This window comes from Phenylobacterium sp., from assembly GCF_036563385.1.
Taxonomy (GTDB): Bacteria; Pseudomonadota; Alphaproteobacteria; order Caulobacterales; family Caulobacteraceae; genus Phenylobacterium.
The window spans coordinates 1-55719 of the sequence record NZ_DATCML010000012.1 but is presented as its reverse complement, the minus strand read 5'-3'; the positions used below and the strand labels follow the sequence as shown (position 1 = coordinate 55719).

General features: G+C 70.0%; 50 protein-coding genes. 20 read left to right on the top strand and 30 right to left on the bottom strand.

Going from position 1 to position 55719, the window contains the following annotated elements:
* Positions 1–552: 552 nt before the first annotated feature.
* The 4 genes from VIL67_RS11420 (at position 553) to VIL67_RS11405 (ending at position 2913) form a co-directional block, all read left to right on the top strand.
* The gene (locus VIL67_RS11420) at positions 553–960 is read left to right on the top strand and encodes a GFA family protein (RefSeq protein ID WP_332049023.1); all 408 of its coding nucleotides are present in this window, start codon (positions 553–555) and stop codon (positions 958–960) included.
* A 406-nt stretch (positions 961–1366) separates the two neighbouring features.
* Entirely contained in the window at positions 1367–2188 is an 822-nt protein-coding gene (locus VIL67_RS11415) for a hemerythrin domain-containing protein (protein ID WP_332049022.1), read from the top strand.
* An 81-nt stretch (positions 2189–2269) separates the two neighbouring features.
* Positions 2270–2644, top strand: coding sequence for a CDP-alcohol phosphatidyltransferase family protein (locus tag VIL67_RS11410; protein ID WP_332049021.1), 375 nt, complete (start codon positions 2270–2272; stop codon positions 2642–2644).
* Between the two features lie 44 nt (positions 2645–2688).
* Positions 2689–2913: a hypothetical protein gene (locus tag VIL67_RS11405; RefSeq protein WP_332049020.1), complete on the top strand. Its 225-nt coding sequence runs from the start codon at positions 2689–2691 to the stop codon at positions 2911–2913.
* Here the strand turns inward: VIL67_RS11405 and VIL67_RS11400 are convergent.
* Entirely contained in the window at positions 2879–3169 is a 291-nt protein-coding gene (locus VIL67_RS11400; protein ID WP_332049019.1) for a DUF1330 domain-containing protein, read from the bottom strand. The two genes, VIL67_RS11405 and VIL67_RS11400, sit on opposite strands and share 35 nt — an antisense overlap.
* 77 nt (positions 3170–3246) lie before the next feature.
* Complete coding sequence (locus VIL67_RS11395; protein ID WP_332049018.1) at positions 3247–3627, bottom strand: HXXEE domain-containing protein; 381 nt, start codon at positions 3625–3627, stop codon at positions 3247–3249.
* Between the two features lie 438 nt (positions 3628–4065).
* Between VIL67_RS11395 and recA the strand changes: the two genes are divergently transcribed.
* Positions 4066–5133, top strand: a complete 1068-nt coding sequence (gene recA / locus VIL67_RS11390) for a recombinase RecA (protein WP_332049017.1) — start codon at positions 4066–4068, stop codon at positions 5131–5133.
* A 218-nt stretch (positions 5134–5351) separates the two neighbouring features.
* Positions 5352–8003: an alanine--tRNA ligase gene (alaS, locus tag VIL67_RS11385; RefSeq protein ID WP_332049016.1), complete on the top strand. Its 2652-nt coding sequence runs from the start codon at positions 5352–5354 to the stop codon at positions 8001–8003.
* Positions 8004–8045: 42 nt separating this feature from the next.
* On the opposite strand, the gene VIL67_RS11380 is transcribed toward alaS, so the two are convergent.
* The 3 genes from VIL67_RS11380 to bla form a co-directional block, all read right to left on the bottom strand.
* A complete protein-coding gene (locus VIL67_RS11380) occupies positions 8046–8432 on the bottom strand; it encodes a VOC family protein (RefSeq protein WP_332049015.1) in 387 nt (128 codons plus the stop codon).
* A 126-nt stretch (positions 8433–8558) separates the two neighbouring features.
* Positions 8559–9779 (bottom strand): NADP-dependent isocitrate dehydrogenase, encoded by a 1221-nt coding sequence (locus VIL67_RS11375; RefSeq protein WP_332049014.1) that lies wholly within the window; start codon positions 9777–9779, stop codon positions 8559–8561.
* Between the two features lie 92 nt (positions 9780–9871).
* Positions 9872–10825 (bottom strand): class A beta-lactamase, encoded by a 954-nt coding sequence (gene bla, locus VIL67_RS11370; RefSeq protein ID WP_332049013.1) that lies wholly within the window; start codon positions 10823–10825, stop codon positions 9872–9874.
* A 102-nt stretch (positions 10826–10927) separates the two neighbouring features.
* On the opposite strand from bla, the gene VIL67_RS11365 reads away from it, so the two are divergent.
* The 5 genes from VIL67_RS11365 (at position 10928) to VIL67_RS11345 (ending at position 14822) form a co-directional block, all read left to right on the top strand.
* Complete coding sequence (locus VIL67_RS11365; RefSeq protein ID WP_332049012.1) at positions 10928–11710, top strand: RNA methyltransferase; 783 nt, start codon at positions 10928–10930, stop codon at positions 11708–11710.
* A complete protein-coding gene (locus tag VIL67_RS11360; RefSeq protein WP_332049011.1) occupies positions 11707–12780 on the top strand; it encodes an NAD(P)H-dependent flavin oxidoreductase in 1074 nt (357 codons plus the stop codon). The genes VIL67_RS11365 and VIL67_RS11360 overlap by 4 nt, the downstream gene beginning before the upstream one ends.
* A gap of 62 nt (positions 12781–12842) precedes the next feature.
* Positions 12843–13313 carry a nuclear transport factor 2 family protein gene (locus VIL67_RS11355; RefSeq protein ID WP_332049010.1) on the top strand — a complete coding sequence of 157 codons (471 nt, stop codon included), beginning with the start codon at positions 12843–12845 and terminating at the stop codon, positions 13311–13313.
* A gap of 29 nt (positions 13314–13342) precedes the next feature.
* Positions 13343–14173 (top strand): TIGR00266 family protein, encoded by an 831-nt coding sequence (locus tag VIL67_RS11350; protein WP_332049009.1) that lies wholly within the window; start codon positions 13343–13345, stop codon positions 14171–14173.
* A gap of 58 nt (positions 14174–14231) precedes the next feature.
* Positions 14232–14822, top strand: a complete 591-nt coding sequence (locus VIL67_RS11345; protein ID WP_332049008.1) for a pyridoxamine 5'-phosphate oxidase family protein — start codon at positions 14232–14234, stop codon at positions 14820–14822.
* 15 nt (positions 14823–14837) lie between these two features.
* Here the strand turns inward: VIL67_RS11345 and VIL67_RS11340 are convergent, their stop codons facing one another.
* Positions 14838–16337: a hypothetical protein gene (locus tag VIL67_RS11340; protein WP_332049007.1), complete on the bottom strand. Its 1500-nt coding sequence runs from the start codon at positions 16335–16337 to the stop codon at positions 14838–14840.
* A 189-nt stretch (positions 16338–16526) separates the two neighbouring features.
* Here VIL67_RS11340 and VIL67_RS11335 point away from each other — a divergent pair, with 189 nt between their 5' ends.
* Together VIL67_RS11335 and VIL67_RS11330 are read left to right on the top strand one after the other, a co-directional pair.
* Positions 16527–18125, top strand: coding sequence for an amidohydrolase (locus VIL67_RS11335; protein ID WP_332049006.1), 1599 nt, complete (start codon positions 16527–16529; stop codon positions 18123–18125).
* A gap of 82 nt (positions 18126–18207) precedes the next feature.
* The gene (locus VIL67_RS11330; protein ID WP_332049005.1) at positions 18208–20283 is read left to right on the top strand and encodes a S46 family peptidase; all 2076 of its coding nucleotides are present in this window, start codon (positions 18208–18210) and stop codon (positions 20281–20283) included.
* Positions 20284–20371: 88 nt separating this feature from the next.
* On the opposite strand, the gene VIL67_RS11325 is transcribed toward VIL67_RS11330, so the two are convergent.
* Positions 20372–24334: an Ig-like domain-containing protein gene (locus VIL67_RS11325; RefSeq protein ID WP_332049004.1), complete on the bottom strand. Its 3963-nt coding sequence runs from the start codon at positions 24332–24334 to the stop codon at positions 20372–20374.
* Between the two features lie 305 nt (positions 24335–24639).
* Here VIL67_RS11325 and rpsD point away from each other — a divergent pair, with 305 nt between their 5' ends.
* The 3 genes from rpsD to VIL67_RS11310 all read left to right on the top strand — a co-directional run bounded on the left by rpsD (position 24640) and on the right by VIL67_RS11310 (position 26155).
* Positions 24640–25257: a 30S ribosomal protein S4 gene (gene rpsD / locus VIL67_RS11320; RefSeq protein WP_332049003.1), complete on the top strand. Its 618-nt coding sequence runs from the start codon at positions 24640–24642 to the stop codon at positions 25255–25257.
* 86 nt (positions 25258–25343) lie between these two features.
* Positions 25344–25706, top strand: coding sequence for a hypothetical protein (locus tag VIL67_RS11315; RefSeq protein ID WP_332049002.1), 363 nt, complete (start codon positions 25344–25346; stop codon positions 25704–25706).
* Positions 25703–26155, top strand: a complete 453-nt coding sequence (locus tag VIL67_RS11310) for a hypothetical protein (RefSeq protein WP_332049001.1) — start codon at positions 25703–25705, stop codon at positions 26153–26155. The genes VIL67_RS11315 and VIL67_RS11310 overlap by 4 nt, the downstream gene beginning before the upstream one ends.
* A 30-nt stretch (positions 26156–26185) precedes the next feature.
* Here VIL67_RS11310 and VIL67_RS11305 read toward each other — a convergent pair whose 3' ends face one another.
* From VIL67_RS11305 to VIL67_RS11280, 6 genes are all read right to left on the bottom strand, one after another.
* The gene (locus tag VIL67_RS11305) at positions 26186–26605 is read right to left on the bottom strand and encodes an acyl-CoA thioesterase (protein ID WP_332049000.1); all 420 of its coding nucleotides are present in this window, start codon (positions 26603–26605) and stop codon (positions 26186–26188) included.
* Positions 26606–26620: 15 nt separating this feature from the next.
* Positions 26621–26965: a Grx4 family monothiol glutaredoxin gene (grxD, locus tag VIL67_RS11300; RefSeq protein ID WP_332048999.1), complete on the bottom strand. Its 345-nt coding sequence runs from the start codon at positions 26963–26965 to the stop codon at positions 26621–26623.
* Between the two features lie 61 nt (positions 26966–27026).
* Positions 27027–27260 carry a BolA family protein gene (locus VIL67_RS11295; RefSeq protein ID WP_332048998.1) on the bottom strand — a complete coding sequence of 78 codons (234 nt, stop codon included), beginning with the start codon at positions 27258–27260 and terminating at the stop codon, positions 27027–27029.
* A gap of 82 nt (positions 27261–27342) precedes the next feature.
* Complete coding sequence (locus VIL67_RS11290; protein ID WP_332048997.1) at positions 27343–27906, bottom strand: hypothetical protein; 564 nt, start codon at positions 27904–27906, stop codon at positions 27343–27345.
* A gap of 131 nt (positions 27907–28037) precedes the next feature.
* Positions 28038–28445 (bottom strand): VOC family protein, encoded by a 408-nt coding sequence (locus VIL67_RS11285; RefSeq protein WP_332048996.1) that lies wholly within the window; start codon positions 28443–28445, stop codon positions 28038–28040.
* Position 28446: 1 nt separating this feature from the next.
* Complete coding sequence (locus VIL67_RS11280; RefSeq protein WP_332048995.1) at positions 28447–29679, bottom strand: serine hydrolase domain-containing protein; 1233 nt, start codon at positions 29677–29679, stop codon at positions 28447–28449.
* An 83-nt stretch (positions 29680–29762) separates the two neighbouring features.
* On the opposite strand from VIL67_RS11280, the gene VIL67_RS11275 reads away from it, so the two are divergent.
* Together VIL67_RS11275 and VIL67_RS11270 are read left to right on the top strand one after the other, a co-directional pair.
* Positions 29763–30245 carry a CinA family protein gene (locus VIL67_RS11275; RefSeq protein ID WP_332048994.1) on the top strand — a complete coding sequence of 161 codons (483 nt, stop codon included), beginning with the start codon at positions 29763–29765 and terminating at the stop codon, positions 30243–30245.
* A gap of 130 nt (positions 30246–30375) precedes the next feature.
* Positions 30376–32262: an ABC transporter ATP-binding protein gene (locus VIL67_RS11270; protein ID WP_332048993.1), complete on the top strand. Its 1887-nt coding sequence runs from the start codon at positions 30376–30378 to the stop codon at positions 32260–32262.
* 15 nt (positions 32263–32277) lie between these two features.
* On the opposite strand, the gene VIL67_RS11265 is transcribed toward VIL67_RS11270, so the two are convergent.
* From VIL67_RS11265 to purL, 4 genes are all read right to left on the bottom strand, one after another.
* Positions 32278–33000: a hypothetical protein gene (locus tag VIL67_RS11265; protein WP_332048992.1), complete on the bottom strand. Its 723-nt coding sequence runs from the start codon at positions 32998–33000 to the stop codon at positions 32278–32280.
* Positions 33001–33106: 106 nt separating this feature from the next.
* Positions 33107–34150: an NADP-dependent oxidoreductase gene (locus tag VIL67_RS11260; RefSeq protein WP_332048991.1), complete on the bottom strand. Its 1044-nt coding sequence runs from the start codon at positions 34148–34150 to the stop codon at positions 33107–33109.
* A gap of 10 nt (positions 34151–34160) precedes the next feature.
* Positions 34161–35294: an alanine racemase gene (locus VIL67_RS11255; RefSeq protein WP_332048990.1), complete on the bottom strand. Its 1134-nt coding sequence runs from the start codon at positions 35292–35294 to the stop codon at positions 34161–34163.
* Positions 35294–37483 carry a phosphoribosylformylglycinamidine synthase subunit PurL gene (gene purL, locus VIL67_RS11250; RefSeq protein ID WP_332048989.1) on the bottom strand — a complete coding sequence of 730 codons (2190 nt, stop codon included), beginning with the start codon at positions 37481–37483 and terminating at the stop codon, positions 35294–35296. Before purL ends, VIL67_RS11255 begins: the two co-directional genes overlap by 1 nt.
* Before the next feature lie 215 nt (positions 37484–37698).
* Between purL and VIL67_RS11245 the strand changes: the two genes are divergently transcribed.
* The gene (locus tag VIL67_RS11245) at positions 37699–39636 is read left to right on the top strand and encodes a methyl-accepting chemotaxis protein (protein WP_332048988.1); all 1938 of its coding nucleotides are present in this window, start codon (positions 37699–37701) and stop codon (positions 39634–39636) included.
* Between the two features lie 27 nt (positions 39637–39663).
* Here the strand turns inward: VIL67_RS11245 and VIL67_RS11240 are convergent, their stop codons facing one another.
* From VIL67_RS11240 to purC, 9 genes are all read right to left on the bottom strand, one after another.
* Positions 39664–40818, bottom strand: coding sequence for a glycoside hydrolase family 1 protein (locus VIL67_RS11240; protein WP_332048987.1), 1155 nt, complete (start codon positions 40816–40818; stop codon positions 39664–39666).
* 181 nt (positions 40819–40999) lie between these two features.
* Entirely contained in the window at positions 41000–42430 is a 1431-nt protein-coding gene (locus VIL67_RS11235) for a spinster family MFS transporter (RefSeq protein WP_332048986.1), read from the bottom strand.
* 107 nt (positions 42431–42537) lie between these two features.
* Positions 42538–44253, bottom strand: a complete 1716-nt coding sequence (locus VIL67_RS11230) for a DEAD/DEAH box helicase (RefSeq protein WP_332048985.1) — start codon at positions 44251–44253, stop codon at positions 42538–42540.
* A gap of 95 nt (positions 44254–44348) precedes the next feature.
* Positions 44349–46262, bottom strand: coding sequence for a CocE/NonD family hydrolase (locus tag VIL67_RS11225; protein WP_332048984.1), 1914 nt, complete (start codon positions 46260–46262; stop codon positions 44349–44351).
* A gap of 32 nt (positions 46263–46294) precedes the next feature.
* On the bottom strand, positions 46295–46957 hold the full coding sequence (gene purQ, locus VIL67_RS11220) for a phosphoribosylformylglycinamidine synthase subunit PurQ (RefSeq protein ID WP_332048983.1): 663 nt from the start codon (positions 46955–46957) through the stop codon (positions 46295–46297).
* Positions 46958–47055: 98 nt separating this feature from the next.
* Positions 47056–47544 carry a DUF3291 domain-containing protein gene (locus VIL67_RS11215; RefSeq protein ID WP_332048982.1) on the bottom strand — a complete coding sequence of 163 codons (489 nt, stop codon included), beginning with the start codon at positions 47542–47544 and terminating at the stop codon, positions 47056–47058.
* Positions 47541–47912: a hypothetical protein gene (locus VIL67_RS11210; protein ID WP_332048981.1), complete on the bottom strand. Its 372-nt coding sequence runs from the start codon at positions 47910–47912 to the stop codon at positions 47541–47543. The genes VIL67_RS11215 and VIL67_RS11210 overlap by 4 nt, the downstream gene beginning before the upstream one ends.
* Positions 47909–48148, bottom strand: coding sequence for a phosphoribosylformylglycinamidine synthase subunit PurS (purS, locus tag VIL67_RS11205; protein WP_332048980.1), 240 nt, complete (start codon positions 48146–48148; stop codon positions 47909–47911). The genes VIL67_RS11210 and purS overlap by 4 nt, the downstream gene beginning before the upstream one ends.
* Complete coding sequence (purC, locus tag VIL67_RS11200) at positions 48148–48903, bottom strand: phosphoribosylaminoimidazolesuccinocarboxamide synthase (protein WP_332048979.1); 756 nt, start codon at positions 48901–48903, stop codon at positions 48148–48150. The genes purS and purC overlap by 1 nt, the downstream gene beginning before the upstream one ends.
* 229 nt (positions 48904–49132) lie before the next feature.
* Here purC and VIL67_RS11195 point away from each other — a divergent pair, with 229 nt between their 5' ends.
* Positions 49133–49456, top strand: a complete 324-nt coding sequence (locus tag VIL67_RS11195) for a DUF1476 domain-containing protein (RefSeq protein WP_332048978.1) — start codon at positions 49133–49135, stop codon at positions 49454–49456.
* A gap of 23 nt (positions 49457–49479) precedes the next feature.
* On the opposite strand, the gene VIL67_RS11190 is transcribed toward VIL67_RS11195, so the two are convergent.
* The 4 genes from VIL67_RS11190 to VIL67_RS11175 form a co-directional block, all read right to left on the bottom strand.
* Positions 49480–50898 carry a coniferyl aldehyde dehydrogenase gene (locus tag VIL67_RS11190; RefSeq protein ID WP_332048977.1) on the bottom strand — a complete coding sequence of 473 codons (1419 nt, stop codon included), beginning with the start codon at positions 50896–50898 and terminating at the stop codon, positions 49480–49482.
* A 67-nt stretch (positions 50899–50965) separates the two neighbouring features.
* Positions 50966–52915 carry a PAS domain-containing sensor histidine kinase gene (locus VIL67_RS11185; RefSeq protein WP_332048976.1) on the bottom strand — a complete coding sequence of 650 codons (1950 nt, stop codon included), beginning with the start codon at positions 52913–52915 and terminating at the stop codon, positions 50966–50968.
* Positions 52916–52997: 82 nt separating this feature from the next.
* Positions 52998–54302, bottom strand: coding sequence for an adenylosuccinate lyase (gene purB / locus VIL67_RS11180; protein ID WP_332048975.1), 1305 nt, complete (start codon positions 54300–54302; stop codon positions 52998–53000).
* Positions 54303–54651: 349 nt separating this feature from the next.
* The gene (locus tag VIL67_RS11175) at positions 54652–55272 is read right to left on the bottom strand and encodes a hypothetical protein (protein WP_332048974.1); all 621 of its coding nucleotides are present in this window, start codon (positions 55270–55272) and stop codon (positions 54652–54654) included.
* Positions 55273–55719 lie beyond the last annotated feature (447 nt).

Sequence of the window (55719 nt, the reverse complement as noted above, 5' to 3'; positions counted from 1 at the left end):
CCGCTCGCCGAGCATCGAGTTCGATGCGTCTTCCGATGTGGTGGCCATACGTCACGCCGAGGAGGTGAGGCGCGGCGCCGCTGCGGAACTTTGGTGCCGCGGCCGCCGCGTCGCGACGTTTCAGGTCGCCACTCCAGTTCGAGTGAATGGGTAGGTAGATCAGGTGCAACGAGCCGCCGTCTTACGCCAGCGCGCCGCCGCCCTCCGGGATGTCGCCAAGCACCTGAGCTTGCTGCCCGACAAGGCTCGGCTGAACGACGAGGCGCAAGAGCTGGAAGAGGCGGCTCGCCGAGCTGAGAACCACGAAGTCCGAAGCTGGCGCCCACGGTCCTGACCACCCGAGCGTAGATCTGACCTCAGTCTTTCACGTCTTCGCCTGGACCGAGCTGCCCATCCCGGCCTTAAGCGCACAAGCGGACGGGCGGTTCAACGGATCTCCACCCCATCGTGAGGCGTCGCCTTGGAGGCTCATCGGCTTCACCGCAGAGCTCACCTTCGGTACCAATGCTTCAGCGCGGCGCAGCGACGGGCGGGTCAGGGGGCAGGAGCGACGTGACAAGCAAGCACCTGGGGTCCTGCCTCTGCGGCGAAGTCCGCTTCGAGGTCGTCGGCGAGTTCGAGCACTTCTTTCTGTGTCACTGCACTCGGTGTCAGAAGGACACGGGGTCCGCCCATGCAGCCAACCTGTTTTCGGTCAGCGCCAAAATCGAGTGGCTGTCCGGCCAATCCCACGTCCGGACGTTCAACGTCCCCTCGACCCGACATGAGAAGAGCTTTTGCTCGATCTGCGGCTCGGCGGTGCCGTCACTTCAGATGAACGGCGGGCTGCTGGTGGTGCCGGCGGGCAGCCTCGACAGCGCGATCGATCTCCGACCCAGTGCTCACATCATGGTGGAGAGCCGGGCGAGCTGGGACCGAGGACTTGAAGACATTCCGCAGGTGGACGGTTTGCCTGGATGAGGCTCGGTCTCTGCGCGTCCTGCCGCCATAGGTCCGCTGCCCACCCTTAGCCGACGTTCGCCGCGGCAGGTGAAGGCGTGCTGCGCTTGTCGGAAATGTCTGGTTGGCCCGTTCATGCCATTGCCCGCTTCTTACCGGATCAGGCGCTCTGAGCGTCAGCTAAGGGTCGGTAGCGGACCCTCGGAAGGTTCGCTTCGGTGGAGAGGTCGGCCAGAGCTTACACCGCGCGGGTCCCATCGGCCGCGCCCCTGCGGATGAGCCGGGCGGAGGACGTGGGTTCAACGCGTGCGGGGTTAACAAAGGCGCGCGAGCGGAACATGCCGGTTTGGGCGGGCTTCCCATCCGGTCCCACGGCCAGCGTCTGCTTCGTTGCCTCGCGCCTAGCGGGACCATGTAAGGAGCGGCCATGACATCGTTGGCGGACCAAGGTCTTGCGCAGTTGGGTGGGCGTAGCAGCGTCCTCAGCCGGCAGAAGCGTGACCATGTCAGGTTGGACGAGCTGCTGGAGCAACTGAGCCGGGCGCCGGCTGCCGATCAGAAGAGGGTCTTGCTGCGGATCTACCGCCTCGTCTTCCCACACGCCTTCGCAGAGGAGTCCGTCCTCTGGCCGACGATCCGCCGCGTCTTGCCGGATGGCGAGCCACTTACGCTGCAGGTCGAGCGGGAGCATCAGGAGATCAACGAACTCGTTATGAGGCTGGAGTCGCTGGCTCCTGGTTCAACTGACTGGGACGTCGCCCTCACGCAGGTGGTGGCTCTGCTTCGTCAGGACGTGCGTGACGAGGAGGACGTGCTGTTGCCCCGCCTGCAGCGCAAGCTCACGCCGGGGCAGCTGCGCCGGCTGGGCTTCACCTGGGAGGCGGTCAGGCGGGTGGCTCCGACCCGCGCCCATCCGTTCGTCGCTCGGCGGCCACCGGGCAATGTTCTGTCGGCGCTCCCGCTGTCGATCATCGATCGTGTCCGAGACGTGCTCGACGCCTTGGCCTATCGGGGCGGTCGGGCCGATGTCGGAGCGCTGTCCACCCTCAGCGACGCCTTGGGACGAGCGGCTCATGTCCTGGAGCGGACGCCCGGATTGGGAGCCGGCGAACACCCTTCCACGCGACGGCGTAGCGGAACGCGATGGCTGGGGGTAGCGATGATCGCGCTCGTCGCGGGCTCGGCCGCGATGGTGGCGGTGCGTCGTCGGCGTTTGGCTGCTGAAGCGGCGACGGCCGCGGGCAGATGATCTTCAACGGCAGGCGGTGATCGGGACACAGTGCACGGCCCGCCTCGCCACCATGGCCCGCCGCCGTGCTACCCTCGCGGCATGCCCGTCCAGGCCGTTCCCCGGCTGCTCATCTGGTTCCGCCTGGCTGCGGGCCTGGCCATGCTCGCCCTCGCCGCGGCCTTCGACCACGAGGCGCGCGCGGCCGCCGTGGTCCTGCTCGGCCTGGGCGTGCTCTCCGACATCTTCGACGGGGTGATCGCCCGGCGGCTCGGCGTCGCCACCGCCGAGCTTCGCACCTTCGACAGCCGCACCGACCTGGTCTCTGGATCTGCGTCGCGGCGACCGCGCTGGTCCTTCACCCGGGCCTGCCGGCCGCCACCTGGCCCTTCATCGCCGCCCTCGCTGGGCTCAAGGCGGCCGCCCACCTGGTCAGCTTCGCCCGCTTCCGGCGGGAGGCCTCGCCGCATCACCTGACGTCCAAGCTGTTCGGCCTCGGCCTCTGGGCGCTGCTCAGCCACATGCTGCTGGCCGGCCATGGCGGATCGCTGCTCTGGCCGGTGTTCCTGCTGGGCGTGGCATCCGAGCTGGAGGCCATCGCCATCATGCTGGTCCTCCCCGCCTGGCGCGCCGAGGTGCGGGGGTTGGCCCAGCCGCTGGCGCTGCGGGGCGAGGCGCGCGGCTGTCCGACGATCCGCCCGGGGGACTTGGTCACTCGGCGCCGTCCACCAGGACAAGCCGGCTGACGGTGGTTCGGTGGCGCAGGGCGAACAGCTTCTGGGCCTTGGGATCGGCGAGGAAGCCCTGCGCCGCCGCCCGTGTGGGGAACTCCAGGATCACCAGCCGCTCCGGCGCCCAGTCGCCCTCGATGACGCTCGGGGCCGCGCCGCGGACCAGGTAGCGCCCGCCGTGCCTGGCGATGAACAACGGAATGCGCTTCACGTAGGGCAGGAACCCCGCCGCGTCTTGGACGGTCAGGTCGAGCACCAGATAGGCGGTCATCCCAACCTCCTGCCGCGCGTTGCGCATCGCAGGCCAGCCTAGCACCGCTTCGTCCACAAGGGGCGCTGCGCCGGACGCTACGGCCGTGGCCGCGGCCGCGTCAGGAGCCAGAGCCCAAGGGGTAGGTTGACCGCCAGCGCCGTCACCACCCCGGGCGCATAGCCGCCGAAGGCGATGGCTGCGGGCACGTGAGGCACGAAGACGTTGACGAGCAGCACCAGCGCGGTCGCGCGCACGGCCAGCCAGCCTGCGCGCTCGGCCTGCGTATGCGCCGCCCACAACAGCAGGACGGCGGCGCCAAGGCTGACCAGCAGCAGGGCCGCGTGGAAACTGGCTGGCTCCGGCGCCTCCAGGCCCGGCTGGAACCATCCGATCAGGGCCGCGGCCCGCGGCCGGGAGCCGGCGTAGGTCAGCGCCTCCTCGAGGTTGTGCAGCGAGAGGGCGGCGAGCAGGAGCAAGGCCGCTCTTCGCCGCGTCGCCCTGGCCTTTGGCTGAGCGCGACCCACGCCGGCTTCAGCAGGGCTCGCCGACGCCGAGCGCCTTCGTATCGTCGGCGAGCGGCGCAAGCGCCAGGATCAGGTCAGCGTACGGCATGGGCGGCTCCGTCGGCTGAGCTTGGCCCAGCTTGCATCGACCGGGAAGACAGGCCGGAGCCGACGGCTCTGGCCAGCCCCTGCGCACGCCCTGAGAACTCCACGTCCGTTTCTGACGCACCCGGGGTCCACAACACCCAGGCCGCGGGATGGTCCTGCGGCGCGGCGCAAGAGCGCTCCGCAGCCCAGGACGGGCCGGAACATCTTGCGAACAGAGAACGAAAGCGGTACAGCTTTTGTCCTCAGCCGCGAGTCGAACGCCAGCCGGGTTGGCGGAATCGTGGGATAGAAGGGGTTGGATCAATGGCTCAATCGGCGTTGAAGCTCGTGGCGAAAGAAGACGGAGACAAGCAGCGGGCCCTCGAGGCGGCGCTTGCGCAGATCGATCGGGCCTTCGGCAAGGGCTCGGTGATGAAGCTGGGCGACAAGGGCAAGGTCGTGGAGATCGAGTCCGTGTCCACCGGCTCGCTGGGCCTGGACCTGGCGCTCGGCATCGGCGGGCTGCCACGCGGCCGGATCATCGAGATCTACGGGCCGGAATCTTCCGGCAAGACGACGCTCGCCCTGCACGTGGTGTCCGAGGTGCAGAAGGCCGGCGGCACCGCCGCCTTCGTGGACGCCGAGCATGCGCTCGACCCGTCCTACGCCCACAAGCTGGGCGTGAACCTGGACGACCTGCTGGTCTCCCAGCCCGACACCGGCGAGCAGGCGCTCGAGATCACCGACACCCTGGTGCGCTCCGGCGCCATCGACGTGATCGTGATCGACTCGGTGGCGGCGCTGACGCCCCGGGCCGAAATCGAAGGCGAGATGGGCGACAGCCTGCCCGGCCTGCAGGCCCGCCTGATGAGCCAGGCGCTGCGCAAGCTCACCGCCTCGATCTCCAAGGCCAAGACCCTGGTCATCTTCATCAACCAGATCCGCATGAAGATCGGCGTCATGTACGGCTCGCCCGAGACCACCACGGGCGGCAACGCGCTGAAGTTCTACGCCTCGGTCCGCCTCGACATCCGCCGCACCGGCTCGGTGAAGATCCGCGACGAGATCGTCGGCAACAACGTCCGTGTGAAGGTGGTGAAGAACAAGGTCGCCCCCCCGTTCCGTGAGGTGGAGTTCGACATCATGTACGGGGAGGGGATCTCCAAGCTGGGCGAGATCATCGACCTTGGCGTCAAGGCCGGGGTGGTCGAGAAGTCGGGCTCCTGGTTCTCCTACAACTCCCAGCGCATCGGCCAGGGCCGCGACAATGTCCGCGAGTTCCTGAAGCAGAACCCCGACATCGCCGCCGACATCGAGCGCGCCGTGCGCGGCGCCAAGGCGACCATCGAGGAGGAGCTGCTCGTCGGCGGTCCCGAGGACGGCGACGAATAGGTCTCTCGCCCGGCGGCTCTGCGAGCCGGTCGGCGTACCCGCCAACCCACGCCCACCGGCCAACCCCACGCGGGGCTGACGCCGGGCGAGACCAGGACGCCTGGGGGCCCGCCCCTCCAGGCGTCCTTTTTCTTTGCGGCGGGGCCCGAGTTTCGTAAACCCACGCCGCACCCCAGATAGGGGAGGCTTTTGCGACCACACCCGTTATCGGAACGACTATGGCGACCCTGAACGAGATCCGGACCCACTTCCTCGACTTCTTCGGAAAGCGGGGTCACCAGGTCGTCGCCTCGGCTCCCCTGGTGCCGCAGAACGATCCGACCCTGCTGTTCGTCAACGCCGGCATGGTGCCGTTCAAGAACTACTTCACCGGCGCCGAGACCTCGCCCTGGCCCACCGCGGCCTCGTCGCAGAAGTGCGTCCGCGCCGGCGGCAAGCACAACGACCTGGACAACGTCGGCTACACCGCGCGCCACCACACCTTCTTCGAGATGCTGGGGAATTTCTCCTTCGGCGACTACTTCAAGGAAGGCGCGATCGAGGCCGCCTGGACCCTGGTCCACAAGGAGTTCGGCCTGCCGGCGGACAAGCTGCTGGTCACCGTCTTCCACACCGACGACGAGGCCGCGAACCTCTGGAAGAAGATCGCCGGCTTCTCCGACGACCGGATCATCCGCATCGCCACCTCGGACAACTTCTGGTCCATGGGCGACACCGGCCCCTGCGGCCCGTGCTCGGAGATCTTCATCGACCAGGGCCCCGAGCTGGCCGGCGGCCCTCCCGGCAGCCCGGACGAGGACGGCGACCGGTTCCTGGAGTTCTGGAACCTCGTCTTCATGCAGTTCGAGCGCTTCGCCGACGGCACGGAGCGGCCGCTGCCGAAACCGCAGATCGACACCGGCATGGGGCTGGAGCGGGTCTCCGCCATCCTGCAGGGCGTGAAGTCCAACTATGAGACCGACCTGTTCCGCACCCTGATCGCCGCGTCCGAGGAGGCCACCGGGGTGAAGGCGCAGGGCGAGGCCCAGCCCTCGCACCGGGTGATCGCCGACCACCTGCGCTCCATGAGCTTCCTGATCGCCGACGGTGTGACGCCCTCGAACGAGGGCCGGGGCTACGTCCTGCGCCGGATCATGCGCCGCGCCATGCGCCACGCCCACCTGCTGGGCGCCGACGAGCCGCTGATGCACCGCCTGGCTCCGACCCTGGTGTCCGAGATGGGCGACGCCTATCCCGAGCTGCGCCGCGCCGAGCCCGCCATCGTCGACACCCTGCGGCAAGAGGAGGAGCGGTTCCGTCGCACCCTCGGCCGCGGCATGGTGCTGCTCGACGAGGCCACCGCCGGCCTCAAGGACGGCGACGTCCTGCCGGGCGAGACTGCCTTCAAGCTCTACGACACCTACGGCTTCCCCCTCGACCTGACCCAGGACGCGGTCCGCGCGCGCGGCCTCACCGTCGACCTGGTCGGCTTCGATCAGGCCATGGCGCGCCAGCGCGAGATGGCGCGCGAGAACTGGGCCGGCTCGGGCCAGGTGGCGGCGGCCGCCGAGTGGTTCGCCATCCGCGACCGCCTGGGGCGCACCGACTTCATCGGCTACGACACCACCGAGGGCACGGCCGAGCTGCTGGTGCTGGTGGCCGACGGGCAGGAGGCCGATCAGGCGGGGGCCGGCCAGACGGTCCAGGCGCTCTTCGACCGCACGCCCTTCTACGCCGAAAGCGGCGGCCAGGCGGGCGACCAGGGCGAGGCCGAGTGGGAGGGCGGCCGCGGCCGCGTGCTCGACGTCCAGAAGCAGGCGGGCGACCTGCACGTCCACATCCTCGAGATCACTGAAGGCGCCCTGGCACCCGGCGCTCGGGTGCGCCTGGCGGTGGACGCCGAGCGTCGCGCCTCCACGCGCGCCAACCACTCGGCCACCCACCTGCTGCACGCGGCGCTCCGCAACGTGCTCGGCCGGCACGTGACCCAGAAGGGCCAGATGGTCGACGGCGAACGCATCCGCTTCGACTTCAGCCACGGCCAGCCGCTGACGGCCGAGGAGATCGACCGCATCGAGGCCGAGGTGAACGCCGTGGTGCGCCAGAACCTGCCGGCCGAAACCAAGAACATGGCCGCCCAGGAGGCTATCGAGGCCGGCGCCATGGCCCTGTTCGGCGAGAAGTACGGCGACACCGTTCGCGTGCTCACCCTGGGCAAGGCCCTGGAAGGCGACGGCGACTATTCGGTGGAGCTCTGCGGCGGCACCCACGTGTCGCGGACGGGCGACATCGCCCTCTTCAAGGTGGTGTCCGAACAGGGCGTCGCCGCCGGCGTCCGCCGGATCGAGGCCCTCACCGGCGAAGCCGCCCGCCGCTACCTCCTGGACCAGGCCTCGGTATCCAAGTCTCTGGCCGAGCAGTTCAAAGTGCCGGTGGCCGAGGTCGGCGCGCGCGTCGAGGCCCTGCAGGCGCAGGCTCGCAAGCTCGAGAAGGAGCTGGCCGACGCCAAGCGCCAGCTGGCCATGGGCGGCGGCGGGGGCGGGGCTGCGGCCGGGCCGGAGGAGATCGGTGGGATCAAGGTCATGGCCCGCGTCATGGAAGGCGTCGGCGGCAAGGACCTTCGGCCCATCGCCGAGGAGTTCAAGAAGCAGCTGCCCGACGGGGTGATCGCCCTGGTGGGCTCGGCCGAGGGCAAGGCGGCGGTGACCGTCGCCGTCACCGGCCAGGCCCAGGGCCGCTTCAACGCCGTGGAGCTCGCCAAGGCGGCGGTGCAGGCCATGGGCGGGCAGGGCGCCGGCGGCCGTCCTGACTTCGCCCAGGGCGGCGCCCCCGACGGCTCCAAGGCCGCCGAGGGGTTGAGCGCCTTGAAGAAGGTCCTCGAAGGCGCCTGAGCCGGCGCGGCGTGGGCTCTCCAGGAGAGCAGAGGCGCCGCGTCAGTCCATCAGGAAGACGCAGAACTTGTTGCCCACGGGGTCGCGAAAGTAGGCGGCATAAAACCCGCCCTCAAGGCCATCGGCCGAGCGGTAGCCGGGCGCGCCCTCGTCGCTGCCGCCGGCCGCCAGCGCCGCGGCGTGGACCGCCTGAACCTGTTCCTTGGACTGCCCCCGGAACGCCACCATGATCCCGTTGCCGGCCCTCGGCGGCTCTCCGTCATAGGGTCGGCAGACGCCCAGGACAGCTTCCCCGCCCTCTGGCCCGTAGAAGGCCCAGCCCTCCATGGGATTGCTGCGCCGCCAGCCCAGCGCGCCCAGAGTAGCGTCGAAGAAGGGCTGCGCCGCCGTCACGTCGTGCGCCCCGATCGTCACATAGCCGATGCTCATCGTCCGCCTCCGTCCTTGCCCGCTCAAGACTAACGTTAGGCGAGAAACAAAACAAGAACGCAGGCGCCAAAGAAAAGGGCGGCTGGGTCGTCCCAGCCGCCCTTGCATCGTCTGCTTGGGAAGGGTCTAGGCCGCCTGGCCGAGCGCCTTCTCCAGGTTGACCGCCACCTTGTCGATGAAGCCCTCGGTGGTCAGCCAGCCTTGGGTGTCCCCCACTAGCAGGGCGAGGTCCTTGGTCATCGAGCCGCTCTCGACGGTGGCGACGCAGACCTCTTCCAGGGTCCTGGCGAAGCGGGCGAGTTCCTCGTTGCCGTCCAGCTTCGCTCGGTGCGACAGGCCGCGGGTCCAGGCGAAGATCGAGGCGATGGAGTTGGTGGACGTGCTCTCGCCACGCTGATGCTGGCGGTAGTGGCGGGTGACGGTGCCGTGGGCGGCCTCGGCCTCCAGCGTCTTGCCGTCCGGCGTGACCAGCACTGAGGTCATCAGGCCGAGCGAGCCGAAGCCCTGGGCGACCTGGTCCGACTGCACGTCGCCGTCGTAGTTCTTGCAGGCCCAGATAAAGGCGCCCGACCACTTCAGCGCCGAGGCGACCATGTCGTCGATCAGGCGGTGCTCATAGGTCAGGCCGGCGGCCTTGTACTGCTCGGCGTACTCGGCTTCGTAGATCTCAGCGAAGATGTCCTTGAAGCGGCCGTCATAGGCCTTGAGGATGGTGTTCTTCGTCGACAGGTAGACCGGGTAGTTGCGGTTCAGGCCGTAGGCGAAGCAGGCGTGGGCGAACTCGCGGATCGACTCGTCGAGGTTGTACATGCCCATGGCGACGCCGCCGCTCGGGAAGTCGAACACCTCGTGCTCGATCTTCTCGCCGTTCTCGCCTTCCCAGCTGATCTTCAACTTGCCCGGACCCGGGACTTTGAAGTCGGTGGCCTTGTACTGGTCGCCGAAAGCGTGGCGGCCGACGATGATCGGCTGGGTCCAGCCGGGGATCAGGCGCGGCACGTTCTTGCAGATGATCGGCTCGCGGAAGACGACCCCGCCCAGGATGTTGCGGATCGTGCCGTTCGGCGACTTCCACATCTTCTTGAGATTGAATTCCTTCACCCGCGCCTCGTCCGGGGTGATGGTCGCGCACTTGATGCCCACGCCGTGCCGCTTGATGGCCTCGGCGGCCTCGACCGTCACCTTGTCGTCGGTGGCGTCGCGGTGCTCCATCCCGAGGTCGTAGTAGTCGATCTGGAGATCCAGGAACGGGAAGATCAGCTTGTCCTTGATCAGCTTCCAGATGATGCGGGTCATCTCGTCCCCGTCCAGATCGACGACGGGGTTGGCGACTTTGATTTTGGCCATGTGGCGGGGCGCTCCGAGGGGGGGAACTTCCAGATGTGCCGGGCCGTATAGCCGCCCCCGCCGCCGACGCAAAGGCAAAGGGCTGCGGCGCGTCAGCCGACGGACGCGATCACCAGCCGACCGAGTTCGGCGAAGAGCCCGGCCTGCCCCTCGGCCGATAGCGTCGCGCCCGACAGGAAGGCGGCCACCGCGTAGCTGCGCCGGTCCGGCAAGGTGATGATCCCGACGTCATTGAAGGCGGTGGTCAGCCCAAGGTCAGCGCCGGAAGTCCCCGGCCGGTGGGCGAAGCGCGCGCCGGGCGGCAGGCCGGCCTTCAGCCTGTCGTTCCCGCGGCTGGTCGCCAGCATCATCTCGATCATGCGCCGCGTGGCGACCGGGCTGAGCAGTTCGTACCGGTCGAGCCGAAGCAGGAAGTCCAGCATGGCGCGCGGTGTGGCGGTGTCGCGTGGGTCACGCATGTAGGCGGCCATCGCCGCCCGTCGCGTCGCCTCCGGGACGGTGCTTCGCGCCTGGTCGAAGCCGCGGCCTTTCCAGGCAGGCCGGAACGAGGCCATGCCATACACCTCCGGCTGCAGCTCGCGCTCATAGCGGTCGACACGGATCTCCGACAGCCGCTTGGTGCTCAGCCAGGCCGTCACCGCGCCCGGGCCGCCGATCCGCCGCATCAGAACGTCCGCGGCCGTGTTATCGCTGTCCGCGACCGTGGCGGTGAGCAGCTCGCCCAGGGTGTAGTCGCGGCGCGCGGGCCAAGCCTCGGCGAGCGGAGACCAGCCCGGCGACAGGTCCTGCGCGTCTATGATCTCCGCCTCGTCGAGCGCCAGGCGTCCGGCGTCCACCTCGGCCAGGGCCGCAGCCCCGAGCGGCGCCTTGAAGACGCTCTGCATGGGGAACCGGCGGTCGCCGTTGAAGGTGAAGTGCTCGCCGCTCTCCAGGTTCATCAGCCCGACGCCCAGCACGCCGGGCGCCGCCCGCGCGGCCAGGCCTGCGACGCCCTCATTGAGGCGCACCATGTCCAGCTTGGGCGTGGTCGACGCCGTGAGCGGCATGGGCTGTTCGCAGGCGGCGACGCCCAGCGCGAGCGTGGCGGCGATGAACCGGCGTCGGGGTAGGGTTGCCAGGGGGGCCTCCTTGGAACGACAACGCGCGCGATGAGCGAAACGTCCACGTCCCAACCTGTCGTCATCCTGAACGCACCGCAGCTGGCGGAGAATATCGGCGCGACAGCCCGCGTCATGGCCAACTTCGGCCTTTCCGAGCTGCGCCTGGTGAATCCCAGAGACGGCTGGCCGCAGGAGCGCGCCTGGGCCTCGGCGTCCGGCGCCGACTGGCCCCTGAACGGGGCCCGGGTCTACGAGGACGTGGCGGGCGCGATCGCGGATCTGCAGCTGGTCTACGCCACCACCGCAAGGCCCCGGGAGCTGCAGCTGCCGGTGATCACGCCCCGGCAGGCGGCGCGCCAGCTGGCCGAGGCAGCAGGCGAAGGGCAGCGGGTCGGGCTGCTGTTTGGTGGCGAGCGGGCGGGCCTCGAGACACAGGACATCGCGCTCTGCCATGCCGTGGTCACCATCCCCATCGACCCGCGCTTCCACAGCCTGAACCTGGCCCAGGCCGTGGCGATCAACGCCTATGAGTGGCGCACCACGCTGGACGACGCGCCGCCGCCCAAGTTCCGCGAGGCCGCGCCGCCCGCCGACGGCGCGGCCCTGATGGGCCTCTACGAGCACCTGGAGCGCGAACTCACCACGGCCGGCTTCTTCCATCCGCCCGAGAAGACGCCCTCGATGGTCCAGAACCTGCGCACCGCTCTTGGCCGCGCCCGCTTCACCGACCAGGAGGTGCGCACGCTGCGCGGGGTGATCACCGCGCTGTCCCGCGGGCGCGGGAAGGTGCTGGAGAAGCTTGCCCGCCGGAGGGAGGACCCGGAGACATGAGCCTGCAGGCCCTCTTCGACGACCTGCCGATACCGATCATCCAAGCGCCGATGGCTGGCGCCACCTTCGACGCGCTGGCGATCGCCGTCAGCCGAGCCGGCGCCCTCGGCTCTCTGGCCGCCGCGGGCGCGGCGCCGGACGAAATCGGCCCCGCAGTGGACAGCATCCGCACGGCCACCGATCGGCCATTCGCCGTCAACCTGCTGGTGGCGCCCCGCGCCGCGCCCGACGCGGCCGAGCTCGACGCCGCCCTGGCTCGGCTCGCCCCATGGTACGCTGAACTCGGCCTCGAGCCGCCGGCCCACCCGAACCGCTTCTCTCATGACTTCGACGCCCAGCTGGCGGCGCTCGTCGCCGCGGCCCCGCCGATCGCTTCGTTCGCCTTCGACACCATCCCACCCGACGCGGTGGACGCCCTGCACCGGGCCGGCAGCTATGTCATCGGCACGGCCAACACGGTCGCGGAAGCCCGCGCCTGGGCTGAGCTGGGCGCCGATGGTATCTGCGCCCAGGGGATGGAGGCGGGGGGGCACCGCGGCAATTTCCTGGCCGAGATCGACGACAGCCTGATCGGGACAATGGCCCTGGTCGCCACCATCCGCGCCGCGGTCAACCTGCCGGTGATCGCCGCCGGCGGCATCATGGACGGCCGCGGCGTGGCCGCCGCCCTGGCGCTCGGCGCGTCAGCCGTCCAGATGGGCACCGCCTTTCTCCTGGCCGACGAGGCGATCACCAACGCGCCATGGCGGCAGGCGATCGTCCAGGCCGGCGACGATCCCACCCGGCTGACGCGCGCCTTCTCCGGTCGCTACGCCCGGGGACTGGAGAACCGGTTCATGCGCGAGATGCGGGCGATCGAGGACGAGCTCCCCGCCTACCCGGTCCAGAACCGCCTCACCCAGCCCCTGCGCGCGGCGGCCGAAAAATCGGGTGAGACCGGCCTGATGTCGCTGTGGGCGGGGCAGGCGGTGACCCTTGCCGAAGCGGCGCCGGCGGGGGATCTCGTCCGCCGGTGGTGGGCCGAGGCGCAGGCTGCGGCGCGCGCGCTTTCGGCCCGCACCGGCGCCTGAGGCTTGCCCGCGGCGACGAGCAAGGGAAGTATCGCCGCCCCGCAAGGGTTCAGGAGTAGACCATGGGCGCCGTGACCCGCCTCTTCGCCGCATTCGCCGCTCTTCTGCTGGTGCTGGGGTTCGGGCCCCGGGCGGCGGCCCCGCCGCGCAAAGGGGCCGAGCGTGGGGTGCGGCAAGCCCTGGTGCGGCTGAACAACCGCCTGGCGGCCCGCGACCTCACGATCCTCGAGGAGTTCATGCCTGACGCCGAGACCCTGCTGGTGGGTTCGGAGATCGGCGAGGTCGCCCGCGGCCGGATGGGCCTTGAGGCGCACTTCCGCGCCCTCTTCGAACGGGCCGCCATCCTCGCCTACGACTGGCGCGAGGTGGAGGTGGCGGTGCATGGCCCGGTGGCCTGGCTGCACGCCGAGGGGCACGCGGTCCTGCGCGGCTCCGGCCCTGAACAGCGCCGCCCCTACCGCCTCACCGCGGTCTTCGAGCTGCATCAGGGGCAGTGGAAGTGGCGTCTCTTCCACGGCTCCGAGCCCGCCTGACCCCAACGCCATTCGAAGGAGCCTTCCCCATGAGCCAGGGTCCCTGGAGCCATCACCGGACGTCGGCGCTGGCCGACGACATCGAATTCGAGATCAAGGGCCAGGAGCTGCAGTTCGTCGAGATCGAACTGGACCCCGGCGAGAGCGCCATCGCCGAGGCCGGGGCCCTTGTCTGGAAGGACGCCAGCGTCGGCATGACCACGGTGTTCGGCGACGGCTCCGGCGGCCAGGGGCAGGGCTTCATGGGCAAGCTGCTGGGGGCCGGCAAGCGGCTCATCACCGGCGAGAGCCTGTTCACGACCGTCTTCACTCACAACGGCTCGGGCAAGGCCAAGGTGGCCTTCGCTTCGCCGACGCCGGGCGCCATCCTCCCGCTGCACCTGGCCGACGTCGGCGGCACGCTGATCTGCCAGAAGGACGCCTTCCTCGCCGCGGCCCGCGGGGTCTCGATCGGCCTCCAGTTCCAGCGTCGGGTGATGACCGGCCTGTTCGGCGGCGAAGGGTTCATCATGCAGCGCCTGGACGGCGACGGCTGGGTCTTCGTCCAAATGGGCGGCACGGTGGTAGAGCGCGAGCTGGCCGCGGGCGAGGAGATCCACGTGGACACCGGCTGCCTGGCCGCATACACGCCGAGCGTCGACTTCGACCTCGTGATGGCCGGCGGCGTGAAGAGCGTCTTTTTCGGCGGCGAGGGCTTGTTCTTCGCCAGGCTCACCGGCCCCGGCAAGGTCTGGATCCAGTCCTTGCCCTTCTCCAGGCTGGCGGGCCGGATGCTCGCCGCTGCCGGGACAGGCGGGCAGAACCGCGGCGAAGGCTCGCTGCTGGGCGAGATCGGCGACATGATCGGGGGGAACCGGTAACGGCGACGCGCACCAGGCGACGCTCGACGCCGCGCCAGCGCCGGGGCAGCATCGATTGATGAGCGCGCCCTTCTACCATCCCGACCAGCGCCGGCTGCAGGACAGCTTCGGCAGCCGTGCGCTCGCGGACCGGCTCGCCGAGCGCACCCGGCACGACCGCTTCACCGACCAGGACGCCGCATTCATTGCGGCGCAGAGCTTCTTCGTCCTGGCCACCGCCGACCCGGACGGCCGCCCTGACGCTTCCTTCAAGGGCGGTCCGCCCGGCTTTGCGCGCGTGGTGGCTCCTGACCGGCTGGTGTTCCCGGACTACGATGGGAACGGCATGTTCCGCAGCCTGGGGAACATCCAGGCGAACCCTCACGTCGCGCTGCTGTTCGTGGCCATGGGCCCCGAACCCTGGCGCATCCGAGTCAATGGGACGGCCCGGGTGTTCGACGATCATCCGGAGCTCGCCGCCACGCCCGGCGCCCAGCTGATCGTCGAGGTCACGCCGTCGGACATCTTCCCGAACTGCGGCCGCTACATTCCGACCGCCGACGCGCTGACGGTGTCGCCGCACACGCCCGCGCCGGACGCGCCGCCGCTGGAGCCCGCCTGGAAGGCGCACCCCCTCTTCACCGACGTGCTGCCTCCGCGCCGCCGCTGAGCGCCCGCGAAGACGTCAGCGGCCGCCGGTCGAGACGGGGACCGCTTCGGCCTGCGTGGCCCTGGCGGGCAGCGGCTGCCCGTTCGGCCCGATGGCGTCTGCGCGCAGCTTGAAGTCCGCGAAAATGTCCTCGACCCCGTTCGACACGGTGACGATGTAGACGCCGGGCTTCAGGGTCACCGACTTGCTGTTCACCTTCTGCAAGCCGCCCCACTCCTGCCAGCCCAGGAACATCAGCGACGTCTTGTCGAGGTCCTGCACATTGATCTGGAAGCTGGTGAAGATCCGCCAGGCCGCCGGCTTGATGGTGAACTGCACCCGCGTCGGCTCGGGCACCTCCAGCTTGAAGGCCTTGAAGCGGTTGGCCGGCCGCCAGCCGCAGTCGTTCTTGTTCAGCTTGGCGGTGATTTCCACACCCAGCTGCAGGTCGCCGTCCTTGGGTGTCGGAAGGCCGCTCGGCAGCACGCATTTGCCGGCCAGGCGCGCCTGCGCGACGTTGTAGGCGTTGGCCTTCCAGCGGGCGTCGAAGGCCTCCAGCGCCCCATAGATACCTCCGGCGACCTCGAGGGCGGCGGGCGCGACCGCGATCATGGTCTCGGTCTGACGCCGCTGCTGGTCGGCGAGCGCCTGCTGCTGGCGTGCGAAGGCCTTTTGCTGCTCCGCCAGTCGCTGGTCGGCCAGCACCTTGTCGGAGGCGATGGCCCGGGCGATCCGCTCGTTGTCGCTGAGCCGCGGCGGCGCGGCCGGCGTGCTGCCGGCAGGAGCCGACGCTCCGGGCTGCAGACGTCCGCCGGCGGCCGTCGAGGGCGCGCGCGCCACCTGTTGCGAGCCGCTGGCCGGCGGGGCGGCCGCGGCCGTCTGGCGGGCCGCCTGTTGCGCCTTGGCTTGCTCGGCCTTGGCCTGGTCCGCCTGCGCCTGCTCCGCCTTGCGGCGGGCCTCGGCCGCGGCCGCTTCCTGGCGGCGGAGGTCGCCCCGGATGGCGCTCTCGACCGCGGCGCTGCGCAGCACATTGGCGGGCTGAACCACCACCCGCAGGCTGTTGAGGTAGGCCTCCACCTGCGCCGCTGTCGCCTTTGGACCAACGAGGTCGGCGATCATGCCGAACTTCTGCGTCTGACCCGAGAAGCAGCCCATGCCCAGCGCCTTGCCCGCGAGGCCATCGGCGAACGAGCCCACTGCGCCCGGTCCTCGATACACCGTGCCGGCGAATCGGATCGAGCTCGGCTGCGGCGGCGCGCCCGTCGCCGGGTAGGTCTTGCCGCCCAGGCGGTATGAACTGGCCGCCGTCGCCGAGCCCTCGTTTAGGCTGTAGGCGATGTGCGCTTCGCCCATGCAGGCGATGAAGGAATAGGTCACCCCCACCGACCCACTGACGTAGCCGTCGCCGGAGCCCGGCGCGGCGAAGGGCACGCTCACCGTCCGCTGCGTGGAACTCTGGGCGAGCGTGGCCCCCGGCGCCGTCGCCACCGTCACCAGCACCGCGGCCGCCGCAGCGCCCTGTCTCCATACCGTCATGTGAAACTCCCCCACTTGGGCGGCAGGAGCTCATGCTGCGCCGTCCGCGCCATCTCCCAAATGAGGTATGCGACAGTTGACCGCGCGCCGGACGCCGCACCCGGCGTATCCCCGCGATGCGCGAGTTGCGCTGGACAACGGCCCCGCCTCTCGTCCAGCGTCGCCGCCTCGAGTTCCGGGGGAGTCTCCATGTCCAGGTCCATGCCGCTCGCGTTCGCCGCGATCCTGTTCGCCACGGCCGCGCAGGCGGCGCCGCTGCCGGCGCTGAAGAAGCAGGCGATCGCCGGCGTCGAGGCCCGCGCCAAGCTCGCCCAGGAGATGAACGACAGCATCTTCTCCTTCGGCGAGCTGGGCTTTCAGGAGGTGGAGACCTCCCGTTACGTGACCGAGATCCTGGAGAAGAACGGCTTCAAGGTGACCCGCGGGGTTTCAGGCCTTCCCACCGGCTGGGTGGCTACCTGGACCAACAAGACGGGCGGCCCGGTGATTGCGCTCGGCTCCGACATCGACGGCATCCCCAAGGCCTCGCAGACGCCCGGCATCCCTTGGCGCCAGCCGCTGGTGGAGGGCGCGCCCGGCCATGGCGAGGGCCACAACTCTGGCCAGGCGCTGAACGTGGTCGCTGCGCTGGCCGTGAAGGACATCATGCAGAAGGAGGGCATCGCCGGGACGCTGATGCTCTGGCCGGGCGTCGCCGAGGAGCTTGTCGCCGGGAAGGCCTACATGGTGCGGGACGGCGTCTTCAAGGACGTGGACGCGGTGATCTTCACCCATGTGGGCGACAACCTGGGCACCAGCTGGGGTAAGCCCATGGGCACCGGCCTTGTGTCGGTGGAGTACACCTTCAAGGGCGGCACGGCGCACTCGGCGGGCAAGCCGTGGATGGGCCGCTCGGCGCTGGACGCCGTCTCGCTGATGAACGCCGGCTGGGAGTTCCGCCGGGAGCACATCCGCCCGGCGCAGCGCTCGCACTATGTGATCCGCGACGGCGGCGACCAGCCCAACGTCGTGCCGGAGCGGGCCAGCGTCTGGTACTATTTCCGCGAGCAAGACTTCCAGCGGATCAGCGACCTCTACGCGATCGGCAACAAGATCGCCGACGGCGCGGCCCTGATGACGGACACCACCGTGGAGCGCCGCGTGCTGGGCACGGCCGCGCCCCGTCACTTCAACAAGCCCGTCGCCGAGGCGGCCTACGCCAACATCCTGCAGGTGGGCCTGCCGAAGTGGACCGCGGAGGAGCAGGCCTTCGCCAAGGCCGTGCAGAAGAACGTCAAGGCGGAGAAGACGGAGGGGCTGGACACCAAGCTCGACAAGCTGGAGCCGCCCAAGGAGAACCCCGAGAGCGGCGGCTCGGACGATATCGGCGACGTCTCCTGGGTCGCGCCGACCATCACCGTCCGCTACCCGTCGAACATCCCCGGCCTGCCGGGCCACAACTGGGCGAACGCCATCTCCATGGCCACGCCGATCGCCCACAAGGGCGTGGTGGCGGGCTCCAAGGTGGTGGCCATGACCACGCTCGACCTGCTGACCCAGCCAAAGCTTCGCGCGGCGGCGAAGGCCTACTTCACCGACGTGCAGACCAAGTCCGAGAAGTACGTCCCGATGATCGGCCCGAACGACAAGCCGGCCGCCACGATGAACGCCGAGGTGATGGCGCAATTCCGTCCCGCGATGCGCCAGTTCTACTACGACCCGGCCAAACACCCGACCTACCTCGACCAGCTCGGCGTGAGATGGCCGACGCTCGACAGACCGGCAGGCGCGCCCAAGGCCGCTGACTAATCCCGACCAGGATTGCCGGACCGGTTTCATCGGATACAAACGGCCGGTCCGGGCTCCTGAGGCCCGAGAAGGGGATGATCCGATGCGCCTTGCCTCCACCACCGCCGTAGCCGCGGTCCTCGGCCTCGCCGCAGGCCCCGTGTCCGCTGACGAAGGCATGTGGACCTACGACAACTTCCCGTCGGCGAAGGTGCGCGAGACCTATGGCGTGACCGTCGACCAGGCCTGGCTCGATCGCGTGCGGGGCGCCTCGGTGCGGCTGACCACCGGCTGCTCGGCCTCCACGGTCTCGCCGCAGGGGCTGGTGCTCACCAACGCACACTGCGTGATCGAGTGCGTCCAGGATCTCTCCACCGCTCAGGCGGACTATGTGAAGGACGGCTTCCTTACCGCCACACGCGAGGAGGAGCGCGCCTGCCCCGGCATGCAGGCCGAGATCCTCACCCAGATCAGCGACGTCACGGACCAGGTCCGCCGTGCGACCGCCGGCAAGGCTGGCCAGGACTTCGTCCGCGCCCGCGACGCGGCCATGGCCGAGATCGAGAAGGCCGGCTGCGGCGGGGACGCCACGCTCCGCTGCCAGGTCGTCAGCCTCTACCGCGGCGGCCAGTTCAAGCTCTACAAGTACCGCAAGTATTCAGACGTCCGGCTGGTGTTCTCGCCGGAGTACGCCACCGCCTTCTTCGGCGGCGACCCGGACAACTTCAACTTCCCGCGCTTCAACCTCGATATGGGCTTCCTGCGGCTCTACGAGAACGGGCACCCAGCGGCCACGCCGCAGCACCTGACCTGGGCCGCACGCGCGCCCAAGGAAGGGGAGGTGACCTTCGTCTCCGGCAATCCGGGCTCCACCGACCGCATGCTCACGGTGGCCCAGCTGGAAACCCAACGCGACCTGATCATCCCGGTCGGCCAGCTGCAGCGGGCCGAGCTGCGCGGCCGGCTGCTGCAGTTCGCCGGCGAGAACGCCGAGCACAAGCGGATCGCCACCGACCCCGTCACCGGCCTGGAGAACTCCTACAAGGTCTTTTTCGGCCGGCAATTCGCGCTGAACGATCCGGCCTTCCTGCAGGCCAAGCGCCAGGGCGAGGCCGAGCTGCGCAGCAAGGTCGCCGCCAACGCGGCCCTCGCCGCCGAGATCGGCGACCCCTGGGGCGAGATCGCCCGCGCCCAGACGGCGGCGGCGACGCACTTCGTCCGCTACCGCCAACTGGAGACCGCCGCCGGCGGCGGCTCGGTGCTGTTCAACTACGCCCGAGAGCTGGTCCGCGCCGCCCGCGAGCGGACGAAGCCCTCGGCCGAGCGCCTGCCGGCCTATGCCGACACCCGCCTGCCGCTGCTGGAAAAGACCCTGCTGGACGTGAAGCCGGTCGATGCTCCGCTGGAGCAGCTCTACCTGGAGCACTGGCTGCTCAAGACGCGCGAGTACCTGACCGTCGACGATCCGGCGGTGAAGCTGCTGCTCGGCAAGGAGAGCCCCGAGGGGCTGGCGGAGCGGGTGGTCGCGGGCTCCAAGCTCGCAGACGCGGCCGAGCGTCGGCGCCTGTGGGAAGGCGGCCTGGCCGCCGTCGAGGCCTCCACCGATCCTATGATCCAGCTGGCGCTGCGGCTCGATCCCGCCGCCCGCGAGATCCGCCAGGCGTGGGACGCCGAGGTCGCCGGCCCCACCGACCGCGCCGCCGAGCGGATTGCTCGCGCCCGTTTCGCGGTCTACGGCGACCAGGTCTATCCGGACGCGACCTTCACCCTGCGCCTGTCGTACGGAAAGGTGACGGGCTGGACCCACCGGGGCCAGACCCTGCCCTGGTTCACGACGATCGGCGGCCTCTACGAACGAGCCACGGGCGCCGAGCCTTTCGCCCTGGCGCCGCGCTGGGCCAAGGCCGAGGGCAAGCTCGACAAGTCGATCGTCTATAACTTCGTCACCACCAACGACATCATCGGCGGCAACTCGGGGTCGCCGGTGGTGAATGCGCGCGGCGAGGTCCTCGGCGCAGCGTTCGACGGCAACATCCACTCGCTGGGCGGCGCCTACGGCTACGACGGCCGCATCAACCGCACGGTGGTGGTCTCCACCGCCGCCGCCACCGAGGCCCTGTCCAAGGTCTACGGACTGAACGGCCTGGTGCGCGAGCTGACCGCCGGAAAGAAGCGGTAAGGCCGCGTTCCCTCTCCCGCTCGGCGGGAGAGGGCCAGGGTGAGGGCGGCGCAGGCAGCCCCGCCTGCGCTCCCGTTGGACCCCCGCGCTAGATCAGGAAGTCCCCCGCCGCCACGTCCCAGGCGCCGGTCAACGAGACCAGCTGGGCGTAGGCGAAGTCTGGCGCGCCGTCCCCATTGAGGTCGCCGCGGTTGGTGGCGACCCAGCCGTCGGAGAACAGCAGGTCGGCGTCGCCGTCACGATCGAAGTCCGAGACCGTGAGGCCGTCGCCGCCGTGGGTCAGGCCCACCACCCGGAAGTTGGCCACGCCGTCGCCGTTCGTGTCGCCGAGGTTGATGGCCAGGGTGGAGCCGCCGCCGCGGTCGGCGAACAGCACGTCCAGGTCTCCGTCGCCGTCGATGTCGACAAAGCCGGTTTCCATGTACCCCGAAGAGGCCAGCGTGCCGGAGTTGTAGAAGTCCGGCGTGCCGTCGCCGTTGATGTCCCCACGGCCCTGCAGGACGTAGGAGCCGCCCGTGTGGGCGGCTACGGCGATGTCCATGACCCCGTCACCGTTCATGTCGGCCACGTCGACCCCGGCCAGGGTGGTGTCCACCGTCGACAGGGTGGAGGCGCGGAATTCGGGCGTGCCGTCGCCGTTGGCGTCGCCGAGGTTCAGCAGCACTGCCAGGGTGGTCTGGCCGGCGGCCGCCCCGTAGGTGGTCAGCAGGATGTCCTTCCGACCGTCGCCATTCAGGTCCGCCACGTCCACCCCGTAGCTGTAGGAGGTCGACGGGCTAGTCAGCAGGCGCATGGCGAAGTCGGTGGTCCCGTCGCCGTTCACGTCCCCGAGGTTCAGGTGCAGCCGGTCGGCCGTGCGGCCGCCCTCGACGATGTCCAGGCGTCCGTCGCCGTTCACGTCGGCCAGGACCACGTCCTGCCACTGGTTCACGCCGTCGCTCGCCAGCGCCAGATAGGAGACGCCGAAGTCCGGCTGGCCGTCCGCGTTGGTGTCGCCGCGGTTGGTCAGCACCGCGCTGCGGCCGCTCCAGTTGCTGACCACCGCGTCCAGGTCGCCGTCGCCGTCCAGGTCGCCCACGTCGCCGCCCCTGGCGGCGAAGCCGCTCAGGATGGTGCGAGCGGCGGTGACGCGGGCGGTGTCCAGCACGCCGTCACCGTTCGAGTCGGTCACCCCGCTCAGCACGCGGTAGGTGGACCCGATGAACGCAAGCGCGTCGGGCTGTTGGGGCACGGGCGCGCCGATCACGTCGGCCGAGCCCTTCAGGGTGACGCTCACCGTCTGGGTGGCCGTTCCGCCGCGTCCGTCAGAGACGGTGATGCTGTAGGTCTGGGTCCGCGTCTCGCCGGCGGCGAGACCGTCGAGCGCGCTGTCGGAGGCCTTGAAGGTCCAGCCCACGCGATCCCCGGCCTGGTCCACCGCGCCTAGCGTCAGCTGGCCGATGTACCCCGCGCCTGCGGGCGTCACGGTGGCGGTGTGCAGGTCGGCGAGATCCGGGTCCTTGAAGGCCACGGTCCCGCCCAGGGTGTGCACGTAGGTGTTCTCGTCCGCCGAGCGGTCGGGCCGCTCGGTGATGCTGTTCGCCGACATGGCTGCCATCGGCTGGACGATCACCGGGGCGTCGTTGGCGCCTGTGACCCGCACCACCAGGGTCGAGGTGGACGTCGCGCCCTGGTCGTCGCGCATCACATAGGTCAGCGTCACGTCCTCGGTCTGCCCGGCCGAGAGCCCGTCGAAGGCGGCGCCGGGGGTGAACAGCACCTTTCCGTCGGCGACCGCGGCCGCGCCCTTGGGCGTGGTGACGGAGACCAGAGTCTTCACGGCCCCCGCGTCGGCATCGACGTCGTTGACCAGCACGTCGACGCTGACGGCCTGGTTCTCGCCGGTTGCGGCAGCGTCGGGCGCGGCGAGCGGCGCATCGTTGGCGGCGGTGATGGTGACCACCGCGGCGCCGAGTGCGGTGAGCCCGCCCTCGTCGGCGATGGTGTAGGTGAGCGTCACGTCCTCGCTCTGACCGGCGGCCAGGCGCTCGAAGGCCGTGCCTGGATCGAACACCAGCTTGCCGTCGACGATGCTGACCGAGCCCTTGGGCGCCTGGGCCGAGACGAGAGTCCGGGCCGTTCCGTCCACGTCCGTGTCATTGGCCAGCACGTCGAGGACGACGACCTGGTTCTCCCCGGTCGCGCCGGTGTCCGCGACGGCCGTTGGCGCGTCGTTCACCGCCCGCACGTCGACGCTGACGGTGGGCGGCGCGCTCTCGCGGCTGCCGTCGGTCAGGGTGTAGGTGAAGCTCGCGGGGCCGTTGAAGTTGGTCGCCGGCGTGAAGGTGACGGTCCCGTCGGCGTTCAGCACTGCCGTTCCGCCGACCCCGCTGGTCACGCTGGCAATGCGCAGCGCCGAGGCTGGGCTGTCCACGTCCGCGTCGTTGCCGGTCAGATCGGCCGCGGTGATCAGGATTGCGGCGTCCTCGAACGCCTGCAGGCTGTCGGCGGCGGCCAACGGCGCGTCATTCGTGCCTGTCACCGTCACCAGGACGTTGGCGGTCGAGGTCGCGCCGTGCTCGTCCCTCATCAAATAGGTGAGGCTGAGCTGCTCGGTCTGCCCCTCGGCCAGGCCGTCGAAGGCCGCGCCGGGATCGAACGCGATCTTGCCGTCCACGATTGAGGCGGCGCCCTTCGGCGCGCTTACCGAGACGAGGGTCCGGGTCGCGCCGGCGTCCACGTCGGTGTCATTGGCCAGGGCGTCGATGACCAGCGCCTGGTTCTCGCCGGTCGTAGCGGTGTCCGCCACGGCCACGGGCGCGTCGTTGGTCCCGGTGACGGTGACCACCACGCTGGACGTCGCGGTCGCGCCGTTCTCGTCCTTCATTACGTAGGTGAGCGTCACGGTCTCGGTCTGGCCGGGGGCCAGGCCATCAAAGGCGGCGCCCGGCTCGAACGCGATCTTGCCGTCCACGATGGAGGCGGAGCCCTTCGCCGCGCTGACCGAGACGAGGGTCCGGGTCGCGCCGGCGTCCACGTCGGTGTCGTTGGCCAGAGCGTCGATGACCAGCGTCTGGTTCTCACCGCCGGCGGCGGTGTCCGCCACCGCGACGGGTGCGTCGTTGGTCCCGGTGACGGTGACCACCACGCGCGACGTCGCGGTCGCGCCCTTGTCGTCCATCATGACGTAGGTGAGCGTCACGGTCTCGGTCTGGCCGGCGGCCAGGCCATCAAAGGCGGCGCCCGGCTCGAACGCGATCTTGCCGTCCACGATGGAGGCGGAGCCCTTGGGCGCGCTCACCGATACCAGAGTCTTGGTCGCCCCGGCGTCCACGTCGGTGTCGTTGGCCAGAGCGTCGATGACCAGCGTCTGGTTCTCACCGCCGGCGGCGGTGTCCGCCACCGCGACGGGCGCGTCGTTGGTCCCGGTGACGGTGACCACCACGCTGGACGTCGCGGTCGCGCCCTTGTCGTCCTTCATCACGTAGGTGAGCGTCACGGTCTCCGTCTGGCCGGCGGCCAAACCGTCGAAGGCCGCGCCCGGATCGAACGCGATCTTGCCGTCCACGATGGAGGCGGCGCCCTTCGGCGCGCTCACCGACACCAGGGTTTTCGTCGCGCCGGCGTCCACGTCGGTGTCGTTGGCCAGGGCGTCGATCAGTAGCCGCTGGTTCTCGCCGCCGCTTGCAAGATCGGCCACGGCCACGGGGCCGTCGTTGGTCCCGGTCAGGGTGACGGTGACGGTCGCCACGCTCAAGGCGCCGTTGCCCATCTGGATGGTGTAGGTGAAGGTATCGGTCAGGGTCTGGCCGGCGCCCAGGGCATTGGCCCGCGCGCTGTCCGCCAGATAGACCACCTTCCCGCCTTCGAGACTCACCCGCGCGCCCGCCGCGGTCACGCCGCTGGTCGCGGGCTTGCCGGGGTCGGCCTGGTTCAGCGAGTAAAGCGACTTGGCCTTGCCGCCGAGGTCGTTGGCCATGACGTCGAGGGTCAGGCTCACGTTCTCGGTGGCCGCCGCGACGTCGTCCTTCGCCTGCGGGGTGTTGTCGATGTTCTTGTCCTGCCCGGCCATCACGCTTCTCGGTCTGTCGTTCAGCGGAGCGCCGGCTTCGGAACGCCGGTTCTTGTCCGCACCGTCTCCTCCCTTGCGACCGGCACGGTTAAGCCATTGCCCAAAAGGCATGGTTTTTCAGTTGGTAGGCTTAACGGGAAGGCGGCCGTCTTGACTCCCGCAGGCCCGCCCAGCATATACGCGCCCTTCCAGCCGCCGGGCCCGCCCGGCCGGCGCCGGAACCTATGACGGGTCGACGCGAAGCCGCCGTTGCAATCGCGCCCTCATATCGAGGGCGCCGGCTCGGGTCAGATGAAGAGTGACTTATGTCCAAGCGCCATAGCGCCAAGTACAAGCTCGACCGCCGGATGGGCGAAAACATCTGGGGCCGCCCGAAGTCTCCGATCAACACCCGCGCCTACGGCCCCGGCCAGCACGGCCAGCGCCGCAAGAGCAAGGTGTCGGACTTCGGCCTCCAGCTGCGCGCCAAGCAGAAGCTGAAGGGCTACTACGGCAACCTGACCGAGAAGCAGTTCTCGCGGATCTACCAGGAAGCCGCCCGCCGCAAGGGCAACACCTCGGAGAACCTGATCGCGCTGCTGGAAAGCCGCCTGGACGCGGTGGTCTATCGCTCCAAGTTCGTGCCGACCCCGTTCGCCGCGCGCCAGTTCGTCAATCACGGCCACGTGCTGGTGAACGGCAAGCGCGTGAACATCCCGTCCTACCGCGTGAAGCCGGGCGACGTGGTTTCGGTGCGCGAGCGCTCGCGCAACATGGCCCTGGTGCTGGAGGCCCTGCAGTCCTCCGAGCGTGACACCCCCGACTACATCACCGTCGACGGCAAGGGCATGGCCGCCACCTTCGTCCGCGCCCCGGAACTGGCCGAAGTGCCATACCCGGTGAAGATGGAGCCCAACCTCGTGGTCGAGTTCTACGCGTCCTAAGACGCCGACCAAGAGCAAGAAACGCGGGGGCCCCGGAGCGATCCGGGGCCTTTTGCTTTGGACCGTCCTGTGGCCCATTGGCGGCGATGAATCGCCGGCTCTTCCTGCTCGCCGGGCTGGCGTCAGCCGGCTGCGCCACGGTCCCCCCGACCCTGCTGCCGTGGACGCCGGGCGAGACGCTGGCCGAACTGGAGCCACTGTACGATGTGGTCGCCGACAGGCGGGGGCTGCGCCTGATCGTGGCGTCTCAGGGCTGCACCGGGCGCGCGGACTGGACCTTCTACGCCGAACCGCGGCCTGGCGGCGTCGCGCTGGCCTTCGCCCGACGCAGGCTGGATCCTTGCCGCGCGCCTGCGGGCGGGCGTGCTGAACTGCTCTTCCGGTGGGAGGAGCTCGGGCTGCCGCCCCGGGCGCGGGTGGCGATCGTCAACCCGATCGGTGCGCCGTGAACCCCGAGCTCTCCGCCACCCTCACCCCCGTCGCCCAGGCAGCGGAGGGATTGCGGGACGACTGGTGGATCATCGGCAGCGCGGCCATGGCGCTGCACGGATTGAGGGGCCTGGATGTCGCGGATGTGGACCTCCTGGTCTCGCCAGACGACGCGCGCCGGCTCGCCGCCCGCTGGGGCGTCGCGCCAAGACCGCCGTCGCCCAGTCCGCGCTTCCGTTCGGAGGTCTATTTCCAGTGGTCCGGGGCGTCCATGCCGGTGGACGTGATGGGCGGCTTCCAGGTGCTGAGCCTGCAGGGCTGGCGCCCGCTCGTACCGCGCACCCGAACGGCGGTGGGCGGGCTCTTCACCCCAGAGTTGGCGGAGCAGATCGATATCCTCGAGCTTTTCGGCCGGCCTAAGGACCTGGAGCGCGCGCAGGCGCTGCGCGTGCTGATCCCGCCACTGTGAGCACGCGCCGACCGGCCGCGCCGCGCTTGCTCAGCAGAACCTCTCCAGCATCCACGCCGGCACGCGCCTTGGCCGGCCGGTGGCCTGCTCAATCAGCACCCATGTGGTGACGGCCTGGGCGCACATGGCGCCGTCGGGGCCGTCGATGCGGACGTAGCGGTCGAAGCGCGGACCTTCAGAGGTCTCGGCGACCCAGGTGCGGCCCAGCGCGGTCTCCCCCGGCAGCAGGGCGCGGCGGTAGTCGACCTCGTGACGGAGCGCGATCCAGGCCCATCTGGCGCGTTCCTCCGGCGGGGCGAGGCTGTCCCAGTGGGCGATCGCCAGCTCCTGGGCCCAGCCCAGGTAGACCACGTTGTTGACGTGGCCGTTGGCGTCGATGTGCTCGGGCTTGGGTTCGAACGGGCGCGAGAAGACCTGCCGGCCCGCAGGCGGCTCCAGCAGTTTCGTCAAGCGCCGGACGGCGCCTTACTGAGCCAGGACGCCCTGTTCTTCCAGGAAGCTCTTCAGCTCCCCGGTCTGGAACATCTCGCGCACGATGTCAGCGCCGCCGACGAACTCGCCTTTGACGTAGAGCTGCGGGATGGTGGGCCAGTCGCTGAAGGTCTTGATCCCTTCGCGCAGAGGCTCGCTCTGCAGCACGTCGACGCCCACGAAATCGACGCCCAGGTGGTCGAGGATCTGCACCACCACGGCGGAGAAGCCGCACCGGGGCTGCTCCGGCTCCCCCTTCATGAACAGGATCACCGGGTTCTCGGCCACCGAGGTGGCGATCCAGTCGTGCACGGGGTTGCTGGTGGCGGCGTCGGTCATGGCATCGCCCTTTCGGCGAGGGAAATCAGTGGGCAAGAGCTAGGGACGGGACCCCTGCGGGTCAAGCCGGCGCGGAGGTCTCCAGGGCCAGCGCGTGCAGCTCGCCGCCCATCCGCCCCTTGAGCGCGGCGTAGACCAGCTGGTGCTGACGAACACGTGGCAGGCCCTTGAACGCCGCCGAGACGATGCGCGCGCGGTAGTGGTCGCCATCACCGGCGAGGTCCGTGACCTCGATCTGGGCGTCGGGGAAGCCTTCCTTGAGGGCGGCTTCCAGGTCGGGTTGGCTCATGGGCATGGGCTGGACTTAAGCGCGCCTCGTCCGAAGGTCCAGAGACCAGCAGGCCGCCGCCGCGCGGAGGCGGCGGCGGCGCTTGGACTCAAGGGTTCGCAGCGGCGTCGCGCGCCATCGCCTCGGCGTCCGACAGGCGCGCGCGGGTCGGGGCGCCCACGGTCGCGGCGGCCGGCGTGCCGAGCTCGGTCGCGGCAAAGGCGTTCGATGCGAACTGCCGACGCTCGCGCAGACGCGCGAGGCGGGCGGTCGCCTCGTCGGCCAGGTTGAAGCGCTCCAGAGGGGCGCCGCGGTTGCGCTGGTCAACGCTGGTCACCCCCCACAGAAACTGGCCGTGCTGAGCCACCCGCTGGTAGAGCGGGATGGCCTGGGCGGGGCGGCCGGTCTGCTCATAGGTGGCGGCCAGGTTGAACCAGCCGGTGACGGTGGCTTCCTTGTCCACCGCGCGCTCGAAGAGGTTGGCGGCTGTATAGCGGTCACCCCACGCGACGGCGGTACGGCCGACGGTCTCGTGCACGTGGAAGTCCAGGCTCTGGGCGTTCGCCAGCGTCTGGGCGGCTTCAGCCCGGGCGGCGGAGTGGTCGACGGTGGCGCAGGCGGTGGCCATCAGCGAGGCGGCGGCGACACCCGCCAGGGTCAGGACGGTCTTCATCGGTCAGCTCTCCAAGGTCGCCCAAGAGCGGCCCGGACAGCGTCATTTGACGCCAGCTGGGCCTTCCCAGGCTTTGCTGGCGCCGAACCAGTGTAGCTTCGCGATTGTTCCCGCTCGCCGAACCCGGTTCCTCAGGCGGGGGTGGCGATCTCGTCGTAGCCGCGGTTCAGGAACTGGACGAGGCAGATTCCATGGCCGAACGGGTCGGCCAGGGTGACGATCCGCCCCCAGCTGTCGGTACGGATCCCGGTCTCGACGGTGGCGCCGGCGGCAGTCGCCTGGGCCAGCGCCGCGTCAATATCGTCGACCACGACGTCAAGGTGCACAGGGCACCAGTGGCGGGCATACCGGCGCGGGTCCGCGCCCGCGCCGGTCGTGCCCTCCGCCTTCTGGAGCAGGTAGAGCCGCACTGGCCAGCCGGCGAGCTCGACGCCGTTGTTCCCGAACCGGCGGAGGGGCGTCAGGCCGAACGCCTCGACATAGAAGCGCTCGGCCGCCGCCCGATCAGGCACATCGATGTTGACCAGCAGGCCGGCCACGTCAGTCGATGATCGCTGAGTAGATGATGCTCTTCAGCTGGCCGCGGAAGTTGAAGGTGCCGGACGGCATCAGCTGGGTCATGAAGACCACGGAGAGGTCCTCCTTCGGATCGACCCAGAAGATGGTCGAGGCCGCGCCGCCCCAGTAGAAGTCGCCCACGCCCAGGCCGCCCGAACGGACCTGGTCCAGGGTGGAGGCGAAGCCCAGGCCGAAGCCCACCCCGTCGTACGCCGTCTCGGAGAAACCGCCGATGGCCAGCTCCGTCAGCTCGCGGCCGCCCGGCAGGTGGTTCATGTGCATCAGCTCGATGGTGCGCGGCCCGAGGATCCGCGCGCCGTCCAGCTCGCCGCCGCGGCGCAGCATCTCGCAGAACCGCAGGTAGTCGGCGCTGGTGCCGACGAGACCGCCGCCCCCGGACTTGAAGCCCGGCTCACGGGTGAAGTTGCTGTTGGCCGGGTCGTCGATCAGCTTCAGCTGCTTGTCGGGTCCGCGCTGGTAGTTGGCCGCCAGCCGTTCGGTCTTGCCCTCGGGGACCCAGAAGGCGGTGTCCTTCATGCCCAGCGGCTGGAAGATCTCGTCCTCGAGGAACTGGGCGAGCGGCTTGCCCGAGATGACCTCCACCAGGGCGCCGCAGACGTCGGTGGCCAGGGAGTACATCCAGGCCGTGCCGGGCTGGTAGCGCAGCGGCACCTGCCCGAGCTTGTCGAGGAAGCCCTGCATGGTGTCGGCCGCGTCGAAGGAGCGGATCTTCAACGCGCGGTAGATGTGGTCGATCGGGTGCTGCACGCCGACGCCAGGCAGGCCGCCGCCATAGGTGAAGCCGGCGGTGTGGGAGAGCACGTCGCGGAAGCTGACGGGCCGGTTCGGCGCCTCGGTCACCATGTCGTCGCCGGACCCCGAAACCCAGACCCGGTGGTTCTTCCACGAGGGGACGTAGCGGCTGACGGGGTCGTTCAGCTGGAAGTAGCCGCGCTCGTACAGCATCATCAGCGCCACTGAGACGATGGGCTTGGTCATCGAATAGATGCGGAAGATGGTGTCGTCGGCCATGGCCTTGCCGCGCTCGCGGTCCATCTGGCCGAAGCTGCGGGCGTAGGCGATGTGGCCGTGCCGCGCGACGGTCACCTGGCAGCCGGCGATCTTGCCGGGCGCGATATAGTTCCGCTCGAGGTGCTCGGTGATCTGCTCGAGCCGGCCGGCGTCCAGCCCCGTCCACTGCGATTGGGCGTCCATGGAAATCCTCCCGGGAAAATTGGTCTTCTTGGAAATGGCGGCCATCATGGGCGCCGATTGCAGCGCGCGCCAAGGGGGCAGGGATGGACGAGGAACTCGAGCGGCTGGCGGCCGAGGTGGGCGAGGCCCTCAAGACGCGGGGCGAAACGGTGTCTGTGGCCGAGAGCTCGTCCGGTGGACTGATCTCGGCGGCGCTGCTCGCTGTGCCAGGCGCGTCGAAGTACTTCCTGGGCGGGGCGGTGGTCTACACGCCCAAGGCCCGCGTCCTGCTGATGGACATCCCGCGCGAGGCGCTGGCCGGCATGCGCTCGGCCAGCGAGCCTTACGCCCTGCTGCTGGCGCGTACGGCGCGGGAGCGGTTCGGCGCGACCTGGGGGCTCAGCGAGACCGGGGCGGCGGGACCGACGGGGAACGGTTATGGCGATGCGCCCGGGCACACCTGCGTCGCCATCTCTGGTCCCATCGAGCACGTGCTGACCATCGAGACCGCCAGCAGCGACCGCTCTGCGAACATGCGTGCCTTTGCAGCCGCGGGGCTGGAGCTTCTGAAACGCGGCCTCGCCTAGGATCCCGGGCTTGCGCGCGGCCTCGCCGAACGCCAGTATCCCGGCTCCATGCAGCGTCCGACCAAGGAGGGCGGGATGAGAACCTTCATGTCCAAGCTCAACCCAGCCCACCCACAGGACATGAAGCTGCATGCTTTCCCAGATCCGGAGGGCGCAGGCGCGCGCAGACGCGCCGGCTAGCGACCCTCACCCGAAGCCGCGCCCGGGGGCTTTCACCCCCGCAGGCCGCCCGGCCGGGGAAATCTCGCCCGCCTCCGCCGCCGCCCCGGCGAAGCTCCGCCGCGCCCGCCTGCGGCGGTTCCTGAGCTATTACCGCCCGCACCTGCCCCTGCTGGCCGCGGACCTGGCCTGCGCCATGCTGGTGTCGGGCACGGCGCTCCTCCTGCCGCTCTGCGCCAACTACGTGACGAAGCGGCTCACCACCATCCCTGACGGCGCCGACGCGCTCGGACAGGTCTGGGCGATGGGCGGGCTGATGCTTGCGGTGCTGGGGGTGCAGGCCGTCAGCGGCCTCTTCGTCGACTACCAGGGCCACGTGATGGGCGCGAAGATGGAGGCCCGCCTCCGTCACGAGGTCTTCGCCCACTGCCAGAAACTGTCGTTCAGTTTCCACGACCGACAGCGGGTGGGTCAGCTCATGAGCCGCATCACCCACGACCTCCACAACCTGGGGGAACTCTACCATCATGGCCCTGAGGACCTGGCCATAGCCGTCCTGAAGTTGGGCGGCGCGGCGGCCATTCTGGCCATGATCGACCTGCCGCTCACGCTGCTGCTGCTGGTGTCCATCCCGCTGGCCACGGCCTATGCGCTGGTCTTCAACCGCCGCATGATGGTGGCGCTGAAGGCCAGCCGCGCCCAGATCGCCATCATCAACGAGCGCGTCGAGGACGCCCTCGGCGGCGTGCGGGTGGTGCAGGCCTTCGCGAACGAGGCGCTGGAAGTCGACCGGTTCGAAGCTGAGAACCGCCGCTTCCTGGAAAGCCGCCGCTCAGGTTACCGGAGCGAGGCGTTCTTTTCGGTCGGGCTGTCGGTCTTCGGACAACTGCTGACGGTGATCGTCATCGTCGCCGGCGCTGTTCGTGTGGCGCAGGCGGGGCTGAGCGTGGCCGACCTCCTGACCTTTCTGCTCTGCGTGGCGGTCCTGGTCGACCCGATCCAGCGGCTGGCGAACTTCGCGCGCCTCTGGCAGCAGGGCTACACCGGCTTCACCCGCGTCATGGAGATCCTCGAGGTGGAGCCGGACGTCCGCGACTGGCCGGGCGCGGCGGCCCTGTCCCGGCCGCGGGGCGACATCGCCTTCCATGACGTAAGCTTCCGATACGGCGAGGGCGAGCGCCACGTGCTGCGGGGGCTCGACCTGCACATCCGGCCAGGCGAGTTCGTTGCGATCGTCGGCCCCTCGGGCGCCGGCAAGAGCACGCTCTGCGCTCTGATCCCCCGCTTCTACGACGTGACAGCGGGCGCGATCACCATCGACGGGGGCGACGTGCGTGACGTGCAGCTCTCCTCGCTGCGAGGCCACATCGGTCTGGTGCAGCAGGACGTGTACCTGTTCGCCGGCACGGTGGCCGAGAACCTGCTCTACGGCCGGCCGGACGCCAGCTGGGAAGAGGTCGTGGCGGCGGCGAAGGCGGCCAACGCCCACGACTTCATCATGGCCCTGCCGAACGGCTACGACACCGACATTGGTCAGCGCGGGGTGAAGCTGTCCGGCGGCCAGAAGCAGCGGCTGACCATCGCCCGAGCCTTCCTCAAGGACCCAGCGATCCTGATCTTCGACGAGGCGACCAGCGCGCTCGACAACGACAGCGAGCGGGCGGTGCAGCAGGCGCTCGGCCGCCTCGCCAGCGGGCGGACGACCATCGTCATCGCCCACCGGCTGAGCACCGTGCAGCGGGCCGACAGGATCATCGTGCTCGCCGAACAGGGGATCGTGGAGGAGGGGACCCACCACGACCTCCTGGCGGCGGGCGGCGCCTACGCCCGCCTCTATCGAGTGCAGGGCAGCCTCTGAGGACGCCCGGCGGCGTCAGGCCTGCGGCGCGGCCTCCCCGGCCGCGTCCGGCTTGCCGCCGCCGTAGCCGAGCATGTCGGACAGCCGCTGGGCCAACTCGCGCGACGCGGCCATGACGGCCTTGTCGAGCTCGCCCGCGGACTCGGTCACGGCCACGGTGTCGCCGCGGTGTGGCATGGCCTGGATGGTGCAGGTCTTCGCGCCTGGGCTGCCGACCGGCGTCTGGTCGGAAAGGAAGATCTGCACCTCCGAGAGGTCGCGGTCGAAACGGGCGATCGCGCGGCGGACACGCTGCTCCGCTTCGCCGGAGACACCGGCCGCGTCGTCCAGGTCGCCCTCGTAGGTGACCCGCACCGGGGTCCCATGCCCGGCGTCCGGCGCATCGGGCGAGCCGGCGTCCTCAGGCGCCCCGTTGCGGAAGCTGCGGGGCTCGCCGACCGCCTCGCGCGCCGCCATGTCGGCCTCGCGGTCGTGCTGGGAACGGTTGGGTCGCCAGTCCTTGCTGGACGTGGGGCTGGGCGTTCCGGTGGTGTGCGACTTGGAGCTTCGCAGCGCGTCCACGTGGCTGTGCTTCTCATCCCGCTCGCCGCCGCCGCCGGAAGACTGGCTGACGCGGGGATTGGTGCTGGCGGCGCCCTCGGGTTGCGCCGGGGGCTTCGGCGGCATGGGCTTGGTGCGATCCTCGTGGCTGGCTCCCGGGCCGCCCCAGCGGACGGTGTTCGGATGCTTATCGGGCATGGCTCGGTCTCCCTGGCGGTTGATGACGCGCGTTGCGCGGCTCGCCGCATCAATCGGGAGGTGGGACGTTTCGTTTCGTCGCCGGTGGAATGTTGGCCTGCGGCTCTCAGGCTGTCGCCAAGGTGGGATCCTCGGAGACCCGCACCAGCATCTTGCCGAAGTTGCCGCCGCGCAGCATCTCGGCGAAAGTCGCGGGGATCGTTTCCAGACCCGCCCGGATGTCCTCGAGGTAGCGGACCTTCCTCTCGGCGACCCAAGGCGCCATGTCCGCGAGGAAGGCGTCGTGGTGGCTTTCCACATAGTCGCCGACGAAGAGGTCGCTGACCGCCACGCCCCGCGCCTCGGCGCGGGCGGCCTCCGCCGCGCGGGCGTCGCCGCCCGTGTCGCCGTAGTGGGCGATCAAGCCGCAGATGGTCATTCGCGCCCCGGGGCGGAACAGCGGCAGCACGGCGTCGAACACCGCACCGCCGACGTTCTCGAAGTAGACGTCCACCCCCTGCGGACACGCCGCGGCCAGGTCCTCGGCGAAAGTGGGGCTGAGGTGAGAAACGCAGGCGTCGAAGCCAAGCTCGTCCACGACGAATCGACACTTCTCGTCGCGGCCGGCAACGCCGACGACCCGCACGCCACGGAGCCTGGCCAGTTGTCCGGCGATCTGCCCGACGCCGCCGGATGCGGCCGAGACCACCGCCGTCTCACCTGGCTTGGGATCGCACTGCAGGATCATGCCGGCGTACGCGGTGAGGCCGAGCATCCCCAGCACGCCGACCGCATGGGAGATCCGGCCTTGTGACGGGTCGAGCTTGCGCGGGACCATATAGCCCGGCCGCGGCACGCCTTCTCCCATCAGGCCGTACTCGGCCCAGCCGTTGGTGTTGAACACGAAGTCGCCGGGCGCCAGGCCCGGGATCCGGCTCTCCAGGACCTGGGCCACGGTGCGCGCGTGGCAGGGCGCGCCCGCCGGCTCCACGCGGCGGCGCTTGTAGCCCCATTGGTAGGGGTCCAGCGAGACATAGATCGTGCGGGTCAGCGCTTGGCCTTCGCCCGGCGTGGGGATCGGCGCCTCGCGCATCTCGAAGGTGTCGTCTTCCGGCCAGGGCGGCACGGGGCCGTCAGCAAGCGTCCAGTAGCGGTTCGTGGTGTCAGCCATGGCTGGCAGCCTACTGGCTGGCGCCGCGGCCCTCCACCGGGATCATGCCCTCCAGCACGTCGCCGCGGACCAGCCAGAGGACGTCGTGGCGGTCGATCGTCGGATCGATGTGGCCCGGGACGAGGTCGGTCCGCTCGCCGCGACCGACCTGGCGCCCCTCGGGCCGGCTCAGCATGCCGTGCTCGTCGCCGAAGAAGCGGAAGCTCGCCGTCTCGAAGCCCGGTGTCGCCGGAACGGGCGCGGGGCCATCGGTGGAGAGCGCCTTCAGGCCCGCGTCGACGGTCACCCACTTGGGATGATTGGCGCTGATCACTGTCGTGGCGACGCACAACGCCTGGCGGAAGGCGCCGTCGGGATCGGCGCCGAGCGCGTCGCGGTACTCGCGGTCCATGAAGGCGTACGAGCCCGGCTGGACCTCGGTGAGCACGCCCTGGGCCATATCGGCGGCGAAGGTGCCCGTGCCGCCGCCCGTGACCACCTCGACCTGTCCGCCAGCCTCACGGATAGCGGCGATGGCGGCCGAGAGCCTGGCCATGCCGTCGGCCACCGCGGCGGCCCGGGCGTTCGCCCCTTGCATGTGCTGCCAGTGGCCGCCGTAGCCCTGCACCCCAAGCAGGCGCAGCCGTGGATGGCGCAGGATGGCGCGGGCGACATCCGCCGCCTGATCGGCGCTGTGGACGCCGGTGCGGCCGAGGCCCACGTCCACGTCGATCAGCACCTGCATGGCCTGCCCGGTCGCCGCGAGCTCGGCGACGCCGTCGGCGTGGTCGACGACGATCCGGAAGTCTTGCAACTCGCCGGCGAGGCGCGCGGCGCGCGCGGCGTTCGCCTGCCCTGCGATGGGCGAGGTGACGAGGATCGCCCCTATCCCCGCAGCCGCCAGGGCTTCAGCTTCGGCCAGCTTCGCGCAACAGACGCCGACGGCGCCGCCTTCCATCTGTCGCCGCGCGATCCAGGCGGATTTGTGCGACTTGGCGTGCGGACGCAGCGCCAGGCCAGCGGCGCGCGCCCGTTCGGCCATCAGGGCGAGGTTCGCTTCAAAGGCGTCGAGGTCGAGGACGGCGGCCGGCGTCGGGATAGCCTGGCGTGAGCCGGGCTGGCCGACCAGCGCCAGGGCCGCGGCGAGGTGCGGCCGCTCACTCATCAGCTTCCCATGAACCGTGGCATCCAGCCTTCGTGGGCCGCGCGCAGCTCGGACAGCGGCAGGTCGAGCACGCCGGTGACGGTGAGCGCTTCGCCCCCAGCGCGGCCCACCACGGCGGCGGGCACGCCCGCGGCCTGGGCGGCGGCCAGGACGGCTTCGGGGTCGCCGACGCCGAGCAGGTAGCGGGCCTGGTCCTCTCCGAACAGCTGGGCGTGGTCGGCGACATCGAGGCTGACGCCCACGCCTGACGCCAGGGCGATCTCGGCCGCGGCGGCCAGCAGTCCCCCGTCGGCGAGGTCGTGGACGGTGGCCGCCTCGCCGCGCTGGATCAACCCGCGCACGAAGTCGCCGTTACGCTTCTCGACGGCAAGATCGACCGGCGGCGGCGCGCCCTCCTCGCGACCGAGCACCTCGCGCAGGTACATGGAGGCCCCGAGCCAGCCCTCGGTCTCGCCCACCAGGACCAGGCTGTCGCCGGCTTTGAGGTTGGAGAAGTCCGCTCGCTTGCGGCAGTCCTTCAGCAGGCCGACGCCGCCGACGGTGGGGGTGGGCGGAATGGCCTGGCCATTGGTCTCGTTGTAGAGGCTGACGTTCCCTGAAACGACCGGGAACTCCAGCGCGGCGCAGGCTTCGGCCATGCCGTCGATGGCGCGCACGATCTGGCCCATGATCTCGGGGCGCTCGGGATTGCCGAAGTTCAGGTTGTCGGTGATGGCGATCGGGTTCGCGCCCACCGCCGTCAGGTTGCGCCAGGCCTCCGCCACCGCCTGCTTGCCGCCCTCATAAGGATCGGCCTGCACGTAGCGCGGGGTGACGTCGGAGGTCACGGCCAGCGCCTTGTCCGTCCCGTGAACCCGTACGATTCCGGCGTCCGCGCCCGTGGCGCTGTCCTCCAGGGTGTCGGCCATCACGTGGCGGTCGTACTGCTCCCAGATCCAGCGCTTGGAGGCCATGTCCGGCGCGCCCATCAGCTGCAGGACGGCCGCCTTCCAGTCGGCGGGGGCGGGCACGTCGGCGGCGGTGAGCTTCGGCTGCGGCTGGGGCGCGACCCAAGGCCGATCGTAGAGCGGGGCGTCATCGAACAGGGGGGCGAGCGGCACGTCGGCGACCACTTCGCCGCGGTGCCTCAGCACCAGGTGGCCGGTCTCGGTGGTCTTCCCGATCACCGCGGCGTCCAGGCCCCACTTCTCGAAGATGCGATGGCCGTCCTGCTCGCGCCCCGGCTTGAGGATCGCCAGCATGCGCTCCTGGCTTTCCGAGAGCATCATCTCGTAGGCCGACATGTTGTCTTCGCGCTGGGGCACCTGGTCGAGGTCGAGCTCGATGCCGACGGAGCCCTTGCCGGCCATCTCGACAGACGAGGAGGTGAGGCCGGCCGCGCCCATGTCCTGGATGGCGGCCACCGCGCCCGAGGCCATCAGCTCGAGGGTGGCCTCGATCAACAGCTTTTCGGCGAAGGGGTCGCCGACCTGCACGGTCGGACGCTTCTCCTCCGAGGCGTCGTCGAATTCGGCGGAGGCCATGGTCGCGCCATGGATGCCGTCGCGCCCGGTCTTTGAGCCGAAATAGACCACCGACAGGCCTGGCGCCGGGGCGGCCGAGTAGAAGATCTTGTCGGCGTCGGCCAGGCCCACGCACATGGCGTTGACGAGGATGTTGCCGTCGTAGCCGCGGTGGAAGTTGGTCTCGCCCGCGACGGTCGGCACGCCCACGCAGTTGCCGTAGCCGCCGATGCCCGAGACCACGCCCGCCACCAGCCGCTTCGTCTTGGGGTGATCGGGCGAGCCGAACCGCAGGGCGTTCAGCAGCGCCACCGGCCGCGCGCCCATGGTGAAGACGTCGCGCATGATGCCGCCCACGCCCGTCGCCGCGCCCTGGTAGGGCTCGATGTAGGACGGATGGTTGTGGCTCTCCATCTTGAAGACGCAGGCCTGCCCGTCGCCGATGTCGACCACGCCCGCGTTCTCGCCCGGCCCCTGGATCACGGCCGGCCCCTTGGTGGGGAACTTGCCCAGGTGCTTCCGCGAGGACTTGTATGAGCAGTGCTCGGACCACATCACCGAGAAGACGCCCAGCTCCACGAGGTTCGGCTCGCGGCCGAGGCGGCGGACGATCAGGTCGTATTCCTCGCCCTTGAGGCCGAACTCGGCGGCGGTCTGGCGAAGGGTTTTTTCCGGGGCGGCGCTCATGGCGCGCCTTCTAGCCGGACTCTCTCCAGCGCGCGATAGGGGGAAGGCCGCCCAGCGGCGTGGCCGGCCTCGCGATCGTCAACTGAAGATGATCGTCAGTATGCGTACGCTACCGCTGATCAACGTAAGTTATTGCCGCGCAGTAACGCCTTCTTCGGGAATGGCTCAGTAATGGGACGGTGAACGTCCACTTAGGCAAGAATAGTTAGCCCGCTATGTTCATGGACAACCTCCGCATCTCTCGCAAGCTGACCGTCGGCTTCGCCGCCGTCGTGCTGACGATGATTGGCATGGGCGGCTCGACCTACCTCACGCTCAACAGCCTTCGCGAGACGCGCGAGGAGGCGAAGCAGGCCGACGAGGTGGTCGCCAGGCTGGAGGAGGCCAAGTTCTACCTGGCCCGCCAGGAGAACAGCTACCGCGGCTTCCTGCTCTCGGCGAACCCGTACTACCTGGAGCGGATCGAGAAGCACCGCGGCAACTTCAAGAAGCGGATGGCCGCGGCCGGCGAGCTGGTGAAGGGCGAGGCCGAGAGCGAGAAGGTGGTCGCCGACGTGCTGGCCGCCGCCGACAAGTGGCACGCCGAAGTCGTAGAGGCGGGCCAGGTGCTGGCCGCCGACCCGATCACCCGCCAACAGGCCGTCGACATGGTCGGCCCGGACGGGCTGGCCGACGAACTGATCACCCCCGCGGAAGACGGCATCGAGGCCCTCTTCGAACAGAAGGGCAAGCAGCGCGACGCCTTGGACGCCAAGCAGGACAAGGTCACCAGCCAAGCGTTCATCACCCTTGGCGCGTGCATCGCCCTGGCGGTCCTGATCGCCAGTGCGCTGGGCATGCTGCTGACCCGCGCCATCGCCCGTCCTGTGACCGCGCTGACGGACGCCATGCGGCAGCTCGCCTCGGGGGATTTCACCGCTGAGGTTCCCGCCCGCGGCCGTAAGGACGAGCTCGGCCTGATGTCCGACGCCGTGATGGTGTTCAAGGAGGCGGGGATCGAGAAGCTGCGCCTGGAGGGCCTGACCGCCGAGCAGCGCAAGGCCGCAGACGAAGAGCGCGCCCGCAACGAGGCGGCCAAGGCGCGAGCCGCCCAGGAACTGGCCGGCGTCGTGGCTGCCCTCGGCAATGGGCTGGAGCGGCTGTCCGCGGGCGACCTGACGCACCGGATCGATCTCGCCTTCCCGGAGCAGTACGAGAAGCTGAAGGTCGACTTCAACGAGGCGATGACCCAACTCGAGACCGCCATGGCGGTGGTGCTCGGCAACGTCCGCGGAATCCGCTCGGGCTCGGGCGAAATCGCGACCGCCGCCGACCACCTGTCGCGCCGCACCGAGCAGCAGGCCGCCAACCTCGAAGAGACGGCGGCCGCCCTGGACGAGATCACCGCGACGGTCCGCAAGTCGGCGGAAGGGGCGACCGAATGCGCCAAGGTGGTGCAGGACGCCCGCTCCGACGCCCAGTCGAGCGGCACGGTCGTTAAGGAGGCGGTCGCCGCCATGAGCGAGATCGAGCGCTCGGCGGGGGAAATCGGCAGCATCATCGGGGTGATCGACGAGATCGCCTTCCAGACGAACCTGCTGGCCCTGAACGCCGGCGTCGAAGCCGCCCGCGCTGGTGAGGCAGGCAAGGGCTTCGCAGTGGTGGCCATGGAAGTGCGCGCGCTGGCGCAGCGGTCGGCCGAGGCGGCGAAGGAGATCAAGACCCTGATCTCGGCGTCCTCGGAGCATGTGGGCCGCGGCGTCGAACTGGTCGACCGTACCGGCTCGTTCATCGAACGCATCGTTGAGCGGGTGGCCCAGATCGACGGCCTGGTGTCGGAGATCGCCGCCGGCGCTCACGAGCAGTCGAGGGGCATCGCCGAGGTGAACAACGCGGTCAACCAGATGGACCAGCTCACCCAGCAGAACGCCGCCATGGTGGAGGAGTCCACCGCCGCGAGCCACGGGCTCAGCAACGAGGCCGACGTGCTCGACAGGTCGGTGGCCCGGTTCCGGGTCTCCGGGGCGCCTCAGGCGGGCGCGCGGGCCGCCGAACCCGCAGCGCCGAGCGCCCAACGCACGGTCACCGCGATGAGGACGGTGGGCGGTGGCGGCGCGGCGCGCAAGCCGGCCCCGAGCGCGGCTAGCGCGACGGACAGCTGGGAAGAGTTCTGAGGCCCGCCAGAGCGGGCCCCGGCCCGCCTATTCGGCCGCCAGCATGACCGGCGGACGGCGCGGCTCCTCGAGGTCGCGTTGCAGCCGGGCGAGCTCGCGCGCCAGCGGCATGTGCACGGGGCGGCGGCCGTCCGCCTCGGGCGCGCCGAGCAGGCCGGTCGGGCACAGCCTCCCGTCGTTCCACCCCGGATAGTTGGCGACCGGATAGAGGCAGATCCCCTGAACGGGAACGCCGGACTCCCGGGCCTCCTCCACCTCGGCGGCCACGTAGTGGATCCAGGCGGCCCGGGCGGATCCCTCGGCGCCCGTCTCGGCGACGATCACCGGCCGGCCGTAGCGGCTGGCGATGTCCGTCAGCATGGTGGAGAACGGCCGCCAGGAGTGGTGGCCCAGCGGCACGAAGTTGCCCGCGGGCGTCCACTGGTTGTGCGAGTAGAAGTTCAGCCCGACGATATCGAGCACCGCCGGATGGCCGCCGAGCTCCGGATCGCGCCGGCCGGAGAGCATGTCGAAGGCTTCCCACTGGGCTTCCGCAACGATGCGGGCCTCGGCGACGTCGTCCGGGTGCATGGACTGCGGAACGATGTGAACGCAGGGCTCGCACCACAGGATTCGGGCCCGCGGGTCCACGCGCCGGACGGCGTCGGTCGCCGCGACGGCGGCGCGCACCAGCTGGCGCTTGAGCTCGGGCCCGCGGCCGCGGGCGTAGGGCGCCCACTCGGCCTGGTCGCCGGCCATGTAGGCGAAGTAGGAGATCTCGTTCATCGGGCACCACAGAGGGACCTCATCCGAGATCTCGGCGCGGACCCGGGCGGCCGCCTCGGCGAAGGCGGCCATGCGCTCCACGAAGTCGGGCGACCAGATGTCCAGCCAGTCGGGATGCCCGTAGTGCCAGAGGTCCCAGACGACCTGGACGCCGGCCTCGTGCGCGGCGCGCAGCATGGGCCGCCAGCTCGACCAGTCATACTCGCCGCGCACGCCCTCGATCAGGTGCCAGCGCAGTCCATCGCGGACGGTGGTCAACCCGTGGCCGGCGACCGCGGCGTAGTCCTGGCCGGCGAAGCGGTCGTGGCCCTGGGCGATCAGCGAGTCCACCCGCGCGCCGTCCCGGCGCCGCTGGGTGGCGCAGTCGAAGCCGCCCATGAAGAAGCTGTCGAAGGGAGAGTGAGGGATGCGTTCCAATGGAGCCTCCTTGGCGCGCCCGACAGTTAGTCCGCTAAGCGCTCCGCGTGAGGCTGACATTTGGGCGCTGCGTCCGGGCGTCGCGGCCAGCTTCGGCAGCGCTTGACAGGCCGCTCGCCCGCGGAGGCGGCGCACCCTAGGCGCCCCGCCTCCTGCCGCCGCGACCTGCGACGCGACTTTGCTACTTCGCCACCATGTCCTTCTTCAGCCAGCGGCAGGTCAGGAAGAAGAACGCGCCGCCCACGGCGTAGAGCGCCGCGGTGATCAGCAGGGAGCGTTGCAGGCTCTGGGGGTGGGCGATGGCGCAGACCTGTTGCTGCGCCGCGGCCAGCGCGGCGCGGGCCGCGCCTTCGCAGCTCTTGCGGGTGAGGTCGGCCGCGCCGAGGTCGGCCACCTGCAGGTTGAAGATGAGGTCGCTGAGGGCGCCGATGAACAGCGGGCCCAGGCCGTAGCCCAGCAGGTTGACCACGAAGAGCAGGATGGCGGTGGCGACCGCGCGGAACTGTGCGGAGACCACGCCCTGGCCGATCGTGTACTGGGCGGCGAGGTAGCCGTACTTGATGCCGCTGCCTAGCGCGAGGCCGACCAGGCAGAGCCACAGGTTATGGGTGGTGAAGGCCACGAAGTAGAACGGCACGCTGAGCGTAAGGCCGATGCCGGCCAGCCAGGCGATGGCGTTGGGATGACGGCCGCCGAGCTTCTCGGCCAGCCAGCCGGTCGCCACGGTGCCGACGGCGGCGGCCAAGGCCACGGGCGTGTTGATCATCAGGGCGGCTTCGCCGGCCGTCAGGCCGAAGCTGCGGTTCAGGAACAGGGACTGGAAGGACGAGATGCCGTAGCCGCAGAAGGCGGCGATCGTGGCGGCGACGGTCATCGTCCAGAACGACGGCTTGGCCGCGAGTTCCTTCATGGCGTCGGAGAACTTCGGGTTCACCCGCCTCACCGTGCCCGGCGGATCGGTGTAGCCCCGCGGCGGCTCCTTCACGGTGAGCTTCAGGACGACCGCCACGAGGATCCCGGGGATCCCAAGGATGAAGAAGGCCGCACGCCAGCCGTAGGCGTCGGTCACCGGGCCGCCGATCAGGTTGGCGAGCAGGCCGCCGAGCGTCACGCCCATGGCGTAGTAGCCCAGCGCGGTCGAGCGGCTCTTCGGCGGGTAGTAGTCGGCGATGAGGGAGTTGGCGGGGGGCGTGCAGCCGGCCTCGCCGATGCCCACGCCGACGCGGCAGGCGAGCAGGATCCAGAAGGCGCCGATGGTGATCGAACCGATGGTGATTTCCGCCGCGAGGCCGCAGAGCGCGGTCATCAGGGACCAGAGCGCCACGCACACGGTCATGATCCAGACCCGGTGCCGGGTCTCGGCGAACTGCGCCAGCGGGATGCCGACGACGGTGTAGAGCAGGGCGAAGCCGAAGCCGGTGAGCAGGCCGAATGCGGTGTCGGAGATGCCCAGCTCGGGCTTCATCTGAGGGGCGACGACCGAGAGCAGGCCGCGGTCCACGAAGTTCAGGATGTAGATCACCAGCAGGGCGGTCAGCACATAGCTGCGGTAGCCCTTCGACCCAAAACCGGTGATGTGGCCCTCGCTCGAGGCCGCCGTCGTCGTGCTCATCCTGTCCTCTTCCCCTCGCCCGCGGTGTCCGCTTAAGCGGCGGGACCGTACCGAGGGTTCGATCCCGGCGCAACGCGGCGCAGGTCGATGCAGGTGGCCGGCGGAGCCTAACGGCGGGGCGGCTTTCCGCGGGGGCCGCCGTCGTTGGACTTGCCGCCGCCGGGCGCCTTGCGTGGCGGCCCGCGGCGGGGGCCGCCGGGCCCGCGCCGCTCCTGCGGGCCGGGCTCGCCGGCCGGCTCGATCCGCAGGTCGCGGTCGTCGGTGGCCTGGGCCACCGCCTCCCGGAAGCGGGCGTCGACGCCACGGGCGATCTGGAACTTGGTCTCGCGGTCGAAGATGCGGATCTGGCCGATGTCCTGCTTGGTGACGTGGCCCAGGCGGCAGATCAGGGGGATCAGCCACTTGGGGTCCGCATTGTTGCGGCGGCCGAGGCTGACCCGGAACCAGGCGGCGTCATCCACGCCGTAGCTGACCGGCTCCGGCCGCGCCGGCCGCTCGGCGCGGTCGCGCTCCGGCGGGGCGTCGAGGATCTCCTCCGGCTCCGGCAGGCGGGCGCGCCAGGTGCGGATCAGGGCCGCGGCGATCGCCTCCGCCCCGCGTTCCTCCACGAGGCGGCGGGCCAGCTCCAGGTCCTCGGGCGCGGGCGCCTCGGTCAGCGCGGGATCGGCCAGCAGCCGCGCCTCGTCGCGGGCCCGGACCTCGTCGGCGGTCGGCGGGCCGGACCACTCTGCGTCGACCCCGGCCGAGGCCAGCAGCTGCTCGGCCTTGCGCCGGCGGTTGTGCGGCACGAGCAGGACGGACGTGCCTTTCCTGCCGGCGCGGCCGGTGCGGCCGGAGCGGTGGAGCAGGGCGGCCTTGTTAATCGGCAGCTCGGCGTGGATCACCAGCCCGAGGTCGGGCAGGTCGAGGCCGCGTGCGGCGACGTCGGTCGCCACGCAGGCCCGGGCGTGGCCGTCCCGCAGGGACTGCAGGGCGTCGGCGCGCTCCTTCTGCGACAGCTCGCCGGAAAGTTGGACGGCGGCGAAGCCGCGCTCGCGCAAGGCGCCATAGAGGTGCCGCACGGACTCCCGCGTCGAGCAGAAGATCAGCGCGCCCGGGGCCTCGAACCAGCGCAGCAGGTTGACGACGGCGTTCTCCAGCTCAGTGGGGGCCACGCGCACGGCGCGGTACTCGATGTCGCCGTGGGCCTCGTCGCGGCGGACCGTGTCGATGCGGTGCGCCTCGCGCTGGTAGCGGCGGGCCAGCGCCACGATGTCCTTGGGCAGGGTCGCCGAGAACAGCAGGGTGCGCCGATCGGTCGGCGTGGAGTCGAGGATCTCCTCCAGGTCCTCTCGGAAGCCCATGTCGAGCATCTCGTCCGCCTCGTCGAGGACGGCGACGCGCAGGTCCTTGAGGATCAGGTTGCCGCGTTCGAGGTGGTCGCGCAGGCGACCGGGGGTGCCGACCACGATGTGGCTGCCGGCGGCCAGCGCGCGCTGCTCGCGCCGGGCGTCCATGCCGCCCACGCAGGTGACGATCTTGGCGCCCGCGGGCTCGTACAGCCAGCCGAGCTCGCGGGCGACCTGCAGGGCGAGCTCGCGGGTCGGGGCGATGACCAGGGCGAAGGGCTCTTCCGCCGGGCCAAAGGCTTCGGCGTCGCCGAGCAGCTGGTGCGCGGCCGCCAGCCCGAAGGCGACGGTCTTGCCCGAGCCGGTCTGGGCGGAGACCAGCAGGTCGCGGTCGGACGGAGCCTCCAGCACGGCGGCCTGGACCGGCGTGGGCTCGGCGTACCCCTGGGCTTCAAGCGCACGGGAAAGGGCAGGGTGGGTCTGAGGAAACGGCATCGTCGGCGATCCTTGAGAACGCCTCGATACAACGCGGCGGCAGAAACGGAAGGGGGCGGGCTCCTAGCACATGTGGGCCCGCCCCACGAGACCGGCTAGGGCTGGGCCACCACCGGCAGCTCGATGGCGCTGGCCTGGGCGCCGGCGCGCCACACCCGCTGGGTCGCCTTGCGGTAGTCGGACGGCTTGGCGAAGAAGATGTTCGGCACGAAGGTCTGCGGATTGCGGTCGTAGAGCGGGAAGAGGCTCGACTGCACCTGCACCATGATCCGGTGGCCCGGCAGGAAGACGTGGTTCGTGGTGGGCAGCTCGAACCTGTACTTCTGGACCTTGCCGGCCGGAATGGCCGTGGGCTTCTCCAGGCTGTCGCGGTAGCGCCCGCGGAAGATCTCCAGCGCCACCGGCATCTGGTAGCCGCTCATGTCGAGGTCGGACGGCACGAAGTCCGGCTGCACGTCGATGAGCTTCACCACCCAGTCGGAGTCCGTGCCGCTGGTGGAGGCGAACAGGTTGACCACCGGCTCGCCCGAGATCTGCAGAGGGGCGGTGAGCGGCTCGGAGACGTAGGTCAGGACGTCGGGCCGGGTGGCGGCATGTCGCTGGTCGGAGACCAGCCAGAAGCGCCACTGCTCGTTCTGATCAGCCCGCACCGGGCGGGGCACGTAGGATATCGGCTTGGCCGGGTCGGAGACGTATTCGTCGAAGCCCTTCCCGCCGGCCGGCCGCTCGAAGCCCACCTTGAAGCCGGGCTGAAGGTAGAGCGGCTGCATCTTCGCCGGACAACCGCTCTCGCAGGCCAGCGGCCACTTGGGATAGCTGCGCCACTGCATCGTGCCGGTCTGGAAGATGGTCACCGGGGCGATGTTGGCTTTCGCGCCGCTCGTCTTCAGGTGCTCGTCGAGGAACGGCTTCAGCACGCGTCGGCGAAAGTCGGTGGCGGTGTCGCCGGGCAGCTTGATGGCGCCCAGCTGGCGCTGCTCGTAGTTGACCCCCGAGTGGCGCCAGGGGCCCAGCGCCAGGAAGTTCATGTCATTGTTGGCGTCCTTGGCCTCCGTCGCCTTGTAGGCGTGCAGCGCGCCGTAGATGTCCTCCTGGTCGAACAGGGCGCCCACCCAGAGCGTCGGCACCTTCAGCGGCCGCTTGGCGAGGGTCCTGTCGAGGGCCTGCTCCTGCCAGAAGGAGTCGTAAGCCGGGTGCTCGGTCATCTTGCGGAAGGCCGGGAGCTGGTCGAGGCCGTTCTGCCGCGCGAACTCGCCGGCCGAGCCGGCGCGCAGGAAGTTGTCGTAGTCGTCGAGCCCGACCCGGGCGAGATCGTCGCCCATCCCCCGCACGGTCATCTGGTTGGCGAACCAGTCCAGCATGGTCTGGCGGAAGGCGCCGTTCTGGAACCAATCGTCGCCCATCCAGCCATCGACCATCGGGCTCTGAGGCACGGCCGCCTTGAGCGCCGGGTGGGGATCGGTCAGTGCCATGGCGGTGGTGAAGCCCGGATAGGAGGAGCCGATCATGCCGACTCGGCCGTTGGACTCCTTCACATTCTTCACCAGCCATTCGATGGTGTCATAGGCGTCGGTGGCGTGGTCGATGTTCGTGTTGTTGAGCGGCCCGCGGACCGGACGGGTGAGCACGTAGTCGCCTTCCGAGCCGTACTTGCCGCGGACGTCCTGGTAGACGCGGATATAGCCGTCGGCGAGGAAGGCCTCGTCCATCTGGGTTCCGGCGGCGACAGCCTGTGGCGAGGCGTTCCGCTCGGTGGACTTCTTGGCGTTATAGGGCGTGCGGGTCAGCAGGATGGGCGCGTCCCTGACCCCCTTGGGCACGATCATCACCGTGTAGAGGCGCACCCCGTCGCGCATGGGGATCATCACCTCGCGCCGCTCGTAGTCGTAGCGGTCGGTGGGGGCGCGGAAGGTCGCCGGGATATCCGGCGTCATGGGCGGGGTCTGGGCCTGGGCCGGCGCGGAGAGGACGAGGACCGCCGCCGCGGCGGCGAAGAGGGCTTGCTTCATGGCCGGACCCTAGCGGGGCCGCAGCCCCAAGCTCAAGCGCTGGCCAGGGCGCTCTGGAAGAGGATCGCGCCGTCGGCGGACCCGAGCTCGGCTTCGAAGGCCCGGTCCGGGTGGGGCATCATGCCCAGCACATTGCCCTTGGCGTTGACGATGCCGGCGATGTCCCGGGCCGAGCCGTTGGGGTTGTCGAGGTAGCGGAAGACCACCTGTCCCTCGCCTTCGATGCGGTCGAGGACAGCGTCGTCGGCGAAGAAATTGCCCTCGCCGTTCCCGACGGTCATCGCGACCTGGCGGCGGCCCTGGTAGCCCGCGGTGAAGCGGGTCTGGGCGTTGGTCACCTCGAGCTCAATGGGCTTGCAGACGTACTTCAGGCCCTCGTTGCGCAGCAGGGCGCCCGGCAGCAGGCCCACCTCGCAGAGGATCTGGAAACCGTTGCAGATGCCCACAGTGGCCACGCCGCGCTCGGCGGCGGCCTTCACCTCGGCCATCACCGGCGACAAGGAGGCCATCGCGCCGCAACGCAGGTAGTCTCCGTAGGAGAAGCCGCCCGGCAGGACGATCAGGTCGAGGCCTTTCGGCAACTCGGTGTCCCCGTGCCAGACCATCGACACCTCCGCGCCGGTGGAGCGTTCGATGGCGACCTTGCAGTCCCGGTCACAGTTGGAGCCGGGGAAAACGACGACGGCGGCTTTCATGGCGCGGGCCTTAGCACTGTTCGGGCGGCGGGGGGAGGCGGTCACTTGGCGAGCCGCCCCGCGGCGTGCAACTCGGTTCTGGCGGCTTCCGCGTGGGGTCAGGCGCACTCATCGAGGACGGGCGCGGGCGCCTGAATCGCGTCGGGGGCCGGGAAGACGTCGCGGAAGGTGAAGGCCTCCGCCGTGGGGCCGCGCCGGCGCAGGACCTCAAGACGCGCGAGGCCTTCGTCCACGGTCGGCACGTGGCCCTTGGGCGCCCACCAGAGGCACATGAACAGCTCCATCTTCTCGAACCACTCGCCCCGGCGGCGCATGATCGGCAGGTGATCGGAGCGGTAGACGAAGGCGCCCAGCGCCTGCACGCTTTCCCAGACGCTCATGTTGATGGCGAACAGCGGGTCCTGGTCGTTGGGCCGGATGTCGGTGGCGTTGTTGCCCTCTCCCTTCAGGCGCCAGACGAAACCGGGGGCGGCGTCGGCGATCGCATTGATGCGATCGAGGTTGTCCATGAAGTCCTTGATCATCGGATCGTCGGTGGGCGCCCGGAAGCGGCCCACGTTGATCTGGGCGAGGTGGTATCCGGTCATTGGCGCCTCCACGACTTCAGACTGTCGAGATAGGCATGAAGCTGGTCATAGCCAAGCTTGTCGCCATAGGGGCAGCCTGTGGTGACCACGTCGCCGCCCCGCACCTGCTGCATCATGACCGCCGGGTGCCCGGGCGCGCCGGGCCGGGTGACCAGGTAGGACGCCTTGCCGTCGGGGGTGGAATAGTAGTCGTAGGGCTCGGCCGGGTCGCCGGGCGCCTTGCTCAGCGGCTGGGCGGTGATGGCGGCGACGAGCTGGTCAAAGGGCCGCGCGCAGTCCAGCGCCAGCGGCGGGGCCGCGGGCGGGGCGGGCTCCGCGCAGGCGGCCAGGGCGAAGAGGGGAAGGAGCGCGAGGGGCGAAGCCCTCACGCCAGCTCCACGCGGTAGCTTTCGATTACCGTGTTGGCGAGCAGCTTCTCGCACATGGCCTTGACCTCGGCCTCGGCGGCCACCCGGTCGGAGCCCTGCAGGTCGAACTCGATGGTCTTGCCGACCCGGACGTGCTCGACGCCGCCCCAGCCGAGGCCATGCAGGGCCTGTTCGACCGCCTTGCCCTGGACGTCGAGGACGCCCGGCTTGAGGAACACGTGGACCTTGGCGCGCACTAGTGGAGCCCCCCCTGAATCACGGTGGGCATCTCCTTCATGATGCCGAGCCGGCGCGCAACCTCGGTGTAGCTCTCGATGACGTTGCCGAGGTCCCGGCGGAACCGGTCCTTGTCGAGCTTCTCGTTGGTGGCGGTGTCCCACAGCCGGCAGCTGTCAGGGCTGATTTCGTCGGCCAGGATGATGCGGGAGAAGTCGTTCTCCCAGATGCGGCCGAACTCGATCTTGAAGTCCACAAGGGTGATGCCGACGGCGCCGAACATGCCGGTCAGGAAGTCGTTCACCCGCAGGGTGAGCGCCATCATGTCGTCGATCTCCTGGGTCGAGGCCCAGTTGAACGCGGTGATGTGCTCCTCGGCGACCATCGGGTCGTGGAGCTTGTCGTCCTTCAGGTAGAACTCGATGATCGAGCGGGGCAGGGCCTGGCCCTCGGGCAGGCCGAATCGCTTGGACAGCGAGCCCGCCGCCACGTTGCGGCAGACCACCTCGAGCGGGATGATCTCCACCTCCCGGATCAGCTGCTCGCGCAGGTTCAGCCGCTTGATGAAGTGGTTCTGGACGCCGATCGAGTTCAACCGCGTCATGATGTACTCACTGATGCGGTTGTTGATCACCCCCTTGCCTTCGAGCACGGCCTTCTTGGTCGCATCGAACGCGGTGGTGTCGTCCTTGAAGTACTGGATCAGAGTGCCGGGCTCGGGACCTTCGTAGAGGATCTTGGCCTTGCCCTCGTAGATCTTCTTACGCCGGGTCATTCTCAAGCCTTCTCCGTGCGAGGCGCGTACCGGTCGGCGAAACGAAAAACGCGCGCGGCTGATCCGTGCGCGCGCGGGCCGACTCGGCCTCTCGCTCAATTTGAGGCGTCGGGAAATTAGCGGATGCGGCGGCGCGGCGCAAACTGGCCGAACGCCCGCGCTTTCGATTGCGGGCCGGAGCCTCACGGGATATGTGGTCGCCCGCTTCCGCGCCGCTTTCGGGGACGACATGACCACCTTTGACGATCGTGAACGGGGCTTCGAAAGAAAGTTCGCGCTCGATCAGGAACAGGAATTCAAGGCCACCGCCCGCCGCAACCGCATGCTTGGGCAGTGGGCCGCGGGCCTCATGGGCCTGCAGGCGGCGCGGGTCGAGGAATACGCCAACGCGGTCGTGAAGTCGGACCTGGAGCAGCCCGCGGACGACGACGTGCTGCGCAAGGTGTTCGAGGACCTCAAGGGCGCCGGCGTCGCGGTCAGCGAGGGCGAGGTCCGCATGAAGATGGCCGAGCTGATGGCCCAGGCCCGCGAGAGCGTCCGCGCCGAGAGCTGAGCCCGGCGCGCCGCCCGGCGGCCTTACGCCTTGATCGCGCCTTCCAGGTACTTCCGGATGCCAGGCCCGTAGGGCGGGCGGAGCGCCTGCAGCGGGCCGATGTCCTTCTTGATCTGGCTGAACACCGCCTTGCGGTGGCTGAACTCCCGGAAGCCATCGGCGCCGTGGTAGCTGCCCATGCCCGACGGGCCCACGCCGCCGAACGGCAGCTCTTCCTGGGCCACGTGCATGATCACGTCGTTGACCGTGACCCCGCCCGCCGTGGTGGCGGTGAGCACCTTCTCGCGCTCGCCGGCGTCGTCGCCGAAGTAGTAGAGGCCGAGCGGCCGGTCGCGGGCGTTCACGTAGGCGATGGCCTCGTCCACGCTGCGGTAGCTCTTCACCGGCAGGACCGGGCCGAAGATCTCCTCCTGCATCACCTTCATGTCGTCGGTCGGCTCCAGGATCAGCGTGGGCGCGATCTTGCGATGCTCCTGCTGGCTGAGGTCCTCGTGCTCTGGCTTCAGCTCGACGATCTGCGCGCCCTTGGCGCGGGCGTCGTCGATGTAGCCCGTGATGCGGTCGTAGTGCCGCTGGGCGACGATGGAGGTGTAGTCCGGGTTGTCCTTGATGGTGGGGAACATCTTCTCCACCGAGGCGCGGGCGGAGGCGACGAAGGCGTCCATCCTGTCGTGCGGGGCCAGCACGTAGTCGGGCGCGAGGCAGATCTGGCCGGCGTTCAGGGTCTTGCCGTTCATCACCCGAGCGGCGGCCACGTCCAGGTCGGCCGAGCGGCCGAGGATCACCGGGCTTTTCCCCCCGAGCTCGAGGGTCAGGGGCACGAGGTTCTCGGCCGCCGCCCGCATGACGTGGCGCGCGATGCTCGTGGCCCCGGTGAAGATGAGGTGGTCGAAGGGCAGGTGGGCGAAGGACTCGCCGATCTCCGGGCCGCCGGTGACCACGGCGATCTCCTCCTCGGAGAAGGCCTTGGCGAACATGGTCTTCAGCAGTTCGGAGGTGGCCGGGGTGTACTCCGAAGGCTTGATCATCGCCCGGTTGCCGGCCGCGAGGATGCCGGCCAGGGGCGCGAAGGTGAGGTTCACCGGGAAGTTCCAGGGGCTGATCACCCCCACCACGCCCTTCGGCTGGTAGCGGACCTCGGCCTTGGCCCCGAACAGTCCGAGGATCGCGGGGGTGGTCTTGCGCTTCTCGGGCTTCATCCAGCGGCGCAGGTTGGCCTTGGCGTGCTTCAGCGGGCCGATGGAGCCGGCGATGTCGGTGAAGGCGGTCGCCTCCCGCGAGCGGGAGCCGAAGTCCGTATTGATCGCCGCCTCGATGGCCGCGCGGTGGTCCACCAGGAGCTCGATGCAGCGGTCGATGCGCGCGATGCGCTGCTCGGCGCTCGGCGGCCCGTCCCGCAGGTGCGCGGCCTTCTGCGCCGCCAGGATCGCTTGCATGTCCATGAGACGTCCTCCGTTGGGCGGAGGTGACGCCGGGTTACGCTGGGGCCGTCAAGCTGGCGAGGGAGCCTCAGCCGTCCGCCGCGTCGTCCGGGAGCGGGGCGAAGATCTCGCAGACGACGCCCTGGGGGTCGAAGGTCAGGCGCACGCCGCCCCCAAGCTCGCGCGCGAGGCCGCGCTCGAGGAGGCGGCTGCCGAAGCCGCGGCGGGTGGGCGGCGCCACGGGCGGGCCGCCCCGCTCGCGCCAGGTGAGCCGCAGCCCCGCCGTCTCGGCCGTCCAGCCGATCTCCACCCGGCCGCCCGGCGCCGACAACGCGCCGTACTTGGCGGCGTTGGTCCCAAGCTCGTGCAGGGCCATGGCGATGGAGAGCGCCGTCTGCGGCGGCAAGTCGACGGTCGGGCCTTCGCACCGGAAGCGCTCGGGTCCGTAGGGCTGGATGGCGCCCTCCGCGATCTCGGCCGCCGTCGCGCCCTCCCAGGTGCGGCGCGTGAGGATGTCGTGGGTGCGGGACAGCGCCAGCAGGCGGTTCTCGAAGTCGGCCTGGGCCTGGGCGAGCGAAGCGGCGTTGCGCAGGGTCTGGGCGGCGATCGACTGGATCGTGGCCAGGGTGTTCTTCACCCGATGGTTCAGCTCGTTGAGCAGCAGGCGGTGGCGCGTCTCGTCGCGCTTGCGGTCGGTGATGTCTGTCTGCACCGAGAGCAGGCGCACGGCGCGGCCCTGCGGGTCGGCGTCGATGCGGCCGCGGTTGTGGATCCAGCGCACCTCGCCGTCCGAGGCGCGCACGATGCGGTACTCGCGGGCGAACGGGCCGGTGCGGGCGCGGTCGTCCAGGAAGCCCTGCCAGACCCGGTCCCGGTCCTCCGGGTGGACGCGGCTCAGCCAGTCGTCGGTGTAGCTGCCCGCCTCGCCTTGGTCGGGGGGCAGGCCCTGCAGCTGCAGGTACTCCGGGGACCGGTGGATTGTCCCGGTGCGCATGTCCCAGTCGAACGAGCCCACCCCGCCGGCGGCCTGGACCAGCCGCAGGCGCTCCTCGTTCTCGCGCAGGCGGTTCTCGGCGCGGGCCCGCTGCACGCCGCTCCAGGTCCGCTCCACCAGCTCCTGCGCCATGGCCTGGTCGTCGTCGGTCCACGCGCGGGGCGCGGCCATGTGCGCCGACAGAACCGTGACCACCCGGCCCTCCTTCACCAGGGGCATCGCAAGGACGGCGCCGATGCCCAGGGCGGCGAAACTGGCGGCGTGTTCGGCGGTGAGCGGGTCGGTCTGCACGTCGTCGATGCGCAGCACCTGGCCGGCGCGAAGGCGCTCGGCGAGGCCAGGGCCGAAATCCTCGAGCCGGAAGCGGCCCAGGAAGGGCGCCATGTCGCCGACCGCCCAGTCGTCCTCGACCGTGAGCCAGCTCTCGTCGGCCTCCATCTCGGCGAAGCCCACGCGACCGGCGCCCAGGGTCTCGCCCAGCAGGCTTGCCGCCGCGGCCTTGATGGCGCGCGGGTCCGTGAGGGGGCGGAGGCGCTCGGCGATGGCCAGCTGGAATTTGAGGCGGCGCTCGCCCAGCACCTTGGCGGTGGTCTCGGTACAGGCGCAGAACATGCCGCCCACGGCGCCGCTCTCGTCGCGCACCGGGCTGTAGGAAAAGGTCCACCAGGTGTCTTCCCAGTAGCCGTGCCGGAACATCCTGAGCAGGAGGTCCTCCGACCAGGTGGCTTCGCCGGAGAGCGCCGTCTCGACCAGGGGCAGGATGTCGGCCCAGATGTCGGCCCAGATCTCCTCGAAGCGCCGGCCAAGGGCGGCCGGGTGCTTGTCGCCCAGGATCACCGCATAGGCGTCGTTGTAGAGGAAGCCGAGCTCCGGGCCCCAGGCGACGAACATCGGGTGGCCCGAGTTCAGCAGGATTGAGACCGAGGTCCTGAGCGACTGCGGCCATGCCTCGGGCGGGCCCAGGGGGGAGGTCGACCAGTCGTGGGCGCGCAGGCGCTCGCCCATCTCGCCGCCGCCCAGCAGGAAGTCATGCCGTGGCCGCACCAAGCCGGTCAGGGTTCCTCTCCGCCTTCGGTCGAGCGCCGAACGCCCCCGCGCCAGCCAAGCCGAAAACCCCTGAGCGGCGCTAGGGTTGCTCGCCGAACACCCGGGCGAAGATGCGGTCGACGTTCTTGAAGTGGTAGCCGGGATCGAAGAGCTCGGAGAGCTCCTCGCGGGTGAGGGTCACCTCGGGGTCGGCGTCGAGGAAGTCCAGGAAATTGCCCTCTCCGCGCCACACCCGCATGGCGTTGCGCTGCACGGCGGCGTAGCTCGCCTCGCGGCTGAGGCCCTTCTGGGTGAGCGCCAGGAGGACGCGCTGGGAGTGCACCAGGCCGCCGAGGCGATCCAGGTTCTTCGCCATGTTCTCGGGGTAGACCACCAGGCGCTCGATGACATTGGCCAGGCGACGCAGGGCGAAGTCGAGGTGGACGGTGGCGTCCGGGCAGATGCCGCGCTCCACCGAGGAGTGGCTGATGTCCCGCTCGTGCCAGAGGGCGACGTTTTCCATGGCCGGAACGACGGCCGAGCGGACGAGGCGGGCGAGGCCGGTCAGGTTCTCGGTGAGGATCGGGTTGCGCTTGTGCGGCATGGCCGACGAGCCCTTCTGGCCGACGTCGAAGAACTCCTCGGCCTCGAGCACCTCGGTGCGCTGGAGGTGGCGGATCTCGACGGCCAGCCGCTCGATGGACGAGGCGACGACCGCCAGGGCCGCGAAGTAGGCGGCGTGCCGGTCGCGGGGGATGACCTGCGTGGAGACGGGCTCCACGGCGAGGCCCATCTGCTCGGCCACGTGGGCCTCCACCTCGGGGGCGACGTTGGCGAAGGTGCCCACGGCGCCGGAGATGGCGCAGGTGGCGATCTCGAACTTCGCCATGGCCAGCCGCTCCTTGGCGCGCTGGAACTCGGCGTAGTGGCCGGCGAGCTTCAGGCCGAAGGTGGTGGGCTCGGCGTGGATCCCGTGGCTGCGGCCGACGGTGGGGGTCATCCGGTGCTCGAGGGCCCGGCGCTTGAGGGCGGCCAGCACGAGGTCGACGTCCTCGATCAGCAGGTCGGTGGCGCGGCTGAGCTGGACGGCGAGGGTGGTGTCGTTGACGTCCGAGCTGGTCATCCCCTGATGCAGGAAGCGCGCGTCGGGGCCGACGATCTCTGTCACGTGGGTGAGGAAGGCGATGACGTCGTGCTTCACCTCGCGCTCGATCTCGTCGATGCGCTCGGCGTCCCAGACCGCGTCGCGGCCCTTCTCCCAGATCACCCGGGCGGCCTCGGCCGGGATCACCCCCAGCTCGGCCATCTTGTCGGCGGCGTGGGCCTCGATCTCGAACATGATCTTGAAGCGCGTCTGGGGGTCCCAGATGCGGGCGGCCTCGGGGCGAGCGTAGCGGGGGATCATGGGCGGGGTATCCGGGCGGCGCCCGCGAAAGTCAAATCCTGGGTGGGGGGAGGGGGGCGGAGGGAACCACGGAAGACACGGGCCACACGGAACGGCGCGGCGCTGGCGCTGGCGCATGGCGACCCATCGCCTCGCGGCTGTCATCCGGTTTCGGCGCAGCCGAAGACCGGGACCCCTGGACGCGGCGGGTTGAGCGTGGGGTGCGGCGGGGGCGGTGGGGTGAAGACGGCCGACGCGGAGCTGGAGGTCCCGGTCTTCGCTCCGCGAAACCGGGATGACAGGTGGGGGACAGCGCGGGTGCGGACTCGGCTTGGGTGACGGCTTTCGCCGGGATCAGCGGAAAGGGGGGTTAGCTGGAGTCCGTGGGCTCGGGTTCGGGCTCTGGGTCGGCGGCCTCTGAGCGGGTGCGGATTTCGTAGAGGAGGTTGGGGTCGAGGCCGATGGCTTCGCAGGCTTCGATGACCATGATGTCGAAGTCGCGGGTCAGGAAGTCGGGCTCGGCCTCGGCCGCGTCGATGAACTCCGTGAGCTTCGTCCAGAAGGGATCGCCGGGCCGCGGGCGCGGGGGCGGCTCCGGCGCGTTCTCGGGTCGCACGAACCAGTCGGGGCCCTCGTCCTCAGTCCAGAAGGCGTCGTCGATGCGGCTGCGGAGCGCCCGGCGGCGTGCGACGCGCTCGGCCTCGCGCTTGCGGACCGCCTCCTGGGCTTCCTTGAGCAGCGCGTAGTCGGCGCTGGCGGCTTCCTTGGCGAGCTCGGCCTTGAAGCGGATGACCTTCATCTCGAGCGCCAGCGTCTGGCGCAGCCCGCGGGAGACCTGGTGGAAGGCGGCGGCGAGCTTCACCGCCTCGTCGTTGCTCTCCGCCTCCAGGGCGCGGTTCGACAGGTCCCGCGCCAGGGTGAACGTCATGGCGGCCAGCTGCGCGAGCATCTGGCTGTGACGGTCCTCGGCGGCGGTAGGGTCGAGCGCCATGAACAAAACGAGAACATACCTGGGACGTCGCGTCAAGGTTTTTCAGCCTTGCGAAGGCTGAAGGATCGTTCTCCCCGGGCCTGCGCCATGAACGCGCTGTCGAGGGGCAGGGTGTCTTGGGCGGCCTCGCTGACTTCCGAAGGTCCGCTATCGGGCGAGCTCCGAACGTCCGCTCCTCGGAGGAAGGCTAACGTCCGCTTTCGACCCTTAGCTGACGTTCGGACGGTCCGCTTACGGATTGGGCGCCGTGCGCATTCTTGCGAGGAGTCCCTGGGGCTGTCGCGCAGCTAGAGAGCGCCGCCTGGTTGCGCTGCATCCAACGGAGCGCTGATCCGGCAGCGCACTCCATCAGACGGGAACGTCATTTCAACGCTGCCATTGAGCTCGCTCGCGAGCCCCCGCTCAAGTAGCCGGGAGCCGAATCCCCGTCGGCTGGGGGCCTGCACG

What these genes read in the sequence shown, in the direction of transcription:
- VIL67_RS11190 (WP_332048977.1), bottom strand. Translation starts at nt 50,898, where the DNA reads ATGGACATGCAAGCGATCCTGGCGGCGCAGAAGGCCGCGCACCTGCGG.
- bla (WP_332049013.1), bottom strand. Translation starts at nt 10,825, where the DNA reads ATGCCGCTCACGGCGTCGACCACGCCCAAGCTGGACATGGTGCGCCTC.
- recA (WP_332049017.1), top strand. Translation starts at nt 4,066, where the DNA reads ATGGCTCAATCGGCGTTGAAGCTCGTGGCGAAAGAAGACGGAGACAAG.
- VIL67_RS11405 (WP_332049020.1), top strand. Translation starts at nt 2,689, where the DNA reads ATGCTGCTGGCCGGCCATGGCGGATCGCTGCTCTGGCCGGTGTTCCTG.
- VIL67_RS11230 (WP_332048985.1), bottom strand. Translation starts at nt 44,253, where the DNA reads ATGCCGTTTCCTCAGACCCACCCTGCCCTTTCCCGTGCGCTTGAAGCC.
- VIL67_RS11355 (WP_332049010.1), top strand. Translation starts at nt 12,843, where the DNA reads ATGGGCGCCGTGACCCGCCTCTTCGCCGCATTCGCCGCTCTTCTGCTG.
- rpsD (WP_332049003.1), top strand. Translation starts at nt 24,640, where the DNA reads ATGTCCAAGCGCCATAGCGCCAAGTACAAGCTCGACCGCCGGATGGGC.
- VIL67_RS11260 (WP_332048991.1), bottom strand. Translation starts at nt 34,150, where the DNA reads ATGGCTGACACCACGAACCGCTACTGGACGCTTGCTGACGGCCCCGTG.
- VIL67_RS11255 (WP_332048990.1), bottom strand. Translation starts at nt 35,294, where the DNA reads ATGAGTGAGCGGCCGCACCTCGCCGCGGCCCTGGCGCTGGTCGGCCAG.
- VIL67_RS11275 (WP_332048994.1), top strand. Translation starts at nt 29,763, where the DNA reads ATGGACGAGGAACTCGAGCGGCTGGCGGCCGAGGTGGGCGAGGCCCTC.
- VIL67_RS11265 (WP_332048992.1), bottom strand. Translation starts at nt 33,000, where the DNA reads ATGCCCGATAAGCATCCGAACACCGTCCGCTGGGGCGGCCCGGGAGCC.
- alaS (WP_332049016.1), top strand. Translation starts at nt 5,352, where the DNA reads ATGGCGACCCTGAACGAGATCCGGACCCACTTCCTCGACTTCTTCGGA.
- purL (WP_332048989.1), bottom strand. Translation starts at nt 37,483, where the DNA reads ATGAGCGCCGCCCCGGAAAAAACCCTTCGCCAGACCGCCGCCGAGTTC.
- VIL67_RS11225 (WP_332048984.1), bottom strand. Translation starts at nt 46,262, where the DNA reads ATGAAGCAAGCCCTCTTCGCCGCCGCGGCGGCGGTCCTCGTCCTCTCC.
- VIL67_RS11270 (WP_332048993.1), top strand. Translation starts at nt 30,376, where the DNA reads ATGCTTTCCCAGATCCGGAGGGCGCAGGCGCGCGCAGACGCGCCGGCT.
- VIL67_RS11235 (WP_332048986.1), bottom strand. Translation starts at nt 42,430, where the DNA reads ATGAGCACGACGACGGCGGCCTCGAGCGAGGGCCACATCACCGGTTTT.
- VIL67_RS11365 (WP_332049012.1), top strand. Translation starts at nt 10,928, where the DNA reads ATGAGCGAAACGTCCACGTCCCAACCTGTCGTCATCCTGAACGCACCG.
- VIL67_RS11375 (WP_332049014.1), bottom strand. Translation starts at nt 9,779, where the DNA reads ATGGCCAAAATCAAAGTCGCCAACCCCGTCGTCGATCTGGACGGGGAC.
- purB (WP_332048975.1), bottom strand. Translation starts at nt 54,302, where the DNA reads ATGATCCCCCGCTACGCTCGCCCCGAGGCCGCCCGCATCTGGGACCCC.
- VIL67_RS11195 (WP_332048978.1), top strand. Translation starts at nt 49,133, where the DNA reads ATGACCACCTTTGACGATCGTGAACGGGGCTTCGAAAGAAAGTTCGCG.
- VIL67_RS11340 (WP_332049007.1), bottom strand. Translation starts at nt 16,337, where the DNA reads ATGACGGTATGGAGACAGGGCGCTGCGGCGGCCGCGGTGCTGGTGACG.
- VIL67_RS11360 (WP_332049011.1), top strand. Translation starts at nt 11,707, where the DNA reads ATGAGCCTGCAGGCCCTCTTCGACGACCTGCCGATACCGATCATCCAA.
- VIL67_RS11410 (WP_332049021.1), top strand. Translation starts at nt 2,270, where the DNA reads ATGCCCGTCCAGGCCGTTCCCCGGCTGCTCATCTGGTTCCGCCTGGCT.
- VIL67_RS11380 (WP_332049015.1), bottom strand. Translation starts at nt 8,432, where the DNA reads ATGAGCATCGGCTATGTGACGATCGGGGCGCACGACGTGACGGCGGCG.
- VIL67_RS11215 (WP_332048982.1), bottom strand. Translation starts at nt 47,544, where the DNA reads ATGACCGGATACCACCTCGCCCAGATCAACGTGGGCCGCTTCCGGGCG.
- VIL67_RS11330 (WP_332049005.1), top strand. Translation starts at nt 18,208, where the DNA reads ATGCGCCTTGCCTCCACCACCGCCGTAGCCGCGGTCCTCGGCCTCGCC.
- VIL67_RS11175 (WP_332048974.1), bottom strand. Translation starts at nt 55,272, where the DNA reads ATGGCGCTCGACCCTACCGCCGCCGAGGACCGTCACAGCCAGATGCTC.
- VIL67_RS11325 (WP_332049004.1), bottom strand. Translation starts at nt 24,334, where the DNA reads ATGGCCGGGCAGGACAAGAACATCGACAACACCCCGCAGGCGAAGGAC.
- VIL67_RS11350 (WP_332049009.1), top strand. Translation starts at nt 13,343, where the DNA reads ATGAGCCAGGGTCCCTGGAGCCATCACCGGACGTCGGCGCTGGCCGAC.
- VIL67_RS11290 (WP_332048997.1), bottom strand. Translation starts at nt 27,906, where the DNA reads ATGAAGACCGTCCTGACCCTGGCGGGTGTCGCCGCCGCCTCGCTGATG.
- VIL67_RS11335 (WP_332049006.1), top strand. Translation starts at nt 16,527, where the DNA reads ATGTCCAGGTCCATGCCGCTCGCGTTCGCCGCGATCCTGTTCGCCACG.
- grxD (WP_332048999.1), bottom strand. Translation starts at nt 26,965, where the DNA reads ATGACCGACGCCGCCACCAGCAACCCCGTGCACGACTGGATCGCCACC.
- purQ (WP_332048983.1), bottom strand. Translation starts at nt 46,957, where the DNA reads ATGAAAGCCGCCGTCGTCGTTTTCCCCGGCTCCAACTGTGACCGGGAC.
- VIL67_RS11245 (WP_332048988.1), top strand. Translation starts at nt 37,699, where the DNA reads ATGTTCATGGACAACCTCCGCATCTCTCGCAAGCTGACCGTCGGCTTC.
- VIL67_RS11415 (WP_332049022.1), top strand. Translation starts at nt 1,367, where the DNA reads ATGACATCGTTGGCGGACCAAGGTCTTGCGCAGTTGGGTGGGCGTAGC.
- purC (WP_332048979.1), bottom strand. Translation starts at nt 48,903, where the DNA reads ATGACCCGGCGTAAGAAGATCTACGAGGGCAAGGCCAAGATCCTCTAC.
- VIL67_RS11295 (WP_332048998.1), bottom strand. Translation starts at nt 27,260, where the DNA reads ATGCCCATGAGCCAACCCGACCTGGAAGCCGCCCTCAAGGAAGGCTTC.
- VIL67_RS11280 (WP_332048995.1), bottom strand. Translation starts at nt 29,679, where the DNA reads ATGGACGCCCAATCGCAGTGGACGGGGCTGGACGCCGGCCGGCTCGAG.
- VIL67_RS11315 (WP_332049002.1), top strand. Translation starts at nt 25,344, where the DNA reads ATGAATCGCCGGCTCTTCCTGCTCGCCGGGCTGGCGTCAGCCGGCTGC.
- VIL67_RS11400 (WP_332049019.1), bottom strand. Translation starts at nt 3,169, where the DNA reads ATGACCGCCTATCTGGTGCTCGACCTGACCGTCCAAGACGCGGCGGGG.
- VIL67_RS11345 (WP_332049008.1), top strand. Translation starts at nt 14,232, where the DNA reads ATGAGCGCGCCCTTCTACCATCCCGACCAGCGCCGGCTGCAGGACAGC.